The sequence below is a fragment of the Chryseobacterium sp. HNCC26DJ238 genome (assembly GCF_057180465.1).
On the sequence record NZ_JBXUGI010000006.1, the window covers coordinates 173015 to 217231 of the forward strand.

General features: G+C 36.8%; 43 protein-coding genes (1 of these 43 running past the window's edge). 29 read left to right on the forward strand and 14 right to left on the reverse strand.

The window, feature by feature from the left end:
* Positions 1-383, forward strand: partial view of a trimeric intracellular cation channel family protein gene (locus AC2A07_RS07825; RefSeq protein WP_314496646.1) — the 3' portion only. The gene continues 250 nt to the left of window position 1, outside the view; only the last 383 of its 633 coding nucleotides appear in the window; the start codon falls outside the window, past its left edge; it ends in the stop codon at positions 381-383.
* 73 nt (positions 384-456) lie between these two features.
* Here the strand turns inward: AC2A07_RS07825 and AC2A07_RS07830 are convergent, their stop codons facing one another.
* Both AC2A07_RS07830 and AC2A07_RS07835 read right to left on the reverse strand, forming a co-directional pair.
* Complete coding sequence (locus tag AC2A07_RS07830) at positions 457-1023, reverse strand: DUF2892 domain-containing protein (protein WP_314496643.1); 567 nt, start codon at positions 1021-1023, stop codon at positions 457-459.
* An 85-nt stretch (positions 1024-1108) separates the two neighbouring features.
* The gene (locus tag AC2A07_RS07835) at positions 1109-1600 is read right to left on the reverse strand and encodes a dihydrofolate reductase (RefSeq protein WP_314496640.1); all 492 of its coding nucleotides are present in this window, start codon (positions 1598-1600) and stop codon (positions 1109-1111) included.
* A gap of 87 nt (positions 1601-1687) precedes the next feature.
* On the opposite strand from AC2A07_RS07835, the gene AC2A07_RS07840 reads away from it, so the two are divergent.
* The 6 genes from AC2A07_RS07840 to AC2A07_RS07865 all read left to right on the forward strand — a co-directional run bounded on the left by AC2A07_RS07840 (position 1688) and on the right by AC2A07_RS07865 (position 7597).
* Positions 1688-2296, forward strand: a complete 609-nt coding sequence (locus AC2A07_RS07840; protein ID WP_484049944.1) for a LemA family protein — start codon at positions 1688-1690, stop codon at positions 2294-2296.
* Positions 2296-2724 (forward strand): TPM domain-containing protein, encoded by a 429-nt coding sequence (locus AC2A07_RS07845; RefSeq protein ID WP_484049945.1) that lies wholly within the window; start codon positions 2296-2298, stop codon positions 2722-2724. The genes AC2A07_RS07840 and AC2A07_RS07845 overlap by 1 nt, the downstream gene beginning before the upstream one ends.
* Positions 2705-3502 (forward strand): TPM domain-containing protein, encoded by a 798-nt coding sequence (locus tag AC2A07_RS07850; RefSeq protein WP_484049946.1) that lies wholly within the window; start codon positions 2705-2707, stop codon positions 3500-3502. Before AC2A07_RS07845 ends, AC2A07_RS07850 begins: the two co-directional genes overlap by 20 nt.
* Before the next feature lie 162 nt (positions 3503-3664).
* The gene (locus tag AC2A07_RS07855) at positions 3665-5053 is read left to right on the forward strand and encodes an MAC/perforin domain-containing protein (protein ID WP_484049947.1); all 1389 of its coding nucleotides are present in this window, start codon (positions 3665-3667) and stop codon (positions 5051-5053) included.
* A gap of 134 nt (positions 5054-5187) precedes the next feature.
* Entirely contained in the window at positions 5188-5709 is a 522-nt protein-coding gene (locus AC2A07_RS07860; protein ID WP_484049948.1) for an NAD(P)H-dependent oxidoreductase, read from the forward strand.
* Between the two features lies 1 nt (position 5710).
* Positions 5711-7597, forward strand: coding sequence for a monovalent cation:proton antiporter-2 (CPA2) family protein (locus AC2A07_RS07865; protein ID WP_484049949.1), 1887 nt, complete (start codon positions 5711-5713; stop codon positions 7595-7597).
* Here AC2A07_RS07865 and AC2A07_RS07870 read toward each other — a convergent pair whose 3' ends face one another.
* Positions 7598-8398, reverse strand: a complete 801-nt coding sequence (locus AC2A07_RS07870; protein WP_484049950.1) for a head GIN domain-containing protein — start codon at positions 8396-8398, stop codon at positions 7598-7600.
* A 235-nt stretch (positions 8399-8633) separates the two neighbouring features.
* Between AC2A07_RS07870 and AC2A07_RS07875 the strand changes: the two genes are divergently transcribed.
* Positions 8634-10775 carry a M3 family metallopeptidase gene (locus tag AC2A07_RS07875; protein ID WP_314496623.1) on the forward strand — a complete coding sequence of 714 codons (2142 nt, stop codon included), beginning with the start codon at positions 8634-8636 and terminating at the stop codon, positions 10773-10775.
* 240 nt (positions 10776-11015) lie between these two features.
* Positions 11016-11393, forward strand: coding sequence for a YchJ family protein (locus tag AC2A07_RS07880; protein ID WP_484049951.1), 378 nt, complete (start codon positions 11016-11018; stop codon positions 11391-11393).
* Between the two features lie 281 nt (positions 11394-11674).
* Here AC2A07_RS07880 and AC2A07_RS07885 read toward each other — a convergent pair whose 3' ends face one another.
* Positions 11675-12175, reverse strand: coding sequence for an FKBP-type peptidyl-prolyl cis-trans isomerase (locus tag AC2A07_RS07885; protein WP_314496619.1), 501 nt, complete (start codon positions 12173-12175; stop codon positions 11675-11677).
* Between the two features lie 112 nt (positions 12176-12287).
* The gene (locus AC2A07_RS07890; protein WP_484049952.1) at positions 12288-12539 is read right to left on the reverse strand and encodes a VF530 family protein; all 252 of its coding nucleotides are present in this window, start codon (positions 12537-12539) and stop codon (positions 12288-12290) included.
* A gap of 134 nt (positions 12540-12673) precedes the next feature.
* Between AC2A07_RS07890 and AC2A07_RS07895 the strand changes: the two genes are divergently transcribed.
* The 10 genes from AC2A07_RS07895 (at position 12674) to AC2A07_RS07940 (ending at position 22087) form a co-directional block, all read left to right on the forward strand.
* Positions 12674-12823, forward strand: coding sequence for a hypothetical protein (locus AC2A07_RS07895; RefSeq protein WP_314496614.1), 150 nt, complete (start codon positions 12674-12676; stop codon positions 12821-12823).
* On the forward strand, positions 12823-14028 hold the full coding sequence (locus AC2A07_RS07900) for a metallophosphoesterase family protein (protein WP_484049974.1): 1206 nt from the start codon (positions 12823-12825) through the stop codon (positions 14026-14028). Before AC2A07_RS07895 ends, AC2A07_RS07900 begins: the two co-directional genes overlap by 1 nt.
* Positions 14029-14031: 3 nt before the next feature.
* Positions 14032-17070 carry a sbcc family protein gene (locus tag AC2A07_RS07905; protein WP_484049953.1) on the forward strand — a complete coding sequence of 1013 codons (3039 nt, stop codon included), beginning with the start codon at positions 14032-14034 and terminating at the stop codon, positions 17068-17070.
* Between the two features lie 41 nt (positions 17071-17111).
* The gene (locus AC2A07_RS07910) at positions 17112-17558 is read left to right on the forward strand and encodes an STM3941 family protein (protein ID WP_484049954.1); all 447 of its coding nucleotides are present in this window, start codon (positions 17112-17114) and stop codon (positions 17556-17558) included.
* Positions 17559-17572: 14 nt separating this feature from the next.
* On the forward strand, positions 17573-18676 hold the full coding sequence (locus tag AC2A07_RS07915) for a sensor histidine kinase (protein WP_484049955.1): 1104 nt from the start codon (positions 17573-17575) through the stop codon (positions 18674-18676).
* 4 nt (positions 18677-18680) lie between these two features.
* Positions 18681-19355, forward strand: coding sequence for a response regulator (locus tag AC2A07_RS07920; RefSeq protein ID WP_314496602.1), 675 nt, complete (start codon positions 18681-18683; stop codon positions 19353-19355).
* Positions 19356-19731: 376 nt separating this feature from the next.
* Positions 19732-20463 (forward strand): dioxygenase family protein, encoded by a 732-nt coding sequence (locus AC2A07_RS07925; protein ID WP_314496599.1) that lies wholly within the window; start codon positions 19732-19734, stop codon positions 20461-20463.
* Between the two features lie 95 nt (positions 20464-20558).
* Positions 20559-21203, forward strand: a complete 645-nt coding sequence (locus AC2A07_RS07930; protein WP_484049956.1) for a hypothetical protein — start codon at positions 20559-20561, stop codon at positions 21201-21203.
* 10 nt (positions 21204-21213) lie between these two features.
* Complete coding sequence (locus tag AC2A07_RS07935; RefSeq protein ID WP_484049957.1) at positions 21214-21477, forward strand: hypothetical protein; 264 nt, start codon at positions 21214-21216, stop codon at positions 21475-21477.
* A 106-nt stretch (positions 21478-21583) separates the two neighbouring features.
* The gene (locus AC2A07_RS07940) at positions 21584-22087 is read left to right on the forward strand and encodes a hypothetical protein (protein WP_484049958.1); all 504 of its coding nucleotides are present in this window, start codon (positions 21584-21586) and stop codon (positions 22085-22087) included.
* 94 nt (positions 22088-22181) lie between these two features.
* Here AC2A07_RS07940 and AC2A07_RS07945 read toward each other — a convergent pair whose 3' ends face one another.
* Together AC2A07_RS07945 and AC2A07_RS07950 are read right to left on the reverse strand one after the other, a co-directional pair.
* Positions 22182-23201: an LLM class flavin-dependent oxidoreductase gene (locus AC2A07_RS07945; protein ID WP_484049959.1), complete on the reverse strand. Its 1020-nt coding sequence runs from the start codon at positions 23199-23201 to the stop codon at positions 22182-22184.
* 225 nt (positions 23202-23426) lie between these two features.
* Positions 23427-25568: a S9 family peptidase gene (locus AC2A07_RS07950; RefSeq protein WP_484049960.1), complete on the reverse strand. Its 2142-nt coding sequence runs from the start codon at positions 25566-25568 to the stop codon at positions 23427-23429.
* Positions 25569-25814: 246 nt separating this feature from the next.
* On the opposite strand from AC2A07_RS07950, the gene AC2A07_RS07955 reads away from it, so the two are divergent.
* The 3 genes from AC2A07_RS07955 to AC2A07_RS07965 all read left to right on the forward strand — a co-directional run bounded on the left by AC2A07_RS07955 (position 25815) and on the right by AC2A07_RS07965 (position 28636).
* A complete protein-coding gene (locus AC2A07_RS07955) occupies positions 25815-26327 on the forward strand; it encodes a YceI family protein (RefSeq protein ID WP_314496580.1) in 513 nt (170 codons plus the stop codon).
* A 73-nt stretch (positions 26328-26400) separates the two neighbouring features.
* The gene (ygiD, locus tag AC2A07_RS07960; protein ID WP_484049961.1) at positions 26401-27228 is read left to right on the forward strand and encodes a 4,5-DOPA-extradiol-dioxygenase; all 828 of its coding nucleotides are present in this window, start codon (positions 26401-26403) and stop codon (positions 27226-27228) included.
* A 238-nt stretch (positions 27229-27466) separates the two neighbouring features.
* Positions 27467-28636, forward strand: coding sequence for a carboxypeptidase-like regulatory domain-containing protein (locus tag AC2A07_RS07965; RefSeq protein ID WP_484049962.1), 1170 nt, complete (start codon positions 27467-27469; stop codon positions 28634-28636).
* A 265-nt stretch (positions 28637-28901) separates the two neighbouring features.
* On the opposite strand, the gene AC2A07_RS07970 is transcribed toward AC2A07_RS07965, so the two are convergent.
* Both AC2A07_RS07970 and hutH read right to left on the reverse strand, forming a co-directional pair.
* Positions 28902-30404, reverse strand: coding sequence for a S8 family serine peptidase (locus AC2A07_RS07970; RefSeq protein WP_484049963.1), 1503 nt, complete (start codon positions 30402-30404; stop codon positions 28902-28904).
* 141 nt (positions 30405-30545) lie between these two features.
* A complete protein-coding gene (gene hutH, locus AC2A07_RS07975) occupies positions 30546-32036 on the reverse strand; it encodes a histidine ammonia-lyase (protein ID WP_484049964.1) in 1491 nt (496 codons plus the stop codon).
* Positions 32037-32157: 121 nt separating this feature from the next.
* On the opposite strand from hutH, the gene AC2A07_RS07980 reads away from it, so the two are divergent.
* Both AC2A07_RS07980 and uvrC read left to right on the forward strand, forming a co-directional pair.
* Entirely contained in the window at positions 32158-32922 is a 765-nt protein-coding gene (locus AC2A07_RS07980) for a hypothetical protein (protein ID WP_484049965.1), read from the forward strand.
* Between the two features lie 72 nt (positions 32923-32994).
* Positions 32995-34788: an excinuclease ABC subunit UvrC gene (gene uvrC, locus AC2A07_RS07985; protein WP_484049966.1), complete on the forward strand. Its 1794-nt coding sequence runs from the start codon at positions 32995-32997 to the stop codon at positions 34786-34788.
* A gap of 67 nt (positions 34789-34855) precedes the next feature.
* On the opposite strand, the gene AC2A07_RS07990 is transcribed toward uvrC, so the two are convergent.
* Complete coding sequence (locus tag AC2A07_RS07990) at positions 34856-35680, reverse strand: anti-sigma factor (protein ID WP_314496561.1); 825 nt, start codon at positions 35678-35680, stop codon at positions 34856-34858.
* Positions 35681-35682: 2 nt separating this feature from the next.
* The gene (locus AC2A07_RS07995; protein WP_314496558.1) at positions 35683-36249 is read right to left on the reverse strand and encodes an RNA polymerase sigma factor; all 567 of its coding nucleotides are present in this window, start codon (positions 36247-36249) and stop codon (positions 35683-35685) included.
* 121 nt (positions 36250-36370) lie between these two features.
* Between AC2A07_RS07995 and msrB the strand changes: the two genes are divergently transcribed.
* Both msrB and AC2A07_RS08005 read left to right on the forward strand, forming a co-directional pair.
* Complete coding sequence (gene msrB, locus AC2A07_RS08000) at positions 36371-36859, forward strand: peptide-methionine (R)-S-oxide reductase MsrB (RefSeq protein WP_484049975.1); 489 nt, start codon at positions 36371-36373, stop codon at positions 36857-36859.
* A 150-nt stretch (positions 36860-37009) separates the two neighbouring features.
* The gene (locus AC2A07_RS08005; RefSeq protein WP_314496555.1) at positions 37010-37579 is read left to right on the forward strand and encodes a fasciclin domain-containing protein; all 570 of its coding nucleotides are present in this window, start codon (positions 37010-37012) and stop codon (positions 37577-37579) included.
* Positions 37580-37648: 69 nt separating this feature from the next.
* Here the strand turns inward: AC2A07_RS08005 and AC2A07_RS08010 are convergent, their stop codons facing one another.
* Genes AC2A07_RS08010 through AC2A07_RS08020 form a run of 3 tightly spaced genes read right to left on the reverse strand, consistent with a single transcriptional unit; the run spans position 37649 to position 40410 of the window.
* Positions 37649-38410, reverse strand: coding sequence for a hypothetical protein (locus AC2A07_RS08010; protein WP_484049967.1), 762 nt, complete (start codon positions 38408-38410; stop codon positions 37649-37651).
* Between the two features lie 27 nt (positions 38411-38437).
* A complete protein-coding gene (locus AC2A07_RS08015) occupies positions 38438-39520 on the reverse strand; it encodes a putative type IX sorting system protein PorV2 (RefSeq protein WP_484049968.1) in 1083 nt (360 codons plus the stop codon).
* On the reverse strand, positions 39517-40410 hold the full coding sequence (locus AC2A07_RS08020) for a DMT family transporter (RefSeq protein ID WP_314496543.1): 894 nt from the start codon (positions 40408-40410) through the stop codon (positions 39517-39519). Before AC2A07_RS08020 ends, AC2A07_RS08015 begins: the two co-directional genes overlap by 4 nt.
* Before the next feature lie 367 nt (positions 40411-40777).
* On the opposite strand from AC2A07_RS08020, the gene AC2A07_RS08025 reads away from it, so the two are divergent.
* The 3 genes from AC2A07_RS08025 (at position 40778) to AC2A07_RS08035 (ending at position 43744) form a co-directional block, all read left to right on the forward strand.
* On the forward strand, positions 40778-42406 hold the full coding sequence (locus AC2A07_RS08025) for an acyl-CoA carboxylase subunit beta (protein ID WP_484049969.1): 1629 nt from the start codon (positions 40778-40780) through the stop codon (positions 42404-42406).
* Positions 42407-42595: 189 nt separating this feature from the next.
* Entirely contained in the window at positions 42596-43066 is a 471-nt protein-coding gene (locus AC2A07_RS08030) for a VanZ family protein (RefSeq protein ID WP_484049970.1), read from the forward strand.
* Positions 43067-43603: 537 nt separating this feature from the next.
* Positions 43604-43744, forward strand: coding sequence for an ISAon1 family transposase N-terminal region protein (locus AC2A07_RS08035; RefSeq protein ID WP_484049971.1), 141 nt, complete (start codon positions 43604-43606; stop codon positions 43742-43744).
* Positions 43745-44217 lie beyond the last annotated feature (473 nt).

Sequence of the window (44217 nt, forward strand, 5' to 3'; positions counted from 1 at the left end):
AGAAGAATTTTAAAGTGACTTTATTTATCTTTGACAGCTTCGGATTAGGTTTATTTACCATCATCGGAGTCCAGAAAGGACTTAACTTAGACATCCATCCATTGATCTGTATTGGGCTCGGTACCATTACCGGATGTTTCGGGGGAATTATCCGGGATATTCTGCTGAACAGGATTCCGTTAATTTTCAGAAAAGAAATTTACGCAACGGCGTGTATCGTTGGAGGATCGACATTTTTACTGCTCAACCACTTTACCAATCTTTCCTATACTTTTATACAGGTTGTTACCATTCTGATGATTGTAGCCATGCGAACCTTCGCAGTGAAATACCATTGGCAAATCCCTAAGTTTTATGGGTATGAGAGTAATTCGGAAATGTAGAGAATATAGGAATAAAAAAAATGCATCGGAAAGTGATCCGGTGCATTATTTATCTTGATAAAATTTATTCTGATTAAAACTTTCCTCTCTGTCTCATGTGAGGATTATGCATATGCTTCTGCATTGTCGGCATTTTTAACTGATCTTTCATCATTTTGATCTGATCGGTCATCATCCCTGCGGTATCAAGCCTTTTAGCTTCTTCAAGAAGTTTTTGTCCTTCCTGTCTTCTTCCCTTTGAAATTGCACCAGCTGCTAAATTTAATGTTGCCATTGCTCTGTCATGCTTCATATTCAGACCATATTCCAAAGCTTTTCTCATTAACGGCTCTACTTTCGTAGGATGATCCTGAGCCAAAACTAAACCCTGCAGGTAATGATAGTAACCATATTGGGTCTTATGAAGTTCTGTTTTATAATCTTTAATATTATTTAAAAACTTTGATGCTTTTACCATGTTCTGTTTTCTCAGTTGCCAGAAGGCCAAAAGAATATTTTCGTTTTTAAAGAAAAGGAAAATAGGTAAAGCAGCTAGAAGAAAAATTACAATTCCCCAGCCTAAGTTTCTTGTAAAAAACATCATATACAGACCTCCCAAAATAAGAAGTGCCCCTACTACGATTTTTATGTATTTATTCATTATTAAAATTTAGAAGTGCAAAGATAATAAATTTGATTGATTGTTCATTGTATATAACTGTTACAAAACCACCAGCTATCTAGGATTAATGTTCTGTTTTCTCAAAAGTCTGAAAAACAAAATCGTATTGATTTTTATCGTCTTTTCCGTGAAAAACCTCTTCAGACAGCTTCCAGATTTTCGGATCAATTTTCGGAAAGAAGGTATCCGCTTTTAATTCAGCTTTCACTAAAGTAACTTCAAGCCTGTCAGCAATTTCTATGGTCTGTTCATATATATTTCCACCGCCGATGATGAAAATATTTTCATCTATTTTTTTTGCAAATTTCACGGCTTCTTTAATACTCCCTACAATTAAAATCCCTTCCTCAAACCAGTTTTTCTTTCTTGATATTACAATATTGGTACGGTTTGGAAGTGCTTTTCCGATACTTTCATAGGTTTTTCTTCCCATAATAACCGGATGTCCCGATGTGAGGTCTTTAAAATGTTTTAAATCTTTAGGAAGATGCCAGAGCAATTGGTTGCCGGCACCAATTTCGTTTTTCTCACCCATCGCCACCACTATTGTTGTCATTTAAATAATTTTCTGCAAAATTAGCACATAATTTGTATATTTGGGTAGCACACGAAAATTAAAAAATAAACAAATATAAAATCACACATGAAAAACAAAGGTTGCCTGAGCGCCGGAACCATCGGCATAGCTCTTCTTATCATCGTTGCCATACTATTTTTCTGGGGAAAAAGCGGATACAATAAGTTTGTAACACAGGAACAGAACGTGAACACCAAATGGTCGAATGTAGAGACGGTTTATCAGAAAAGAGCCAATCTGATTCCCAATCTGGAAAGAACCGTAAAATCATATTCAAAATTTGAACAGGAAACATTGACAAAAGTAGTCGAAGCACGTTCCAAAGCCACCTCTATCAATATTGACCCATCAAATATGACCGAAGCTGATATGGTTAAATTTCAGGCAGCACAGGGAGAATTATCAGGAGCGTTGAGCAGATTGATGGCTGTGGTGGAATCTTATCCTAACCTTAAAGCAGATCAGCAGTATACTAATTTCCAGCGTGAATACATTGCTATTGAAAACAGTATCCGCTCTGAAACGGTATATTATAATAAAGCAGCAGAACAGTATAATGTTTTGATAAAAACATTCCCTAATAATATCCTGGCTAATTTCACCAACTTCAAAGAAAGACCTCAGTTCAAAGCAGCTGCAGGAGCCGAAAAAGCACCTGAAGTATTTACAGAGTAATGGGCCGGTATCTTACAGATCAACAGATAGCTTCCCTTGTGGAAGCTATTCAGTCGGCAGAAAATCATTCTACCGGAGAGATTAGGGTGCATATCGATTCTACAACATCCCAAAATAATGCAGAAACAGCTTATCAGGTTTTCAATGAACTTTGCAAGGATCAGACAAAAGAGAAAAATGCAGTTCTCTTTCATATAAATTTTGAAGAAAAATACCTTACTATCATTGGTGATACCGGCATTCATGCAAAAGTCCATCAGTCTTTCTGGGATCACCTCCATGATTTCATCACCTCCGAATTTGCAAAGGGCAACTATTTTAAGGCTTTAAAAAGTGCTATTCTTGAAACCGGTCTCGAACTCAAAAAACATTTTCCCGTAACGGGAGAAAACCGCAATGAACTTCCCAATGAGATTACCTTCTCTTAAAATATTATTTTCATTCATCCTGATATGCCTGTATACTTTTGTATCGGCTCAATATACCATACCTGCAAAACCTTCAGTATTATATCCTGTATATGATGAAAGCAATCTGCTCACCCAGCAGGAGAAAAATGAACTCAACAATAAACTGATCAGGTTTGCAGATTCTACTTCAACAGAAATAGAAGTAATCATTATTCCTTCAACCAAGGGAGAAGATATCAATTACCTGGCAACCATGTTTGGCGAGCAATGGGGAATCGGACAAAAAGGTGTAGACAACGGAATAGTTTTCCTGATTGCAACGCAGGACAGAACGATATCTATTCAGCAGGGACGGGCTGTTGAACAGTATTTAACAGCCTCTGTTGCCGGACAGATTATCGATTACATTGTCACTCCCAACTTCAAAAAAGGAAAATGGTTTGAAGGCATCAATGGTGGAACGAATGCTATTATGGATGCTGTCCAAGGTAAATTCAAACCCCTCGCCCATCAGAAAAAATCCGGTGAAGGAAGTGTTTCAAAATTGATTATTATCGGTTTTATAATCTTCGTTATACTCATTGTGATATTTGGAAACAAAGGTGGAGGTGATGACGACGGAGATGTCATTCTGAGCAGGAGAGGACGCCGTAATTATCCAGGTGGATTCTTTCCTTTCCCGGGAAGTTTCGGAGGAGGATTTGGCGGTGGAAGCTCAGTAGGCGGAGGAGGCGGATTCGGAGGCTTTGGTGGAGGCGGAAGTTTTGGCGGAGGCGGAGCTTCAGGCGGATGGTAGTTATTGTTAAAGTGGTTTAAATTGCCAGCCTACATTAAAATAAGCTCAGAAATATTAATTTTTACACACACTAGTGTGATATAAAAAAATAAAAATTACACAAGTTTTTTTTTCGTTAACATTTAAATAGTTTTGAATTGAATTTAAAACAAAATAATTTTTATGAAAAAATCTTTAAAGCTTGCATCTTTTGCAATGCTCTTTTTAGGAGTGCTATCATGCGGCACCAATGATACTGTTGAAGACATCACTGAAAGTACAAATTTAAGAAAATCGGAAAATGAAAATCTATCAGCAAAATACACTCCTGAATATACTTTTTTAGGCTCCGGATATAATGTTACAAAAAGTTTTGCAGTAGAAAGTTCAGCTGGTAACCAGGTTGTAGATGTCTATCAGTTGACAAACGCTATCGAAACACAACAGACCTCTACGCAGGAGTACAAAGAAAATTATGGAGAAAATGCGTATGAGTATTCAAAAAGTGTGACAACAAAACTTGATTTAGGAGGAACATTTTCTCTATTCAAACAGTCAATTACGGCTTCTTTTAATGGTTCACTTACACAAACAAATAAATTTGACGGTAAGTACATCTATGGAAGCTACCATCTATTGATCAAACAAAGGAGATATAAATTTACAATTCCTGCTACGGAATTAAAAAATTATCTAAAACCGCAATTTGTTCAAGACATACAAACGTTTACTCCTCAACAAATTGTTGAAACTTATGGTACACATGTACTTACAGACATTTACACCGGAGGGAAACTGGATGTGATGTTCAGATCAGAAACATCAAATGAAAATAGAACAAATGCATCTCAGGTAGGTGTAAAAGTTGCGGTAGGAAATATCTTCAATATCAATGTCAATAATAATTCCGATACATCTTCATCATCTAAAAACTTTAATAGAACCTTATATTATAAATCATACGGAGGTGATGCTACGCAGCAATTACTCGGCACTTTAAGTCTTGACCAGTCCAACCCAACTGTCAGTATTGCCAATTGGCAAAACTCCTGTACTCCTCAAAATTCTGTTTTTGTTGATATAGCAGAACATGGTGTTGTTAAATTATATGACTTAGTAGAAGACCCAATTAAGAAAGCATCCCTGAAAGCTTACATCGATCAGTACTTAATAGATAACCAGGTACAGATGGAATTTGTACCAATCCAGATACACAGATATTATAATAACAGTACAACGGATCATTTTTACACAAAAGATACGGGATCATTTAGCGGTTCAGGATATGGATATGAAGGGGTAGCATTTTTAGCTTACAATTACAAAGCTCCTGGTTCAGTGCCTGTATACAGATATTGGAACGGTACGGATCATTATTATTCAACTTCTCCGGGAGCACCTTCCGGATACAGTGCAGAGGGAATAGAATTTTACGCCTATCCTTCACAATCAAATGGAAGCCGTCCTATTTATCAGTATTATGGACGAAAAAAAGGAGATCACTTTTACACAACTTCGCAGCAAAATTATGCTAATTATACATACGAAGGAATTCCTTTTTATGCTTTATAAATAAAAAAAATTAAAAAAAAACAGACTGGAATTGTAAATAATTCCAGTCTGTTTTTTTTATTATAGTTAAGCTTGGCAGATTCAAAACTCAAATGCATGAAATATTTTCATTATATTTACTCAAAACAGATTTTATGAAGAAAACGCTGGTAGTTTTTGCCCATCCTTATCTGGAACACTCAAACTCGAATGTAGAGTTAATCAATTTCTATGTCCGTCATCAGCATTTTACCTTACGGGATCTTTATGAAGAATATCCCGATTTTCATATTGCAGCATTCCGTGAACGGAAAAGACTGCAGAATTATGAACGTTTTATATTTCAGTTTCCTATCATATGGTTTGGGATGCCACCATTGCTGCGGCTCTGGATTGATGAAGTCTTTGACAGAAACTGGCTTAACGAGGGAGAAGAAAATCCTTTGGAAGGCAAAGAAGTCTACATTGTAGTAACAACCGGAGGTAAAGAAAGGTCATTCAGCAAAGAAGGCACTTATCAGTATACGGTTGATGAGCTCATCAGCGGACTGATTGTTTCTTTAAAAGTTTTCAGAGCACAGGTGAAAGATATCGTCATCGTTTATGAAGCGAATAAATTATCAAAAAAAGAAATTATTCTGCAGAAACAGAAATTTGTAAAACTTTTAGATCAATAAAATGGAATCAACTTTAGCGATGAACACCCTGCTTTTTCTGGGCGTTGCCATTATTATGGTTCCGCTGGCAAGAAAGCTGGGTTTAAGTTCTGTAATCGGCTATATTTTAGGCGGAATTATCATTGGCCCTTATGTTCTGAAACTGACGGGAAATGATGTCAACGATATTATGCATGCCAGTGAATTTGGAGTGATCATGCTTTTATTTCTGGTAGGCCTGGAATTAGAGCCCAGAAAATTCTGGGAAATGAGAAAAAAAATTCTCGGACTCGGGCTTACCCAAATGGTGCTAACAATCTCCCTTCTCTTTCTCATCTTCATTGCTGTCGGCTGGAAAACGGATAAGGCAATAGCCATTGCCATGTGTTTTGCTCTTTCATCTACTGCAATCGTTCTTCAGACTTTGCAGGAAAAAAACAGTTTTAAAACCGTAGCAGGTGAAGCATCATTTTCTACCCTTTTATTTCAGGATATCGCAGTAATTCCTATCCTTGCAGTTTTACCATTGCTTGCCCACTCTAAAGTAAAGCACAGTGAAAACGAAGTGCAGGTTCTGATTCAGAAACTTCCGGAATGGCTGCAGGCCGGAACGGTTATCATGGGCGTTGTGATCCTGATTCTATTGGGAAGATATGTATTCGTTCCCTTTTTAAGATATGTTTCAAAGGCAGGAATGACCGAATTATTAACTGCCTCTTCCCTTTTCCTGGTGATCGGTGTATCTGAACTGATGGTATCGATTGGGCTTTCACCTGCATTAGGGGCTTTCCTTGCGGGAGTCATGCTGGCCAACAGTGAATTCCGGCATGAACTGGAAGCACAGATTGACCCCTTCAAAGGACTTCTTCTTGCCGTATTTTTTGTGAGTGTAGGATCTACGATGAACTTTAATGTTATTGCAGATGATCCGTTATTTATTTTCTCAACGGTTTTTGCCGTCTTATCCGTTAAATTTATTGTTTTATTTTCTATTGGTAAATTTTTCAAAATGGATAATCCGCAGAGCCTTTTCTATGCCTTTGCTCTTTCTCAGGTCGGGGAGTTTGCATTTGTACTCATCAACTACGGCTCGGATCTTTATCTTTTCGGTGAGGAATTAAATGCCCAGATGATGGCCGTTACTGCTATCACCATGTGTATTACTCCTTTCTTACTGATCATCAACGACCGGCTGATTACCCCCAGATTCATTAAAGGAATTCCTGAAGAGAAAAGCGATTTTAACATTCTCGAAAACAATATTGCACAGAAGAAAATTATCATTGTTGGTTTTGGCCATTTCGGAAGTACAGTAGGCAGGCTGCTCAAAGCCAATAAGATTTCAGCCACTGTTCTGGACAGAGATTCTGACCGTGTAAAATTATTGAGAGGCTACGGCTTTAAAGTTTATTACGGCGATGCAACCCGAATTCCCGTTCTGAGAGCGGCCGGAATTGAAGATGCTGAGATCCTCGTGCTCTGTCTTGACAATTCGGGAGATAATAAATTCATTGCAGAACTCGTGAGTGAATATTATCCTGATGTGAAAATTTTTGTAAGGGCAAAAAACAGGATAGACGCCTATTCTTACCTGAATAATGGGATTGATAATATTTACCGTGAAACGTTGGGGACTGCCGTTGATATGGCTGTAGATGTTCTTCATGAAACAGGTATGCGGAAATATGCTGCGCGCCGCCTGGGACAGAGATTCATGTCAATCGATAAAGCCTCAATCCGAAAACTGGCAAAAGCTGAACATGATGATGAAATACGGCTGTTTACCACAAAAGAACTCCTCCAGAGAGAGGAGGAGCTGTTGGCTTATGACAATCTTAACTTTGACGGTAAAAATTGGGAGGGCTCTTCTTCATCTGCTGAGGAAGAGGATGAAGAAAACAGGAAATGATTATTGCACAGAAACACTTCCACCGCTATTCTCTTCTTTTTTCACAGTTGTCACATTTCCTTTTTTATAAACAGTAACACTTCCGCCTGAAGAGGCTTCTGCATCCACAGTTGAGCTGGCACTGATCTCAAGGCTTGCCCCACTTGAAGCGTCTGCCTTAAGGTTATCTACAATAACCTCTCTCCCATTGATGCTGCTTCCTGACGAAGAGCTCATTTCAGCATTTTTAGATTTTCCGGAAATAGAAATGCTTGCCGCTGAAGATGCATCTACATCCAGGTCTACGGCCCATATTTTCCCGTCAAAACTACTGCTGCTGTCAACAGATATCTCTAAGTTATTGGCTTCCAGATGTCCGGTAATGCTTGCTGCACTTGAAGCCTCCACTTCTGTTTTTTCCTGAGTAAATTTGTCTTTTACGGTAATGCTTGCTGCAGAATTGGCAATCAGTTTCACAAAATCTTTAGCATAAATCTTTGCAGTTACCCTGTTGGTATTCATCACCCTGATTCCGGTTTTGTAGTGGATGTGGACTTTTCCGCCACGCCTTTCTACCAGGACCTCATCAATAATATTGGAGGGTGCCGAGATGACCACCTTTTCGATATCTGATTTAATAATCTCAGCTTCAATAGCCTGAGAAACTTCGATTTCATCAAAATCTCCGTTAAATTCCTTCTGTTTCAGAGGTCCGTGTTCTTTATTGGAAATATCCGGAAGCCATTTTGATTTTTCTGTTTTGTCATTGCAGGCAGAAAAACTGATCAGTCCGGAAAAAAGTAAGAGGGTAGAATATTTCATGGTCATTTTTAATAAATTTTGTTCGTATACTGTTAATAACAGCTAAAATATAAAAAATATTACATCCTAAGGTAATTATTTACAATGGGATAAGGGGTAATAACTTAGTAATTATTAATGAACTTATATTTTCAATACAGGACTTTAATGATCCGATACACTCTAAAAAGAACTTTTTTGTCGGGTACTAAACAAATTACTTTTTAATATCTTTAGGGTTTAATATAAGTCATCTATGAAAAACATTTCATCAGTATTGTTAATTTCTGCTTTGGCATTCAATTATTCGTGTACCACAATGAAAACAAACGATATGAAACAGGAAATACCTGTACCGGATTCATCACTTTCGTCGAATCCTTTTATGAAAAAAAGCAAGCTTCAGTATGAAGCTCCGGAATTTGATAAAATCAAAAATGAACATTTCAAGCCTGCTTTTGAATTTGGTTTGAAGCAGCATGACGCTGAAATTCTGAAAATCGCAAACAATCCTGAAGCAGCAACTTTTGAAAATACGATTGTTGCCCTGGAAAAAAGTGGTGAAGTACTGAAAAGAGCAGTCACTGTATTCTCAAACCTTACAAGTGCCAATACAAACCCTACTCTACAGGCATTGGATGAAGAATTCGCTCCGGTTTTCGCAGCCCATTCTGATAAAATGTATCTGAATGAAAATTTGTATAAAAGAATACAGGCAGTTTCTGATAACGGCCTCGATTCTGAAAGTAAACGGCTGCTTCAGTTTTACAAACAGAATTTTGAAATTGCCGGAGCCAATCTTTCCGCTGCAGATAAAGAAAAACTGAAACAGATCAATCAGGAAATGGCTTCACTTTCAACCCAGTATTCCAACAAACTGCTTGAGGCAAGAAAGGCAGGAGGGATCATCATTGACAACGTAAAGGAACTTGACGGTCTTTCAGCTGACGAAATCGCAGCAGCTGCATCAGACGCAAAAAATGCAGGCCAGGATGGTAAATATCTGTTGGCCCTTCAAAACACCACTCAGCAACCCGTATTGCAAAATCTAACCAACAGAGCGACCCGTGAAAAAGTTTTCAAAGCCTCATGGATGAGAGCTGAAAAAGGTGGAAACAGCGATACCAGGGAAACCATTGAAAAACTTGCGAAATTAAGGCTTAAAAAAGCACAGGTCTTAGGTAAGAAAAGTTTCGCAGAGTGGAAATTACAGGATCAGATGGCCAAAACACCTGATGCAGCCGTGAAACTAATGAATCAATTGGCAACCCCTGCAGTAGAAACAGCGAGACGTGAAGCAAAAGATATTCAGGATCTGATTGACCAGCAGAAAGGAGGATTTAAATTAGAACCATGGGACTGGAATTTCTATGCCGAGCAGGTAAGAAAAGCTAAATTTGATTTAGATGAAAACCAGATCAAACCCTATTTTGAAATCACGACCGTTCTGGAAAAGGGTGTTTTCTTTGCAGCTGAAAAATTTTACGGACTGACTTTCAAAAAAAGAACAGATCTTCCGGTATACCATCCTGACGTGGTGACTTACGAAGTTTTTGACCATGACGGAAAATCTCTTGCCATTTATTATCTGGATTTCTATACAAGAGATTCTAAAAACGGGGGAGCATGGATGAGTAATTTCGTTGAACAGTCTTACCTTTTAGGGACAAAGCCGGTGATTGTCAACTGTTACAACTATCAGAAACCTGCTCCGGGAAAACCTTCACTGATCAGCTATGATGATGTGACGACGATTTTCCACGAATTCGGACATTCTATCCATGGAATGTTTGCCAACCAGAAATATCCTTCATTATCAGGAACCAATGTTCCCAGAGATTTTGTTGAATTTCCATCTCAGATCAATGAACACTGGGCTTTAGATCCGGTAGTTTTGAAAAATTACGCCATTCATTACGAAACAAAGCAGCCGATTCCACAGGCATTGGTAGATAAGATTAAAAAAGCAGCTACTTTCAATCAGGGGTATATGACCACGGAATTGGTTTCTGCAGCAGCGCTTGATATGGACTGGCATTCAGTGACCGGTGAAAATCAGTTATTGCCGGTTTTAGATTTTGAAAAACAATCTTTAACCAACCACGGATTTACGCTGTCAACGGTGCCGCCCAGATACCACACCCCTTACTTTGCCCATATCTGGGGCGGAGGTTACTCAGCAGGATATTATGCCTATTTATGGTCTGAAACTTTAGACAGTGACGCCTGGGAATGGATCATGAAAAACGGCGGACTGACGAGAGAAAACGGTGACCGTTTCAGAAAACACATTCTTTCGGTAGGAAATTCTGTCGACCTGAATCAGGCATTCCGGGATTTCACAGGACACGATCCGGATATTAAGCCGTTGTTGAGAAACAGAGGATTTATTAAATAATTTTTTAAGCATTCATTTTTTGGATGCTTTTTTTATTAGAACAAATTGTAGGAATTTATCTCTCGCAGATTTTTCATAGAATCTATGAAAATCTGTGCAATCTGTGGGAGAAATTTTAACGTAACTAACACAAACGTTTTCAAAATCATACAATTTAAATCTGCATAATCCGTAAAATCAGCGGGAGATTTAGCTTTGTGAAATTCGTGTAAATTTGTGTTTAAATAAAATCAAAAAAAAATGACCTGTCCCTGCTGTTCCGGAAAAACCTACGAAGAATGCTGTAAACCTTACCACACACAGGAAAAACTTGCACCTACTGCGGAAGCTTTGATGCGTTCAAGGTTTTCTGCATTCGCCATTCCGGACGGAAAATATCTAATGGATACAACTTCTCCCGGCAAGAGAAAATTTCACAATACAAAAGATCTGCAGGAATGGGGAGAAATCAATCAATGGACGAAATTGGAAATTTTAAGTAAACCATCGATGAATAAAGTGGAATTTAAAGCTTATTATATTGATGAAGACGGACAAAAACAAATTCATCACGAATTATCAACATTCAAAATGATTCAGAATCGTTGGTATTACGTAAGTGGTGAGTTTTTAGATTGACTTATTTAATCACAAAAACTTCTATCACATAAGTCAAAAAGATTTTTCTTGGTTTTGAAAATATTTCAGAACACATTAGAGAAAAATCAAAGATTTTTAACGTGAGTTTTTGCATTATCGTATATTCTTACTGTAAGCATACGATGAAAATCTTCGATTTTCAAATCTCACGTTTCTCAAATACTTTTTGCGTTTTTAAACTAAAACTTATGTGACATAGGTGTTAAAAAAAATGTTCAACATTTCTGCTGAACATTCTCGTTTTTATTTTAAAAAAACTCTTAATGAGCTTCGTTTCCGTCAATTCCATGAGCGTGACCGTGAGACAATTCTTCTTCAGTCGCAGGACGTGTGCTTACAATTTCCACCTGGAAATCCAAAACTTTACCTGCCATTGGATGGTTAAGGTCTGCAATGACAACTTCAGGGGTAACTTCTACCACAAATGCCTGAAAATTGTTGCCTTCGTTATCAGATAAAGGCAAGATAGCTCCCAAAGGTGGAGTTCCTGCTTCCTTGAACATATCAATCGGCAGCTGAGCGATTGCTTCGGGATCTTTTTCACCGTAAGCCTCTTCGGGCTGAATTACAAAAGCGGCTTTATCACCGGCTTTCAGTCCAAGGATATTTTGTTCAAATTTTGGAATCATCATTCCCAAACCGTATAAGAATGTAAGTGGATTTTCTGCGGTCGTTTCTTCTACAAGAATCTTACTTCCATCCTCTTCGATTGTGTGAAGTATGTAACTTACAGCTACAACATGATTGTTTTCGATTGTCATATTTTTTCTTTTTTTTCGTGATGCTTTTCACGAATATCAGCACAAATATACTGTTTTTGAAATCATAAATGGAGGAAGTTTTATTGATGAAAGTTTCCTCAAAAACAATTTTCTAATTTCTGTTTTTTGCTTCGTTTTTTTTCTTCTGCCTCAAGACATACAGATACAGGCTTTCCACCTTAGTTCTCGCCCAATCTGTTTTCCGTAAAAATTTCAGAGAAGAATTGATACTCGGGTTATCTGTAAAACATTTGATATTGATCTGCTCTCCCAGTTTCTCAAAGCCCTGATAATAGTCCACCAGTTCTTCAAGAATGGCATCCAAACGCTTTCCGTGAAGCGGATCTTTTGATTTTTCTTCCATAGCACCGTAAAATTAAATATTTTATCAGACTTAACGGCTAAAATTGTTTAAACTCTTAATGTTTAGTATTTTTGATGAAGGTATTTATTTCAGTACAGATCATCTTTCAAAAATTACTCATTACGAAAATCAATATGAGCAAGAATAACGAAGCAAACAGAAAAAAAAACAAAGATAAAATCACTCAGAAAAAACGCAGGCTTCAAAATGCTGAAGCAGAAAGGAAAGCACGTCTAAAACAGATCCGAGAGGATTTTAAAGCAAAAGAAGCCGATAATCAATGATAAAAATCCTCCACACCGCAGACTGGCATCTGGGTAAACGCCTGGACCGTTTTTCAAGGCTTGAAGAACAGGTCCTGGTCATGAACGAAATCACTGAAATTGCTGATCGTGAAAACGTTGATCTGGTATTGATTGCCGGAGATTTATTTGATAATTTCAATCCTGGAGTTGACGCAGCAGAACTTTTTTATAAAACCCTGAAGCGTTTATCATCACAGGGGAAACGTCCTGTAATCGCTATTTCAGGCAATCATGATTCTCCAAATCTGATTGATGCACCAGATCCGCTGGCAAGGGAATGCGGAATTATTCTGATTGGTCATCCAAAGGCAGTCATTACTCCTTTTGAGCTGGAGCATTTTAGAATTTCCAAGAGTGCAGAAGGTTTTATTGAAATGGAATTTAAAAATATAACTTTCCCTCTCAGGATTCTGCATACGCCCTATGCGAATGAAGTCCGTTTAAAAGAATATTTGGGAGAAAACAGGGAGGAAGAGCTCAACAGTGTTCTGAGAGAAAACTGGAAACAGACTGCAGATGAATTTTGTGATGATAACGGAGTTAACCTTTTAACGGCTCACCTTTATATGAACAAAAACGGGGCTCCAATCCTCGAAGAGCCTGAAGGTGAAAAACCTATTAAGATTGGAAATGCGGATTTAATCTGGTCAGACACGATTCCGCATCAGATTCAATACACTGCTTTGGGCCACCTGCATGGTTTTCAAAACATCGGAACTGCTGAAAAGCCTGTAGTCTATTCTTCATCACCTTTATGCTACAGCTTCAGTGAAGCCGGACAGACCAAATATGTTTCTATTATTGAAGCTGAACCGGGCCAAAATGTTTCATTTAATAAAATTGCATTAAAAAGCGGGAAAACACTGATCAGAAAAACATTTGACTCTGTAGAAACTACCATCGGATGGCTTCAGGAAAATCCTGATTCACTTGTTGAACTGACGATAGAAAGTGAAACTTTTCTGAAAGCTGAAGAAAGAAAACGGATTTATCAGGCTCATACCGGAATTGTGCATCTGATTCCAAAAGTTAAGAATCACGATTTTAATGAAAACCAATTGCCGGAAATCAATATCAGTCAGGATACACTTCCTCTTTTCCGTGATTATTTTAAATCTAAAAACGGCGGACAGGAACCTAATGAAGACCTGATAAATTTATTTAAAGAAATTGAAAACTACTAAGCTATGACTCCTATCCAGTTGACGATTGAAGGCCTATATTCTTATCAGGAACGTCAAAAAATCGATTTTGAAAAACTTACAGAAGCCGGTCTCTTTGGAATTTTCGGTTCGGTAGGCTCGGGAAAATCTTCTATTCTGGAGGCTATTTCATTTGCTCTTTACGGAGAAACGGAACGTCTCAACTCAAGAGACAAAAGGACTTATAATATGATGAACCTGAAATCAAACAAATCCTACATCGAGTTTGATTTTCTCAATTTTGAAAATAAAAAATTCCGCGCAGTAAGAGAGTTCAGAAGAAATTCCAAAAACTTCGAAGATGTAAAAACCCCTACCGTTTCCTTCTATGAATGGATCCGGGAAAAGTGGATCCCCCTGGACCATTCAAATACAGAGAAAATCATCGGTCTGAGCTATGCGAATTTCAAACGCACCATTATTATTCCCCAAGGTCAGTTTAAGGAATTTCTGGAACTGGGAGCAACTGACCGTACGAATATGATGAAAGAAATTTTCAGCCTTCAGCGGTTTGATCTTCAGAATAACGTCTCGGCTTTACATACAAAGAACAGGTCAGAGCTTGATCACCTGGAAGGCCAACTCAGAGGTTTTGAAGAAGTGAATGAAGAACAGATTCTTGTACATAAAGAGAATTTAAAACTCGAACAGCAAAAATTTGAAGAAGTAAAAAAACGGTTTAAAGAAACTGAAGAAAAATATCAGCAGCTTAAAAATCTGAAAACAGATTTTGAATCACTGAAACGGAAAAAAGATGACTTTGAGAAACTGTCCGGCCAGAAGGCTGAAGTAGATCAGTCAGAGCTCAAAACAGAATTGTATGATAAAGTTTCCAGAATTTTCATTCCCCTTACGGCTGAAAAAGATAAACTTCAGAAAGAAATTTCAGAGCAGAATATAAAGAAAGAAAATCAGGCTCGGTTTTTACAGGAAACAGAAGTCCAGTCTGAGAATATCAAAAATAAACTGGCTGCAGTTCTTCCAAAATTTGAAGCTTTGGAACAGTCTAAAATCCAGGAAAATGATTTGGATTTTATTATAAAAATGCTTCAGTTTTCTGAAGATATAAAAACATTAAAGGTAAGAACAGAAAAGGGCTCTGAAAAAGTAAAGGAAGTTGAAGCAGGACAAAATTTAATTCAGCAAAAATCTGACGAACTTTTAAAAAACATCGACAGTTTAAAACCCCAAAAAATAGATTCTGATATTTTAATAAGTGCCGGAAACTGGTTTTTGGAGCAGAAAAATTTAAAAGAATCTGAAAAAGATCAACGGGTTAAAATTGAAGATTTTCATTCTAAAATTGAGCACCTCAATGCTCTTTTGACTTCATCCGGAATTAATGCTGAAACTTTTAGAGAAGATTTCAAAACACGTTCAGAGGCATTGGAAAATGAATCTAAGGTGTTGTCAGAAAAAAGAAATCAACTTGAAGTTCAGCAAAAATTAGCCCATTTTGCCGGTGAACTCCACGATGGAGAATCCTGTCCTCTCTGTGGTTCACCCGAACATCCAAATATTATAGTATTCGATGATGTACATGCAGAACTAACCGATTTGGATGCAAAAATTCAAATCAACAGGAATCAATTGAATGAAACACAAAAACAATTTGCTGAAACTGAGAAAATCATTGACAGGAAAAAGATTTTTGAGGAACAGCAAAAAACCGAAACCGGGCGGTTAGGCACCTTTACAACAAGAATTGAAAGTCATCAGAAAAACTTTATCTGGTCCGGATTTTCTATTGAAGATGAAGCAGGATTTGAAAAGAAACGTCAACAATCCTTTGAAACTGAAAAACAGATTGAAGAATTAAACCGCCAGATGACCCTGCAGCAAAGAGCTTTTGAACAGGAACGTGAACATCTTGAAAAATATAAAAAAGCTTTAGAAGAATTTAAACTGGATGAGGCAAAAAAAGAAGAACAGATCAAAACGAACGAAGCCAGTTTAAAAATACTTCAATGGGCTGATTTTCAAAATAAGGACATAGGCGAAATACAGGATCTACATAAAAAACTTTCACAGTCTAATCTTGAAACTGAACAAAACTATCAGCAGCTCATCAGGGAGGAAAAAGAAATCTCACCGAATCTTGCTGAGCAGAAAACACTCCTGACTCAACTGGAAAGTCGAATTAACGAACTTACCAAAGAAATTTCAGATAATGAAAACAGGATAACGAACTCTTTAGTTGAAAATAATTTCAGTTCGTTAAGTGATATTCAGGCTATATTACTGCAGAACATCAATGTACAGGAAATCAGAACCCAGATTCAGACTTTCAGGATTCAGTTTGCAACCCTGAAAAACGGAATTACTGAACTGGAAAACAAATTGAAAGATTTTTCTTTTGACGAGGAAAAATATTCTTTTACTGAAAACCAATTTAACGTTCTTGAAAATGAATTGAAAACAGCCAATGATGCTGTAGTGAAAACAGGTTCTGAAGTTGAAAGACTTGAAAAAGAGTTTAAGAAAAAAGAAGACCTTCTAAAAGAGCTGGCACAATTGCAGAAACGTGCAGAAAATCTGAAGGTCATGACCGGGCTCTTTAAGGGAGCGGGCTTTGTACAGTATATCTCATCCATTTATCTCCGTCAGTTATGCGATCACGCCAATGTACGTTTCCACCGCATGACCAGAAATCAACTGAGCCTGCAACTGAATGAAAACAACGATTTTGAAATTATTGATTACCTGAATGAGGGAAGAAGCCGAAGTGTAAAAACGCTCTCAGGAGGGCAGTCCTTCCAGGTTTCTTTGAGCCTGGCTCTGGCTCTGGCAGAAAGTGTTCAGGCAAATGCGGTAGCAGAAAAAAATTTCTTTTTTATTGATGAGGGTTTCGGAACACAGGATATTGAGTCGGTTAATATTGTTTTTGAAACATTAATGAATCTTCAGAAAGAAAACAGGATCGTCGGCATCATTTCACATGTTGAAGAACTGAAAGAAAAAATCCCTGTTGCACTCAATATTACAAAGGATGAGGAAAAAGGAAGCCTGATCGAAATAGTTTAATATTTAATCTTTTTATTACATTTGACTGAATAAAAATAAATATGCAGCATTTACCTGTCATTCTGAAACCCGGAAAAAAAAAAAGCATCATCCTTATTCTCGTAAGTACGGGATTTGTGTGTTTGGGAATTTCACTGATCGAAAAAAGCATTTGGATAGCAGTATTCAATATTTTATTTTTTGGGATCTGTCTTATTATTTTCGTGATCAATATAGTTCCCGGTTCTTCTTATCTGAAAATAGATGAACGTGGAATTGAAATGAAAAACCTTTTCAGAACGACACTGATACCATGGCAGGCAGTGAATGGTTTTAAAACCAAATCCATTTTTATCACTAAAATGGTTACATTTAACATTGATGAAAAACTGTTGGAGTACTCAGGATTGAAAAGGAAAACAGGTGCTTTTCCTGATACTTACGGAATGTCTGCAGACAGTCTCGCTGCTTTGCTCACTAGCTATAAAGATCAATTCGACCCTCTGTAGATCAAATACTACCCGTGAAAAAAATCCTGAACAATATCATCCTGATTGTACTTCTGCTCGCAATTCCTGTGATCTCTTCACCGGACTTTGACGGAACTCTTTCAGTATTCAACTCAGAGCCTTTTCAGAGGGATTTTATCAGATTTGTTTTAGTAATCGGCTTTTTCTATCTGAATTCTCTGGTACTTCTGCCAAGGCTGTTCAGCAAAAAAAAAATAATATTCTTTTTTGCTGCAGTAGTATGCAGCTATGCAACTGTTGTCTTTCTTCCTTTTTCAATTGTTCCCAATCATCAGGGGAAAAATTACGGAAAACCTCAAAATGAAATGGAAATGCGTCTACCTCCGGAAAATGAAAATTTCAGGGGGAATATTCCTCCGGGGTTTCCTGAAGACAGATCTCAACACGAACAGATGGGAGCAAAAAAAGATAATACTCTGCCAAAAAAAATCTTCACTTCCATCCTTCCCTTTTTATTTTCATTTCTGAGTTCATTTTTTATTTACAAATCAAATGAACAGCGTGAGCTTGAAAAGCTGAAAGCAAAATCTGACCTTCTCAATTTAAAATATCAGCTCCAACCACATTTTCTGTTTAATATTCTCAATTCGATTTATTCACTCGCTCTGTTAAAATCTGATGATGCACCTGACGGTATTCTGAAACTTTCCAACGTCATGCGTTACGTGGTTCAGGAAAGCAGCAAAGATTTTGTAGAACTGAGTAAAGAAATAGAATATATCAAAGATTATATAGACCTGCAGCTGGTAAGGACAGACAACAGTTTAGATTTTTCATATACTGAAATAGGAGATCTTAAAAACCTGAAAATCGCTCCATTTATTCTGATTAATTTTATTGAAAATGCATTTAAATATGGTTTCAATGCGGAAGAAGATTCAAAAATAGAAGTAAAAATTATTGTTCAGGAAAAAATATTGAACTATACAGTGTTCAATACAGTTGTCAATACAAATGTCCCGGACCAGGAAAGTTTAAAAGTGGGTTTAAAAAACACCTTTGAACAGTTAAAACAAGTGTATCCCGAACGGCATACGATTGCAGTCCATGAAACGGAAAGTAGTTATGAGGTCTGTTTAACCCTTAATTTAAACTGAAAATATGATTAAAGCCATTGCTTTGGATGATGAAATTCTCGCTTTGAAAATCATTGAGAATTACGCAGAAAAAATTGAAAACTTATCCCTGGAGAAAATTTTCAATAAACAGAGTGATGCCCAGAAATACCTCAACAAATTTCCTGTCGATCTGATATTTCTGGATATAGAAATGCCTGCCAGGAATGGTCTGGATTTCTATAAAGCCATTTCCCAGAATACAAAAGTAATCTTTACCACAGCATATTCTGAATATGCAGTGGATGCCTTCAGTGTCAGTGCAGTCGATTACCTTCTCAAACCTTTCTCTTTTGAAAGATTTAAAACAGCGGTCGAAAAAATAAAAACCAGTCAGGACGCTGATGAGGTAAGGCATCTTTCCATCCGTGCCGATTATAAGCTTCACAAAATCAATTATGAGGATATTCAGCTGATCGAGGGATTGGATGATTACATCCGGATTCATTTGAAAGACTCTTCAAAAATTACCGCCCGTTCTTCGATGAAAAGCATTCTCGAAAAACTCTCTGAAAAAGAATTTGTGCGCGTTCACCGTTCTTTTATAGTTCCTGTCAGTGATATCCGGACAATTGTCAACAAAAATATTCATATCTCAGATTTTATCATTCCCGTTGGGGAAACCTATAAAGAAGATGTGATGAGGATTTTGAATAAGTAATTTTTCATTTTACTCAATGATCATTGGTCTTGTAAATATCAGTCATCTTAAAACTATCCTTTAAAAAAGAGGGAAATCTCTTACAATATTTTATTCACTGCGAACAAAGTTTGTTCTGACACGTAGAGAAAGCAATCTCAGGACAATTAAACATACTGTTTTTCCATTCCACAGGAATCCCGGCAACGTCTTAATCTGAGGTGTCAGAATTCTGCAGAATGACAGAACTGTGATATAGGAACCGAAAAAACACAGGCCGTCATCTTAATGTTTCTTAAAAAATATCTCTTTACCGACACATTTTTTTAGTTTACCTCATAAATTTTCAGATCCTGTAATTTGAAAATACATTTGACGTAAGAAAAATATAGAAAAGATGAAAACAATTGACAGAAAAGGCTTTTTAAAAACTCTTGGAATCGCAGGCGTTGCCGCAGTAGCAGCACCGGTTCTGATGCACTGCAGAAAAGATGATGACGATGATTCTGCGACAGGAACCATAAACAACAGTATTTCTACTGCCTGTGCAGTAACAAATTCTGAAACGGAAGGTCCATTTCCTACGAAAACACCTTCAAGTCTTGTCCAAAGCAATATCGTGAGTGACAGAACCGGAGTTCCGTTTACTATTGGAATCACAGTTCAGAACGTAAATGCAGGGTGTGCCAGCTTACAGGGAGCAATCGTTGATATCTGGCACTGCGACAAAGACGGAAATTACTCTGAATATGGCGGAACCGGAATGCAGTCTGCCAATTACACTTCCGTTCATTTCCTAAGAGGCAGACAGACGACCGGTGCTGACGGAAAAGTAAATTTCACTTCAATTTTTCCGGGTTGGTATAACGGAAGAGCAACCCATATTCATGTGCATATCTACAATTCATCAGGACAATCCCTTTTGGTTACCCAAATTGCTTTTCCTGAAGGAAATGACAGTGCAGTGGTCTTAGTCGGAGCGAGTTCAGGATATAAAGGGATGAGCGGATATACCTATAATTCAAATGACAATGTTTTCAGCGACGGAACGGCTAACGAAATGTCCAGTATTTCAGGAAGTGTAAGCGCAGGATATGCATTGACTCACACGATAAAGGTTTTAGCTTAGGTTTGGTTTAGTTCATTTTTTAACAGAGCGGTAAATGATCATGAGGTTGATTTTTAGGTTTTGAAAATCATTTATCGCTTTTAATTTCCATTATTATGTTAGTTCAGACTCCATCAACAATATTTAAATCAGATTTCGCCGTATGGAAAGAGAAAAGTTCCTGCCGGATCAGGGAGATCGCTGTTGAAAAAGATGATTTCAGATTTACGAAGATTACAGAAGTTGTCTTTGATGAGAATGAAACCTACTGTTTTCAATATAAGGCGAACTGTAACGTTATGATCATTGTAATTTACGGTGAAATTTCAATCAGTGATTTCAGAAAAAAGGTATCAGCACAAAATATTTTCACATTAAAATCCACAGAGACTGATTTTTTAACCGTTAAAAATAATATTCAGGATGAAAAAGCTGACATACTGATTATAGAATCTGTATCTGAGACACCAGACGATTCTTTTAAGATTAAAAATTTAGATATTGCATCTCGAAATTCATTCAATCAAATTACTGAAGATTTTGACTTTCCTAATTTTATTGGATTATATGATGGAAGAAAAGAAGGTATTTATACGCTTTGTCAACCTCAGAAATCCATATTTGGAATGGTTTTAAATGGTGCCTTTGAGTTCCAGAACAGATTGCTGGAGAACAGGGATGCGGTCTTATTAAGTGAAATCGAAACTCTGGAGTTTGAGGCTTTGAGTGAAAATGCTTTACTGGTATTTCTGGAAATCTGAAACATGACAGGTGAAGAATTCTTATCTCAACACTTTCAGAAAAGAAACCGTTTTCCCTATTCTTCTGGATGAAAAATCATCAGTGAGTATCGAATTATTCGAAACCGGCGGACGAAAACTTTTCTCTGTGATTGACCATGAAAGTCTCGCTGCGGGAATACAGGAAATTAAAATATCGAGGAACCGGTTAGATTCGGGCAGATACTCCGTAAAAGTAACGATCGAAAACTCCCGGGGAAAATTTACTGAAAACATTGACGTAACCGTCAAATAATACAATCTGTAACAGATTATTTTTTCATGTTTTGGTGTTTAGTATCAGGGCAGCGTATGACTGTCCTGTTTTTATTCACTTAAAATATTGATCAAACATTAAAATTATGAAAGCAAAGATAAAATTAGCATTTCGAATCGTTATCGACCGGAATTCTGAAATGGTTTGGGATCAGTATATTTTTGAAGACACCTATTTTGAATACAAGGTTCAGCATCAGGTTTTTGATGATAAAGAAAATCCTGTGAAAAACTACTGGGAACTTCTGATGAAAAATCCTCATGCAGAAAAAATTCCTTTTTTATTAAGTTCAGCTGTTACCAATTATGTATCTCAACTGAATAATGAGATCAAAAGTCTACCTGATGTTTTAGGCAGCACTCATTTTCCGGTTGAAAATTTTAAACTGGATCTGATCAGTTCAAATACAGAAGATCCTTCCAGGCACAAAATCGGACTTACTTTTTATACTCCCGAACTTCTTCTGATCGATATCATTGACAACAGATATCTTTTAAGCAGAGATACTGAAAGCACCAATGCTTTTAACACGTTCATGTTTGCTTTCCATCCTCAGGTTTCCATTGCTCACTATAAGGTCATTCAGTGAATAGAATAACTGTCTGGCCGATGAAATCATCACTTCACACTTATTTGTAAAAATAATACAAACTCCGGTGATCTGACCGGAGTTTGTATTTATATTATTTTACTTTGGGTGCTACTTTTTCGCCGAACAGTTCAATGGATTTCATCATGATCTCATGAGCAGGATCTCCAACATCCATATGACCGATAAATCTCGTGATTCCGAAGATTTCTTTCATATCATTAATCTTATCAGCAACATGATCTGCATTCCCGATAAATAATGCACCCTCTCTGGCTTTTCCACCGTCATACTGCATTTTTGTAAATGGCGCCCATCCTCTCGCCTTTCCAATCCTGTCCATCTGGGCTTTGTAGGTATGAAAATATCCTTCAATAACATTCTGATCTTCACTGACAAAAGTATGTGAATGAATGGCAATCTGCATTTCGGATTCATCATGACCTGCTTTAAGGTATTCCTGTTTGTAAAATTCAACTAAACTCCTGAACTGTACAGGCATTCCTCCGATAATGGCAACCACTAAGGGCATTCCCAATTTGGCAGCACTTAATACAGATTGTGGAGTTCCGCCCACAGCCCTCCAGATCGGAAGTTTTCCGTTATTTTTGGCTCTTGGATAAACAGTCTGATTCTGCATCGGCGCACGAAGTTTCCCGGACCAGGAAACATTTTCCCCTGAATTTATTTTTAGTAACAGTTCCAGTTTCTCATCAAACAGTTCTTCATAATCATTCAGCGAGTAACCGTAAAGCGGAAAAGACTCGATAAAGCTTCCACGTCCCACGTATATTTCAGCTCTCCCCTCTGAGATCAGATCCAAAGTTGAAAAGTCTTCATACACTTTTACAGGCTCGGATGAACTTAAAACCGTTACGCCACTTGCTAATTTTATATTTTTTGTAATGCTTGCCGCTGCTGCCAAAACGATTTCCGGTGAAGAAACCGCATAATCTGCACGGTGATGCTCGCCCATTGCAAAAACATCGATCCCCACATCATCCATCAGTTTTACCTGCTCAAGAATTTCACGGATTTTAATTCCTGCATCTCTGTATTTTCCGGTAGCCTGATCGAAAGACAAGTCTCCGAACATTCCTATTCCTAATTCCATACTGTTGATTTTTATAAGACAAAATTAGCGTAATGAATGATTAAAAACGTTGATGTTTGGTAAGAAAGAACTTAAGATGAACAGTTGAATATTATTCACAATAACATCATTGATTTTTGTGGTATTTATTCGGTATTTATATTTAAAAAAGAAAATCCAGCCTTATTCAGACTGGATTTTCTATTAAACTGACACTTGGGCAAAAAGCCAGCCGCAAATAGCATTCTACTTCTTTAGGTTCTGATCAAAATAATCAGTTATTTTCTGCATAAGATGAACCCTGTCTTTACCGATTACATTGTGTGGGTGCCCGGGATACACAAAGTAATCCAACTGAACCCCGTTATCAACAGCAGATTTAATGAATTTCATCGAATGCTGCCAAACCACTACATCATCCTGTGCTCCGTGGATCATCAGCAGCTTTCCTTTTAAATTCTGAACTTTATCCAATAGATTGGCTGCAGCATAACCCTGCGGGTTTTCCTGCGGAGAATCCATATATCTTTCTCCATACATGATTTCATACATACTCCAGTCTATTACCGGTCCTCCTGCCACGCCTACTTTGAAAACATCAGGCTGGCGAAGCATAAAGCTTGTCGTCATAAAGCCTCCGAAGCTCCATCCATGAATCCCCAGTCTTTCAGAGTCTACATACGGAAGAGATTTCAGATATTTAACGCCCTGCATCTGGTCGCTCATTTCAGTCGTTCCGAGATTTCTGAAAACAGCCTGCTCAAACTTCATTCCACGGTTTGAAGAACCACGTCCGTCCATCGTGAAAATGATATATCCGTTTTGTGCCATGTACTCATACCAAAGATTTCCTGAAGCCGGAAAACTGTTTGTGATCAACTGTAAATGCGGACCGTTATACAGATAAACGATAACAGGATACTTTTTATTCGGATCAAAATTGGTTGGCAGAATGATTTTTCCGTACAATAAAGTTCCGTCGTCTGCCTTTAAATTGATATTCTTAATTTCAGGGCGCTGATAATTTTTTAACGGATTTTCTGCTGTCAGAAGATTAGTCGCTTTTAATGTTGATGTATTGATAATGTTGGAAACTCTCGGTGTACCGGCATTGGTGTAAGAATCATAAAGATAGTTTCCGTCACTGCTTAAAACGGCAGCATGCATTCCTTCAGCACTTTCTAATTTTTGAGTTTTGAATGTTGCCCAGTTAATCCTGTACAGATGCCTCTCAGTAGGTCCTTCCTGGGTGGAAATATAATAAATATCTTTCTTTTTCTCATTAAATCCTAAAACATCGGTTACCAGCCAATCCCCTTTTGTCATCTGGGCGATCAGCCCTTTTTCCAGACTGTAATGGAATAGATGATTATATCCCGTTTTCTGGCTCTGCCAGATAAAATCGGTATTGGAATTTGGAAAGAACAGCAATGGATGCTGTGGCTCTACATATTTACTGTCGGTCTCTTCAAACAGTGTTTTGACAAGATTTCCTGTAACAGCGTCATACTGATTCATCTTCAGATGATTCTGGCCTCTGTTTAAAACTCCTACAAATATAAATTTAGAATCCGGACTCCAGGTTACTGCTGTTAGGTACTGGTCTTTTTCACCTTCAATCTTAAGAAACGCAGTTGTTTCATTTTTAATATTATAGACTCCCAGACTAACTTCGTGAGAAGTTTTTCCTGCCATCGGATACTTGATATTTGTATTGACTGCGGGAGTGACAGACCAGTCGATTATCGGGTAATCTGCAACCATGGTCTGATCCATTCTGTAAAAAGCAATATGTTCTGAATCGGGAGAAGGAAATATTCCTGTATCAATGCCAAATTCATTTCTGTGAACATTGGAAGCTCCGTTAAGTATGTTTTGGTTTGAATCACTGGTTATTGCAACTTCTTTTCCGTTTTTATTGATAAACAGATTATTGTCCTTTGTATAAACTATCGTCTGATGATCTGCAAGCATTTTTACATTGGCAGGATTATCTCCAAATGTTGCGGAACGCTTCATTTTCCAATCATTCCCGGATTTTTCCAACCAGTAAATTTGATTACTGTCTGTAAAATATGCACTTGAACTGCTGTTGAATTTCAGAGGCGGAAGACCTTTTAATTTTTTATCTGTAAAATTTTTATTCAGTTGATTCAGAGAAATCAGGGTATCCTGCTTACCTGTTTTTAGATCAGTCTGCAGATACCCGCCTTTTACAGCCTGAATATAGGATTTATTATCAGTAGACCATGAAAACTGGGAAATGTTTTTCACTGCCAGATTGCTCCGCAGTCCGTTGACCGCTTCTGCCATGGTGAATTTTTGAGTCTGTGCAAAAGCAGTTCCTCCCAAAACCACCATCAATAGAGAAAATTTATATAGTCGCATTGTATAAAATTGAATGGGTCAAAAATAAGAAATAAATGAGTACCGTTAAGAAATGTTAATAAGAATGTTTTCATATTTCATTTTATTTCAATTCTCTAATGATGTATAACTCAATGAGTAACTAAAAATCAAAACAGATGCGTTAAATTTATATTAAAAATTAATTTCTTATCCTAAATCAATGAATCCAATATAAGTCTTGCCTTAGATTTGCATTATCAATAACAACGAAAAAATTAAATTACAATGGCTACAAAATGGAATTTAGACCCTGCACACAGTGAAATTACTTTTAAAGTAAAGCATATGATGATTTCCAACATTAAAGGAAATTTTACCAATTTCACTGCAGAAATCGATGCTGATGACGATACTTTTGCGAATGCTAAAACGACAGCAACGATCCAGGTAGACTCTATCTCAACACACAACGCTGACAGGGATACTCACCTTAAATCTCCTGAGTTTTTCAACGCTGAAGCAAATCCTACCATCACTTTCGAGTCTGACGCTCTCAACAATGAAGTAACAGGAAATCTGACTTTGAATGGTGTAACAAAACCAATCACTTTAGACGTAGACTTCGGAGGTATCAACGTAGATCCCTGGGGAAATACCAAAGCAGGTTTTTCTTTTGAAGGAAAAATCAACAGAAAAGATTTCGGCCTTAACTGGAATGCTGCTTTGGAAGCAGGTGGTGTAATGGTGAGTGAAGAAGTGAAGATTGCCGGTGAATTACAGTTTGTAAAACAGGCATAGTACATTAAATATAGTTTCTGAGGATTCGGTGATTACTATAATCACCGAATCTTTTATTTTAAAATATAAACGTATGCATCTCAACGATCTGCAAAATATCAGTGATCTGTTCCAAAACACTCAAAAAATGCCTGTTCTTTTTCTCGGGCATGGCTCTCCCATGAATGCGATCGAAGAAAATCAATTTGTTCAGGGATTTCGAAATGTGGCACGAGAAATTACAAAACCTAATGCCATTCTCTGTATTTCTGCCCATTGGTTTACTCAGGGTACCAAAGTCACCGCAATGGATCTGCCAAAAACAATTCATGATTTCGGAGGTTTTCCACAGGCTTTGTTTGATGTACAATATCCTGTCCCCGGCAATCCTGAACTGGCAAAAGAGACGGCTGAACTTTTATCTCCTGTTTTTGTGGAGGAAGATAACAGTTGGGGTTTGGATCACGGCGCGTGGTCAGTAATTAAGCATATGTATCCTGATGCAGATATTCCTGTCATTCAGATGAGTATCGATTACACAAAGCCACCACAATATCATTTTGATCTGGCCAAAAGATTAGAAAAACTAAGAGAAAAGGGCATTCTTATTATTGGTAGCGGTAATATCATTCATAATCTACGAATGGTGGACTGGAAAAACATCAACACCGTGGGTGTGGGCTGGGACTGGGCAATTGAAGCAAGGGAAAAAACCAATAACTGGCTGCTTGACGGAAATTTCCAACCTCTGATCGATTATCACAGACAAGGTGCATCGATACAATATGCGGTTCCTACACCTGACCATTATCTTCCGCTGATCTACTCGTTAGGCCTTAAAGGCCAGTCAGAAGATCTGGTTTTATTTAATGATGACCTTATTGCGGGATCACTGAGCATGACAAGTGTGAAAATCGGCTAAAGAATCAAAGAAGAAATTCAACAGCTTAGTGGTTTACTTACTTCATGGATGAAGTTTTTTAATACAGACTGGCACGACAGATAAAGATTTTTAAAAACTTTTTCGGAAAGAAGCCTGATACCCACGATCCCATAACTAACTTTAAATCAAATAATTAATGAGTAACCTGACAATTCAATCTGAATATGTATTTATAAATATTATTTTATCACTATAAATTTAGTAATATTGTTTTACCATGAAAAAAGCAATATCTATTTTATTATTTATCCTTCCTGTTTATCTTCTCATTGCTCAGACAGTTAAAGGAACTGTTGTAAATGATATCGAAAAACCGATTGCGAATGTGAATGTATATCTTGACGGTACAAAAACCGGAACGATCTCAGCTGCTGACGGAAGTTTTTCCCTTCCACTGCCCTCTTCCAATAATAACACGCTCGTCTTTCAGAAAGATGACTATGAAACATTTACGATCAGCACCGCAGACCTTTTAAATAAAAAACTGAAAGTAGTCCTGATAAGAGCTAAAGAAATTGAAGAAGTACGGATCATTCCATTTACAGAGTCCGCTTATAAAAATTATATTCTTTTTTTTCTAGACTCATTCATCGGTTATGATAAAGAGAATGTGCGGATCAAAAATCAACGCTCTTTAAAATTTTCTTACGACAGAGAAAATAAAATACTTAAAGTAAAAGCTCCCCAGACCCTGATCATTGAAAATAAAAACCTGGGCTATACCATTGATTACAACCTTGTGGATTATGTCGCAGATCTTGAAAACAATACGACCCGATTTATAGGAACAAGTTTTTTCAGGGAATCTAAAACATCTGATAAAGTAAAATTGAACAGAATGAATGCTTACGTTGGCAGTCAGACTCATTTTTTCAGAAGTGTTTTCGAAAAAAAGGTCACAGATGAAGGCTATGTGGTGAATCAGATTACCAAATTTCCGAATTCCAAATATCCAACTGAAGAAGAACTGCAGAGACTGAAAGATTTTGCAAAAACATTCAAATCAAAGGGCAGCCTGACAATTCCGGAAGATATATTAGAGATCAGCAACCGAAAACAAAATGAGCCTCCTTACAGAATTGCTATTACCAAAACAAAGATCCCGGAATCAGAGTATACTAAAAAGAGTAATAATAAGTTGTTCTTAGATTATGATTACATGATGCAGATTAATTTTAAAAAGTACTTCTACGAATTGAAGAAAAGTAAATTTGTACAATCAGACATGCCTATCATACAAACTTCTTTTCTTCATCCCGAAGGTGAGTCATTTGAAATTTATCGGGACGGGAATACTTCAAATCCCGGCATGCTGACCAATCAGGGAGAGTTTGCAAAAGATAAAATTGAAAAGTTACTTCCGCTGGATTATGATCTCGGTAATTAAGTAATATAAGAGAGAATTTCCGCCAGTAATGATGGCTTTTTCACTTGGTTTAACACGCTTTATTGAGATTTGTTGAAGGTGATATCTCCTGAAATATTTTTTTTAAGTTGGTAAACCTTCCAGCGTTTAGAACGCTGGAAGGTTTGAGTGTGTGGACTGAAATAAAATATTGACCAAAGTGAGAATTACTGACAAAACTGCCACATAAAAAAATACTGCCCTTTCAGGACAGTCATTTCATTGGATATATTGTAAAGAATATAATTTACTGTACAGCCTGCAACACATTGATATTTCCATATCCAAAGTCTGAATTGGGTGCCGGATAATAAGTGGAAGACTGTCTCATTTTATTCAAAACCTGATCTCTGGTCCAAGAAGGATTTTTTGACCATACCAACGCTGCGATCCCTGCTGTGGAAGCTGTTGCCACGGAAGAGCCCCCTACATAATCTGTCTGGGCATTGTAATAACTTAAAACAGGGATATTGTTTCCTGAAGCTCTCTCCATCTGATAGGTAAAATCAATTTCAGCTCCTGAATGACAGACATCACATTTTTGATTGGATGTATTTTCTTTTACTCCTGTGATTGCTTGTGTTTCAGGCATCCAGGCAGGGAAAATCACACCGACGAAAGTGGTAAAACTTGTGGATGTTCCTCCTGCACAGAAGATCAATTTACCTTTTGAGTAAGCATATTTTACTCCATCTTCAATCTTTCCTACAGAAAAAATATGCCCCATTGACATGGAGATAATTTTCACTGCAGTATTATTTCCCAGTGCGGTAAAAGCCAATTTAACTCCTTCCTGCTCGTGATATCCATCTAAAACTACGTTTGAAGCAGCTCGATAAGAGATCAGGTTTGCATTATATGCCACCCCGACAGGCTGTCCCTGATTGTTTCTCGGAGCAGCCATCGCTGAAGCCATGCTTGTCCCGTGCCCGCATTTGTCATCTGCACCATCATAACCTGAGCTCCATGGCCAGACAGAATCTACATAAACTCCATTTTTACTGATCGTCCGTCCTGAAGATAAACCGTTATTAAAACTTCCACTCAGCAGCCCCTGATTAAAAGAAACTCCTGAATCAATGAGACCGATAGTCACTCCTGCTCCGGTACTGTAATTCCATGCACTGGTGATATTGTGTTTTGCGAATGACCAGGGCGCTTTCGCATTAGGGCTAACCGTTGTATAATCAGCAGAACTTAATGCTGTCGATTCCAATCCACACCCTGATGAACTTCCGCTGGACTTTGCAGCGCCGTTTATTTTATTTTCATTTTCAAAATAACGGTAATCTGCTGGTTCAAAATAACGGATTGATTTTAATTTACGCAAAGCGATAACTGTTTCCTGCTTCTCAATATACACATCAATCTGGTTCAAATATTCATCAGATGCCATGAGAACTCTATCTTTTTTACCTTCATATTTTGAAATGATGCCAAGAATCTCATTTTGTAAAGCTTCAGAATTGGAAGATTTACTTCGGTCGAAATCGTCTTTAGAATCTCCGAAACCTATGGAAGCAATTTTATTTCCCTGAACAATTCCGCTCCATAAAAAATGCGATGAAGATTCGTTCCAGGAAAATCTGCCTTGAGTTTTGGTGGTTTCGTTGATTTTATCATTAATTTGCCTCGCAGTGAGGGGATCTGTCTGCACGATTTCGCTTTCAATAGCCGATGTCTGAAGATCATCATTGCTACAGGAATTTAAAGCAAATGCAGTGAGTAAGATAAATACACATTTTTTCATAGTAAAATATTTTTAGTTGGCTCTGCCAAATTAACATTTTATATTGAATTAGCATATCTGTTACTTAAAATTTAATATTTTAAGCATTTAATTAAAAAAGCTTCCGGTCTGGAAGCTTTTATCTGTTTTAAAACGAATTCTTTAAAAATTCACTACAAATTGTCTCTCATTAATCAATTCTGCAATAGCCAGCATATCTTTACCTATTAATCGGTCATCTTCAAGCTTGTCTACTTTTGAACGGATGACAGCATGGTTTTCTTCGATTATTTTTGAACATTTTGCCGGTCTCCTGAATTCTAACCCCTGAGCGGCAAACATTAATTCAACGGCCAGGATATTGACAAGATTCCCTAACACCTGATTAAATTTTCTTCCTGAGATACTTCCCATTGAAACGTGATCTTCCTGTCCGAGACTTGTAGGAATAGAATCTGCAGATGCGGGGAAACAAAGTGTTTTATTTTCAGTTACCAGGGCTGCCGAAGTATACTGAGGAATCATGAATCCTGAATTCAAACCTGAGCTTTCGGTTAACAATCTTGGCAAACCGTATTTCCCTTCCAATAATAAATAACTTCTTCTGTCTGAAATATTTCCCAATTCAGCCGCCGCCAAAGTTGCATAATCTAAAGGCATTGCCAACAACTGTCCGTGGAAATTACCCCCAGAGATTGATTCTTCAGCACTTAACACGATCGGATTATCGGTAACAGAATTCAATTCGGTTTCTGTCAACATTTTAAGATGCTCAAAAGCATTTCTGCTGGCACCGTGAACCTGCGGAACGCATCTCATAGAATACGGATCCTGTACTCTGTCGCAATATTCGTGAGATTTTAAGTTGTCTGAGTTTTTTAAAAATTTCAGCATTCTTGATGCCACTTTTTTACTTCCTTCAAACGGACGGATATCGTGAAGCTCTTTTTTGAAAGGGCTTGATGAACCTCTGTAAGCTTCAAGACTCATTGCTGCAGTCATATCTGCCAAGTCTAATAGATATTCGAACTTTTCTAAACCTTTGATGGCATGAGCCAAAATAAACTGAGTTCCATTGATCAGTCCCAAACCTTCTTTTGGACCTAATATCAAAGGCTCAAGGTTGTTTTTTTCCAGAATTTCAGCAGTTTCGAAGATTTCGTTGCCAACCCAAACCTGACCTAAACCCAAGAGTGGCAGGACTAAATGTGAAAGGGGCGCCAAATCTCCGGATGCTCCTACAGAACCCTGTTCCGGAACAACAGGAATAATGTCTTTTTCAAGCATCAGAATAAATCTTTCAATCACTTCCAGAGAAACTCCGGAAAATCCTTTTGACAATGCATGAACTTTTGCAATCATCATGATTTTAGAAAATTCTTTATCAATCGGTTTACCAACGCCAACTGCGTGAGAAATAATCAAATTATACTGAAGCTGTGCAGTTTCGTCAGCAGAAATTTTAGTATCACAAAGAGGTCCGAATCCTGTGTTGATCCCATAAACACAACGGTCTGACTCTACAATTTTCTTTACATTATCCTGAGATTTCAGGATCTGTTCTATTGCAGTTTTATTTAATTTAGCTTTATTTGGGGTTTTACAGATTTCCAGAACATCATGGAAACTCAAAACGTCTACTCCGTATATCATTTCAAAAAATTTCCCTAAAAATACACATTTTGAAGAGAACTAAAAACTTATGTTTTATGACATAATAATTGCCGATAAAACAGGTTTATTTGTATTTTTACGAACTTAAAAATCAAGACCTATGAAAACTAAAACTTTATTGCTGATGCTTTTTTTTGCAAGTGCAGGATTGACCGCACAGGAAAAGATAAGGTACACCAAAGAGCAAAAAAAAGAGATGAACCAGTATCTTTTCAATGAAGGCTTCAATACAGCTTCTCCAAAAAAAATTTCTACAATTATACTTAAAGATAATAATGAATATCAGGGTTTCAGTAAGTCATGGGAGAAAGACAGAGGCCAGATTCTTTCGATTACAATTGAGGATGTTGAAACACAAAAAATAAGAAAATTTGAAGCGAAAGATATCGCTGAAATGTATCTGTACGCTGATGATGCAGAAAAATCTATTAAGGCAGCCAGGTTTATTTCCAATATCAGAAATTACAGTACCAAAAAATTCAGAAAACAAACTTCAGATGAACATATTCATTTTGTAAATCAGACGGTTTCCATAAAAAACAAAAGAGAGAATAAAGAATTTTTAATGCAGGTGATCAATCCTGATTTTGACGAAGATATCGAAGTATACCATGATCCACTTGCTTCTACAACTGCAACAACCGGCTTTACGGGAGCACCTGCTTTTGGCGGCGGAGTAACAAAATCATACTATGTTAAAAAAGGAAATAAAGTAATCTGGCTTCACAAAGATGATTTTGAAGACAACTATGATTTTTTATTTGGTGATAACGCAGCATTCATGAAAAAATATCCTAAGAATTCTGTAGAGTGGAATTATTTCAGCTTTCTGGTCAATGAATATACCGAAATGAAGAACGGATAAAAATTTAAAAGCTGCAGATTTCTGCAGCTTTTTTGTGTTCTAAATAACAATTGGATTCCGTAATTTTGCTTTATGAATCCTTCTTTAGAATTACAGCTTAAAACTTTACCTTCAGAACCCGGCGTCTATCGTTACTACGATAAAAACGGAAATCTCCTGTATGTAGGAAAGGCCAAACATTTAAAGAAGAGGGTTCTTTCTTATTTTAATAAAAACCTGCCGGGTTACAGAATCCGGATCATGGTAGGTAAGATTTACCGGCTGGAAACAACGATTGTCAACAGTGAATATGATGCGCTTCTACTGGAAAACAATCTGATCAAGGAACATCAGCCTTTTTACAATGTCATGCTTAAAGATGACAAAACCTATCCCTGGATCTGCATTAAAAATGAAGACTTTCCAAGGATTTTTCTGACGCGTACGAAGATTAAAGACGGATCAGAGTATTACGGTCCTTATGCAAAAGTACGTCCGGCAAAGATTCTGCTGGATACGATAAAACACATTTATAAACTCAGAACCTGTAATCTAAATTTAGCTCCGGCAAAGATCGAAGACGGAAAATACAAAGTCTGTCTTGAATTTCATATCAAAAACTGTGAAGGCCCCTGTGAAGGTTTGGAAAGCAAGCAGGAATATGACGAGAAAATCGATGCGATCCGCGGCATTATCAAAGGTGATTTCCAGACTGCAAAAAAATATCTGGTCAGCCAGATGATGAAATATGCAGAAAACCTTCAGTTTGAAAATGCTCAGATTATTAAGGAAAGACTGGATATCCTCGAAGATTATCAGGTAAAACATACGGTAGTAAACCCGAATATTGATGACGTAGATGTATTCGGAATGACTAGTGATGAAACTGCTGCTTACGTCAATTATTTTAAAATCCGAAATGGGAATATCATACAGAGTTTCACAACTGAAATTAAAAAAATCATTGAAGAAAGTGATGAAGATATCCTGGAAGAAGCCCTGATTGAAATCCGTCAAAAATTTGAATCGGATTCGAAAGAAGTTCTTATTCCTTTTCATCTGACTCTTGAGATTCCGAATGTAAAACTGATTGTCCCCAAAGTGGGCGATAAAAAACGAATTGTGGAACTTTCTGAAAAAAATGCGAAAGAATACAGGATAGAGAAGCTGAAGCAGGTACAGATTGTTGATCCCGAGAGGCACTCTAACAGAATTATGGCTGAAATGCAGAAGCTTCTGAGAATGCCTGTTGAGCCACGCCATATTGAAGGCTTTGATAACTCTAATATTCAGGGAACCAATCCTGTTTCAGCATGTGTTGTTTTCAAAGACGGTAAACCAAGCAAAGCAGATTACAGGATTTTCCATCCTAAGACCGTTATTGGTCCCGATGATTATGCAACGATGGAAGAAGTAATCTTCCGGAGGTATAAAAGAATGCTTGACGAAGGTGAGAATTTACCACAGCTGATTTTGATTGACGGTGGAAAGGGACAGCTGTCTTCAGCTATAAAAAGCCTGAAGCTGCTTGGACTGTACGGAAAAATTACGATTGTAGGTATTGCCAAAAGGCTGGAAGAGATTTTTTTTCCCGAAGATCCTATTCCCCTTTACCTCGACAAAAAATCTGAAACACTGAAAGTACTTCAGAGGGTGCGAGACGAAGCCCACCGTTTTGGTGTAAGACACCACAGAACGAGAAGAACGAATTCAACGATAAAATCGGAGCTTGAAGAGATTCCCGGCGTTGGGGATAAAACGATTGAAATGCTTCTTTCCAAATTAAAATCAGTAAAACGCATTAAAGAGGCTAATCTGGAAACTCTGGAAGAGATTTTAGGAAAAAGTAAAGGAAAGATGGTTTACGAATTTTTTAACCGTTCTTAAAAAACAAAATGAGCTCAGAAATTTCTGAGCTCATTTTTTATTTAATGTAAATCTTATATGATTAACTTTATACACCTCCCATTACATACATATTTTCCATCGTTGGAACTTCACTTCCACCTTTCTTTTCAAGAGTGATGGCAAATGCCTGTGCATTGGTAATATTGGAAAGTGCAATTCTGCTGTCTTTATCTTCGGTATACATTCCGGCACTCACCGGTTTACCATCTGCAATTGCCCACAACTGATACTGCATTCCTTCCGGTGCTTTTGGCAGAGAATTTGCAGATAAGTAAATATCTTTGGAATTACTGTCCCACAGTACGGTAGCTTTCGCCTCGGGGTGTTTATCAACTCCTGCCAATACTACTTTTTTCATATCGGGGTTTGCAAAAATATCTAATTTTTGCTGCATACTCTGCATCGCTAATTGACTGGATTTCCGCTCACTCTCTGCTTTGACCAGCTGCTCATTAATTTTTGACTGGCTGTTGATCCAATATAAATTAATTCCTATACTGATTAAAAACAGGACAGAGGCTGCCACTGCAAAGTTCTTCCAATTACTATTTTTACTGCTTTTAACAACCTGAATATCTGCTTCTGTATTTACCTTTTCAATATTACCACGGATAGGAATTACAGGCATTTCAACTTCAACATTTTGTTCCTGTTGAATTTTATCCCAAATCTTTGTCTTTAAATCATTGGGCGGGGTCACTGCCTGCGCATTGGCAAGCATCTCCAAAGTTTTTTGGGCTTCTTCAAAAGCCTCTCTTACTTCATTATTGTTCTTCATCACACACTCCAGAATACCCGCTTCCTCAGGAGAAGCATGACCTAGAATATAAGATTCTAGAATTCCGGATGATATGTACTCTTTACTATTCAATTTTATTGATAATCTTTTAATAAATCTTTTAATTTCATCAATGCATTACGCATTTTTGTTTTTACAGTACCTAAAGGCATATTCAGTTTTTCTGATATCTCACTCTGCGTGTACCCCTGATAGTATGCTAAATCAATAAGCTCCTGCTTGTCAGACTCTAATGATTTCAGCACATTATTAAGTCCAATAAAATCTGAATTATTGGTGGTTGAGAGTTCCGCATTGTTATATACGAAATCAGGTAGTGATTGGTTTTTTAATTCGTTCTGAAAGCTTTTAGATTTCAGATAATCAATTGCCGTGTTTCTTGCAATATTGATCATCCATGTGTAGAAACGTCCTTTAGCAGTATCATACTGGTGGATTGAATTCCAGATTTTCATAAAAACATCCTGAATAATTTCTTCGGTATATTCTTTTGACTGTACAATTCGAAGAATCACACCATATAATGCCCCTGAATAGTGGTCATATAAATGGTGAAAACCTGATTCACTCTTCTCTCTGAGCGAAGCAATAAGTTCTTCTTCCGAATAGGTAGTTTTAATATGATGTATTTTACTTATCAAATTTAGTAAAATAATAGATACAAAGTATAAAATCTTTGAGAAATTTTATTTCGTATATATAACTGTAAACAATTATATTATTAAAATGAAAAATACCATCACCAGAATACTTTCCATGCTCATGGTTACATTGATTTTCGGAAATTATGCAGCTCAGTCATCAAACTTTAAAACTAAAAATCCCTATTACTCTAAAACAAACATAACCCCTTTAAAAGTCAGCAATGCAGAATGGAAAAAAATTTTAAAACCCGAATTATATCAGGTGGCCAGAGAAGGGGCCACAGAAATGGCATTCACAGGCAAATATTATGAATTTGATGTAAAAGGCACTTATTACTGCGCAGTGTGCGGAAATCCACTGTTTTTATCTACTTCAAAATTTGCAACAACCTGCGGGTGGCCATCTTTTTATCAACCATTAAGAAAAGATGGCGTTAAATACAGAAAAGACAACTCGCATAATATGGAACGTACCGAAGTACTGTGCGGAAGATGTGATTCTCATCTCGGACATATTTTTGACGATGGACCAAAACCGACTGGAAAGAGATTCTGTATGAACTCGGTTTCTCTTGAGTTTGTTCCCAATCAAAAAGCAAAGAAATAAAGAATAAATAAAATTAATTCATTGATTATCAATTAAATAAAACAAATGTTTTAAATTTTAAAAACTAAAATCTACAGACTGTCGTAGATATCAATAACAGAGAAAGAAACTCACAACTCAAATAATAATAATTTAAAAAAAATCAAAAAAATGAATACAAGATCAAAATTCGTGGCTTTAGGAATGGTTGCTTTATCATTCGCATTAAGTGGAAATGCAGCTGCACAGAAAATGAAAGAAAAGACAGTAATGGTTGGTGGAGCACCAATGTATCCGTCTAAAAACATTGTAGAAAACGCAGTTAATTCAAAAGATCATAAGACCTTGGTTGCTGCCGTAAAAGCTGCCGGTCTGGTAGAGACTCTGCAAAGTGCAGGACCTTTCACCGTATTTGCTCCTACTGATGCAGCTTTCGCAAAATTGCCTGCAGGAACAGTAGAAAATCTAGTAAAACCTGAAAATAAGGAAATGCTTACCAAGATTTTAACGTATCACGTTTTACCTGGAAAATACAGCTCTAAGCAGGTTTGGGCAGCAGTAAAGGCCGGAAATGGAAAAGCAATGATGAAAACGGTAGAAGGAGAACAACTTACTTTCTGGACAAAAGGAAATGATTTGTATGTTACAGATGCAAAAGGCAATAAGGCAAAAGTAACAATCGCTGATGTTAATCAGTCGAATGGTGTTATACATGTAATAGATACTGTTCTATTACCATAGTTTTAGTTTTTTATGGTTTATTTTAAGGAAGCCTTATCTGGTGACAGATAAGGCTTTTTTATTAGTTTATTATTTCAGGATAAAAACTTCTTTTGTATAATTATCATTGCCTTTTGGCATTTCGATCACGATATTTCCGTTTTCTACATATCCGGTGGTTGATTCTCCGGATTTTAATTTAACTCTGAAAACATCTTTCTTTGTTGTTTCTTTAAAAGTTGCAAAAGGCACAGAACTGCTACTTTCGACCAAAATAAACTGATCAGCAGCTATTATAACCTTTTGTAAATTCACTTTCCCGTTTGTGTATTTTCCTGGTTGATTAGGCGAATTTTCTTCTGTAATGAGAGGAATTACTTTTACCGGTTCTGAAGGCTGTACTTCCTGAACGATTATTTCTGACTGGCTGCCTGCAGTTTTGGGACTCGACACAGGAACGCTTACCAAAGCCTGTTTTAAAGCATCCTGATAACCTTCTTCAAATTCTTTAATTGTTGTACCTGCCTTTTGACTTGTTACAGTCTTCCCATTACAATCTTTAAATTCCAAAATAATTTTGTTTTTCAAAAAACCGCTGTCGTTCACAACATCTGCATTCAAAACGCTGCATGGATTTGAATTGGCATCTGCAGGCCACTGACTCCTGTTACCTGACACTACCGTATACTGTTTTTGCTTAAGTGTTTTAGAAAGCAGTATATCTAATTTATACTGATCATTTTTGAATCCGGTAAATTTTTCAGGCAGTGCAACATATTTATAGTCTGAAACTTTTTGAGCATACGAAAACGTAAAGCAGACCGATGCGATAATTGTTGAAAGTTTCTTCATTGTAATAATTTTCAATAATGGTAATTCCTAATCATTTCTAAATTCTCCCATATCCAGTTTCAGAGAGAAGAAATTGGAAAAAAAGTTAGATCCGCCTATTCCTGAATTGCTGATAGCATAATCAAGTGTAAGCCCTCTGTATCTGATCCCCAAACCGGCACTTGGCTGGAATGAAACTTTTCTCTGTAAGTCTTCAATATCTGTTATGGACTGGAACCTGTTGACCCCTACTCTCACAAAAATCATTTTCTGATAGCCAACTTCAGCTCCTGCATAAGGAGTAATACTGGCAAAATCTGTTGAAAGGAGTGCCGCTGTTTTAGCAAAATCAACATTAATTCCTGCTTCAGGTAAAATATATAGACTGCTGTTAATTTCAAATAATTTACTTGCTCCGGCATTGAGCTTGGGCATCGTAAGTTCCATTTTGTCAGTAGGCGCAGGATTAAACTCTTCACCATTGACTACTGCCGATAATTCGTTCTGATTAATACTCCAAAAGTTCACCGTCGTTGTTGCATCCCGAAGCATACCACCGAACTTCCATCCATTATCAGCTTTATAAATAGCTCCTACATCGAAACCGAAACCATAACCGCTGGCAAATTTTCCGACATTTCTGTAGACAATTTTTGCGTTGACCCCTACATCTAATTTTTGATTTCCACCAGGGTTGAAAGCATAAGAAATGATCCCTGCATAATCTGACTGTGAAAACTTCGTGATTTTATCATAATCAATATTTCCTTCTGTGTCAATCAGCTGAGTGGTATTTAAAATATTATCAACTCCCAATCGTACAATTGAAACTCCGAAAACCCCTTCTTCCAAAACTTTTGCATATGCCAGATAATCATATTTGGCAATCGATTCAAAATATTCTGCATGCATAGCAGCTCCCTGCCAGTCTTTAGTAATTCCTTTCAGACCAGCGGGATTCCACATCGGAGAATACACGTCATCCTGGTTAGAAATTACGGCTCCCCCCATTGCCAAACCTCTGGCTCCGGCACCGATATTTAGAAATTCATTGGAATATTTTCTGATAATCTGAGATTGAGAAAACCCAAATAAAAGGGAAAATAGTAATAAAAGATATTTTTTCATCATTCAGTTTGATGCTTGGTTAATTGTTTTTGTTTCCTTGTTTTGATCAGTGCATTCGCTACAATAGCTAAAATCATAACGAGTGAAGCCACATAAAAAACAGGACTCATATGCTCTGATTCGCCAAAGATAAAAAAAGCTAGTATAATTCCGTAGACTGGTTCTAAATTTACTGTTAAAATTAATGTGAAGGGCGAAATATATTTCATAAGCTTTACCGATTCCAGCATAGGAAAAGCAGTAAAAACACTTGCCAACAAGCATATTAACGACAAATCTCGGAAATTTATTTCATTCATTGAAAATATTTGACCTGATAATAAATAAAATACAGTTAAAATAAGCCAACCGCTAAAGATTTCGTAAAAAATAATATTTCCCGGACTTGTTTTTCCAAATAACTTTCCGTTGAAAACTGAAAAAATAGTTCCGAAAACAGCACATAATATTCCAAAGAAAATACCTTCTTTATATTGGAATTCTGTTTTAAAAATAAGAAGAATGCAGGCAACAATTACCACTCCCATTATTACTTCGGAAAGATCAATCTTTCGTTTAAAAACAAGAGGTTCTAAAATGGCAGCAAATAATGTAGATAAAGACAGACAGCTAAGTGCAATAGAGACGTTCGAAACCTTAATCGAATAGAAAAAGCAAAGCCAGTGCAACGCCATAAAAAATCCGATTGCTGCAAGTTGAAAAAAAAGTCTCTTTGATACCCTGATGCTCTCTTTTTTGAAAACCCTTATAAATACAAATAAAAAAAAAGCAGCAAACAACATTCTGTAAAATACGAGAATATATGCATTGGCGGTAATCAACTTTCCTAAGATTGCAGTGAATCCCCATAAAAAAACAATTAAGTGTAATCTGAAAAGAGCTAATTTTCGCATATTTATCGATCGAATTATAAACGGACAAATTTACAAATAGAGTTTGTTAAAACGTTGATAATTTTCAGCTTAATATCAAATTAACCTGATAATAATTTCAATAGTAAAAAAACCCTGAAAGTCTATAGAACTTTCAGGGCCTTCAAATAATAAACTATTAAAAAAATAAACTAGGAACAGAGGAATTATAGCGGAGTAATCAGCTCCTTTCCTCTTATGTAAAATTATAAAAAAAACAAACATAAAAAAACTTATGTGTGTTAAATATTTCATAATTTTCTGATTTTCACTGCGTTGAATCATAAAACTCTGTTATATTTCATTTTTTATAAAAGTAGTATCTTAGGCACATTAAAATAGAAATTTCATGGATATTGAATTCAACAAACGAGAAGATCAAAACAAATTAAAATTAGCTGAAATAAATCGTTTACTTTCTGAAATAAAAAAGGGAGGTGGAGAAAAGAGGCTTCAAAAGCTTCGTGACGAAGGAAAAATGACAGCAAGAGAAAGAATAGACTATCTTCTCGATAAAAATTCAGATTCTATTGAAATTGGTGCTTTTGCCGGTTATGAAATGTATGAGGAACATGGAGGATGCCCGAGTGGTGGCGTTGTTGTTGTAATGGGCTATGTTTCCGGAAAACAATGTCTTGTAGTCGCCAATGATGCCTCTGTAAAAGCTGGCGCCTGGTTTCCTATTACCGGAAAGAAGAACCTGAGAGCTCAGGAAATTGCTATGGAAAACAAACTTCCGATTATTTATCTGGTGGACTCTGCAGGCGTTTATCTTCCGATGCAGGATGAAATCTTTCCTGACAAAGAGCATTTTGGCAGAATTTTCAGAAATAATGCTAAGATGAGTGCGATGGGAATCATTCAGATCTCAGCTGTAATGGGAAGTTGTGTTGCCGGAGGGGCTTATCTTCCTATAATGAGCGATGAGGCAATGATCGTTGATAAAACAGGCTCTATTTTCCTTGCAGGAAGCTATCTTGTGAAGGCGGCTATCGGAGAAAGTATAGACAATGAAACCTTAGGAGGTGCTACGACTCACTGCTCAATTTCGGGAGTTACAGATTATAAAGCTAAAGATGATCAGGATGCTTTAAACAGAATCAAAAATATAATGAAATCTATCGGAAGCTATGAAAAGGCAGGCTTTGACAGAATTGAAAGTTTTCCACCCAAAGAAAAAATTGATAATATTTTTGGAATCATGCCGGTTTCCCGCGCAGATCAATATGACACTTTGGAAATCATTAAATGCCTGGTTGATAATTCTGAGTTTGAAGAATATAAGGGAGATTACGGCAAAAGTATTATTTGTGCTACTGCAAGAGTTGATGGCTGGTCTGTCGGAATTGTAGCAAACCAAAGAAAACTGGTAAAAAGTGGTAAAGGTGAAATGCAGTTTGGCGGTGTAATTTATTCTGACTCTGCGGATAAAGCAACAAGGTTTATTGCTAACTGTAACCAGAGAAAGATTCCTTTAATATTTCTACAGGACGTTACCGGCTTTATGGTTGGTTCTAAGTCTGAGCACGGGGGCATCATTAAAGACGGTGCGAAAATGGTCAATGCTGTTGCTAATTCAGTAGTACCTAAATTTACGATCATTACTGGAAATTCTTACGGAGCCGGAAATTATGCTATGTGCGGAAAAGCGTACGATCCAAGATTGATCGTAGCGTGGCCATGGGCTGATTTGGCTGTGATGGGCGGTTCACAGGCTGCAAAGGTTTTATCTCAGATTCAGGAATCTACTTTGAAGAAACAGGGGAAAGAGATTACAGAAGAAGCGCGCAAAGAAATCCTTGATTCTATTTCAAAAAAATATCAGAAGCAAACAGAAGCAACCTACGCTGCGTCAAGATTATGGACAGATGCCATTATCAATCCAATTGACACCAGAAAATGGATTTCAATGGGAATCGAGGCTGCGGATCATTCACCCATTACAGAAAAATTCAATTTAGGAGTAATCCAGGTCTGATCAGCAGACCATTGATAGATATAAACCTTACTTTATTGAGTAAGGTTTTTTTATTATGTTAAATAGTCGTAAACAATTATAAACTGTCTTAACGGCATACGATAAGGGTAAGATTTTTGTTATTAAGCTATATGAAAAACTAATAAGCACTTCAACCTCTTTTTTATTACTAATCCTAAATGGAAACCTATGAAAAGATATTTTGCAGTATTTATTGCCTTATACACCATCGTTTTACTTTATATGATGTTTTATGCATCTGGTAGAGAACCTTCTGAAATTTCCTATATCCAGCATCAGCCGTTTATAACGATACAACATTTCTTTAATGACAATAATATTGACAATCAAGCTTTTATTGTCAACATATTTGGAAATATATTCCTATTCAGTCCATTTGGATGGTTAGGTTTGTGCATTAAAAAATTCAACAATTTCATTCCGATTACTTTATTCTTTCTCATTGCAATCAGTATTATTGAATCAATTCAGTATATCTCAGGACGAGGAGTTGCTGATGTGGATGATGTTTTTCTTAACACATTGGGTATGTTAATTGGATTTTTTCTTTTTAAATATGCTAAGTGGAAAAATATTGCGAATATCAGATTCCACTTCGATCTGCTTGATGGTAAAAAGAGAGTGTCAACTTCAGCCTAAATTTTAAATATACAACAATTTTTTTTGGTGTAACAATGGATCAATCAATTTAATGTAACAATGAATTAATCTTGTTAATGTAACAATGGATCGATCTTGTCAATATAACAATAGATCAATCGTATTAGTATAACAATCAATGGTTAGATGAAACAACTCACTAGAATAGTGTAATAATAGTATAACAATTGATCAATCATATTAATGTAACGATCAATGAGAATACAAATCCGATTTGTCATATCACGACATCGATTATTGCTACATTGAAGGGCACAGTCACAAAACTTGGGGAGAAAAATATAAAAAATAATAATTTCGTTTAATGTTAAATAATGCTGAATTTCTGAAATTATTTTTACCTGAACTGCTGATTGAGCATTTTGAGATGATCAAATTTAAAGAAGAGAACAAAATTCTAAATCTTTATTTTGAAGAGAAAAATACAGTTCCAAAAGAGTTTTCTTCGCTTGTTTTGCAGTCAAAAGGATTCGTTCCGCTATTACAGTTGATGATTTTCCTCTTCGCGGAAAAACCGTGAAGCTCCACATCAAACGCCGAAGATGGACCGATACTAAAAGCGGAAACATCATTCAACGAGATTGGAATATTATTGCCAAAGGAACACGCATGACCCAGGATTTTGCCGAGTTCTTAAAAAAAATCAGCCGATACTAAGGCTCTCCCTGCAAGACCATTGGTGAGATGTATGGTGTGGATGGCAGAAAATTTCAATGACAGTACAAACAAAATTACCAGCAATTTTAAAGACTGCGATCAAAAATCGCACGCAGAAGATTGGATATTATATCCTGAAAACATTTCAAGCCAACTTTCTCTCCATAAAGTTGCCCTTTCTGATGCTGAGCTTTACACTGTTCTCACTTCAATCTTGTTAATGTAACAATGGATCAATCTTGTCAATGTAACAATGGATTAATCATATTAATGTAACAATCAATGGGTGGGTGAAACAACTCATCGGAATACAATAGTGTAGCAGTGGATCAATTTTACTAATGTAACAATCAATGGGTAGGTGAAACAACTCACTAGAATACAATAGTGTAATAATGGATCAATCGTATTAATGTAACAATCAATGGGTGGGTGAATCAGTTCATAAGAATACTAATCCAATCTGCCAAATG

Bases quoted from the DNA above. Each gene is read 5' to 3' on its own strand.
- AC2A07_RS07835 (WP_314496640.1), bottom strand. From the start codon at position 1,600: ATGACAACAATAGTGGTGGCGATGGGTGAGAAAAACGAAATTGGTGCC.
- AC2A07_RS07905 (WP_484049953.1), top strand. From the start codon at position 14,032: ATGACTCCTATCCAGTTGACGATTGAAGGCCTATATTCTTATCAGGAA.
- AC2A07_RS08025 (WP_484049969.1), top strand. From the start codon at position 40,778: ATGGATATTGAATTCAACAAACGAGAAGATCAAAACAAATTAAAATTA.
- AC2A07_RS07890 (WP_484049952.1), bottom strand. From the start codon at position 12,539: ATGGAAGAAAAATCAAAAGATCCGCTTCACGGAAAGCGTTTGGATGCC.
- AC2A07_RS07855 (WP_484049947.1), top strand. From the start codon at position 3,665: ATGAAAAAATCTTTAAAGCTTGCATCTTTTGCAATGCTCTTTTTAGGA.
- AC2A07_RS07945 (WP_484049959.1), bottom strand. From the start codon at position 23,201: ATGGAATTAGGAATAGGAATGTTCGGAGACTTGTCTTTCGATCAGGCT.
- AC2A07_RS07850 (WP_484049946.1), top strand. From the start codon at position 2,705: ATGAGATTACCTTCTCTTAAAATATTATTTTCATTCATCCTGATATGC.
- AC2A07_RS07885 (WP_314496619.1), bottom strand. From the start codon at position 12,175: ATGACAATCGAAAACAATCATGTTGTAGCTGTAAGTTACATACTTCAC.
- hutH (WP_484049964.1), bottom strand. From the start codon at position 32,036: ATGATATACGGAGTAGACGTTTTGAGTTTCCATGATGTTCTGGAAATC.
- AC2A07_RS07845 (WP_484049945.1), top strand. From the start codon at position 2,296: ATGGGCCGGTATCTTACAGATCAACAGATAGCTTCCCTTGTGGAAGCT.
- AC2A07_RS07940 (WP_484049958.1), top strand. From the start codon at position 21,584: ATGAAAGCAAAGATAAAATTAGCATTTCGAATCGTTATCGACCGGAAT.
- AC2A07_RS08030 (WP_484049970.1), top strand. From the start codon at position 42,596: ATGAAAAGATATTTTGCAGTATTTATTGCCTTATACACCATCGTTTTA.
- AC2A07_RS07930 (WP_484049956.1), top strand. From the start codon at position 20,559: ATGTTAGTTCAGACTCCATCAACAATATTTAAATCAGATTTCGCCGTA.
- AC2A07_RS07895 (WP_314496614.1), top strand. From the start codon at position 12,674: ATGAGCAAGAATAACGAAGCAAACAGAAAAAAAAACAAAGATAAAATC.
- AC2A07_RS07840 (WP_484049944.1), top strand. From the start codon at position 1,688: ATGAAAAACAAAGGTTGCCTGAGCGCCGGAACCATCGGCATAGCTCTT.
- AC2A07_RS07865 (WP_484049949.1), top strand. From the start codon at position 5,711: ATGGAATCAACTTTAGCGATGAACACCCTGCTTTTTCTGGGCGTTGCC.
- AC2A07_RS07880 (WP_484049951.1), top strand. From the start codon at position 11,016: ATGACCTGTCCCTGCTGTTCCGGAAAAACCTACGAAGAATGCTGTAAA.
- msrB (WP_484049975.1), top strand. From the start codon at position 36,371: ATGGTTACATTGATTTTCGGAAATTATGCAGCTCAGTCATCAAACTTT.
- AC2A07_RS07910 (WP_484049954.1), top strand. From the start codon at position 17,112: ATGCAGCATTTACCTGTCATTCTGAAACCCGGAAAAAAAAAAAGCATC.
- AC2A07_RS08010 (WP_484049967.1), bottom strand. From the start codon at position 38,410: ATGAAGAAACTTTCAACAATTATCGCATCGGTCTGCTTTACGTTTTCG.
- AC2A07_RS07870 (WP_484049950.1), bottom strand. From the start codon at position 8,398: ATGAAATATTCTACCCTCTTACTTTTTTCCGGACTGATCAGTTTTTCT.
- AC2A07_RS07920 (WP_314496602.1), top strand. From the start codon at position 18,681: ATGATTAAAGCCATTGCTTTGGATGATGAAATTCTCGCTTTGAAAATC.
- uvrC (WP_484049966.1), top strand. From the start codon at position 32,995: ATGAATCCTTCTTTAGAATTACAGCTTAAAACTTTACCTTCAGAACCC.
- AC2A07_RS07955 (WP_314496580.1), top strand. From the start codon at position 25,815: ATGGCTACAAAATGGAATTTAGACCCTGCACACAGTGAAATTACTTTT.
- AC2A07_RS07970 (WP_484049963.1), bottom strand. From the start codon at position 30,404: ATGAAAAAATGTGTATTTATCTTACTCACTGCATTTGCTTTAAATTCC.
- ygiD (WP_484049961.1), top strand. From the start codon at position 26,401: ATGCATCTCAACGATCTGCAAAATATCAGTGATCTGTTCCAAAACACT.
- AC2A07_RS07965 (WP_484049962.1), top strand. From the start codon at position 27,467: ATGAAAAAAGCAATATCTATTTTATTATTTATCCTTCCTGTTTATCTT.
- AC2A07_RS08020 (WP_314496543.1), bottom strand. From the start codon at position 40,410: ATGCGAAAATTAGCTCTTTTCAGATTACACTTAATTGTTTTTTTATGG.
- AC2A07_RS07925 (WP_314496599.1), top strand. From the start codon at position 19,732: ATGAAAACAATTGACAGAAAAGGCTTTTTAAAAACTCTTGGAATCGCA.
- AC2A07_RS07830 (WP_314496643.1), bottom strand. From the start codon at position 1,023: ATGAATAAATACATAAAAATCGTAGTAGGGGCACTTCTTATTTTGGGA.
- AC2A07_RS07875 (WP_314496623.1), top strand. From the start codon at position 8,634: ATGAAAAACATTTCATCAGTATTGTTAATTTCTGCTTTGGCATTCAAT.
- AC2A07_RS07860 (WP_484049948.1), top strand. From the start codon at position 5,188: ATGAAGAAAACGCTGGTAGTTTTTGCCCATCCTTATCTGGAACACTCA.
- AC2A07_RS07950 (WP_484049960.1), bottom strand. From the start codon at position 25,568: ATGCGACTATATAAATTTTCTCTATTGATGGTGGTTTTGGGAGGAACT.
- AC2A07_RS08015 (WP_484049968.1), bottom strand. From the start codon at position 39,520: ATGATGAAAAAATATCTTTTATTACTATTTTCCCTTTTATTTGGGTTT.
- AC2A07_RS08005 (WP_314496555.1), top strand. From the start codon at position 37,010: ATGAATACAAGATCAAAATTCGTGGCTTTAGGAATGGTTGCTTTATCA.
- AC2A07_RS07980 (WP_484049965.1), top strand. From the start codon at position 32,158: ATGAAAACTAAAACTTTATTGCTGATGCTTTTTTTTGCAAGTGCAGGA.